Here is a 57671-nt window from a genome sequence, read left to right on the forward strand (position 1 = left end):
AGCTTTTGGGTTATTCCCGAGCTGAGTTATTGACAATGCATTATTTGGATTTGATTGAACCGAGCTACCGCGAAAACGTAGCCTTATTCTACAAATATCAGATAGAGTGTGGAGATAAATCCTCGTACTTGGAATTTCCGGTTCAGTCCAAGGAAGGAAAAATAGAATGGATTGGTCAGAAAGTACAGCTGATCTACCGCGATGAGATATTGAAAGGTGCTATCGCAATAGCCAGAATCCGTACCGATCGCCATAACCTGGAAAATGGGCTAAAGTTGTCCGAAGAAAAGTACAGGGGCATTTTGGAAAATCTTCAGTTTGGGCTCATGGAAGTGGATGTCAATGAGCGAATCCTCTTTGTCAATGATACCATGACTCTCATCACAGGCTATTCCAGAGAAGAGCTTTTGGGAAATGTTGCTTCTGATCTATTGGTCCGGGCGGAGACGAAGGAAAAAATAGAGGAGCAACACCGATTGAGGGAAAAGAATAAAGCCAGTGCCTATGAAGTGGAACTTATCCGAAAGGACGGCAGCTCGTTCTTTGGCTTGATCTCCGGTGCGCCGACATTTGATCTCACGGGTAGGCGCACCGGGTCTATCGGAGTCCATGTCGATATCACTGAGCGGAAGAAAAATGAGCTGGAACTTCGACAGATTAAAAAAGATCTTGATCGGTATACCCATGGATTGGAATCGCTGAACTCGATCACCTCTGATCTTTCCTATACCCTGGAGAGGCAGCTACAAGAAGGGTTGCGGATCGTTTCAGAATATTTTGAAATGCCTTTGGGTGGAGTGGTAAAGGCTGTGGATGACAACCTCCTTACTATTCAGAGCCTTCAGAATGACACTGTTCCTGCCTTTTACCAAAAGGCATTGCCTATCCATAAATCGGTCTCCGGAATTTCCTATCTGGAAGAAAGATTGATTGCTATTCCCGACTTGGCAAACTCTGCCTATCGTGATTATCCTACGATCAAAACCATCGGTCTGAAAAGCATGCTCAGCATGCCTATCTACGTCAATGACAGGAAGTTTGGTGCCATACTTTTGGGATCTACCTCACAAAATCGGGATAGTTTTTCAGATTACGACCTGCAATTCTTCAGACTATTTGCCCGCTATGCAGGATTTGTGCTTACCTCTGCTGAAAACAGACAGAAACTTTTTGAGCAACAGGAAACCCTACTTGCTCAAAACTTAAAACTCTCCGAAAGTCAGCAGTTTCTTTCTTCTATCAACAGTTTTGTGACCAAGCTGTTGGATCAGGATGATATCCATTCGATTTCTTGGGAGATCGTCGAAAATGTCATTCACAATTTTGGGTTTAAAGACTGTGTGATTTACATCCTTAATGAAGAAAAAGCCTGTCTGGAACAATTGGCAGCTTATGGCCCTAAGGATGCAGGACAACGGAAAATAAAGGATCCGATCGAAGTTCAATTTGGAAAAGGAATCGTCGGTACCGTAGCAATGACTGGCAAAGCAGAGATTATTTCCGATACCTCCAAAGATCCCCGGTATATATCAGACGATGAGGTTAGGCTTTCCGAGATCACCGTTCCGATATTATTTGAAAATAAAGTCATCGGCATCATCGATTCAGAGCATCAGGATCGTAATTTTTTTACGGACAAACATCTGGAAACCCTCACCATCATTTCCAATCTTGCTGCGGGTCGACTAAAAAATGCCAAGTCTAAACGAAAACAGGAAAAAGCGGAAAAGGAACTTCGCGAAAGCGAAAACAAACTCCGAACAGTCATCAATTCAGCTTTGGATGCAATCATTACCATAGATGATCTGGGTAGAATTAAGGAATGGAATCCGCAGGCTACTCAGATTTTTGGCTGGACACAAGAGGAAGTGGTGGGACATCATCTCACCGAAAACATTATTCCAAATCAGCATCGCAAGGCGCATTTTGAAGGCATGAATAACTACATGGCCACTGGTCATGGTCCCGTATTGAATCAGCGGATCGAAATCACCGCTCTGCATAAATCAGGTCGTGAGTTTCCGATCGAGCTATCCATTATTCCTCTGGTTACCAATGGCGAGCACTCCTTCACTGCTTTTGCGCGGGACATTACCATGCAGAAAAATTCAAAAGATGAAATGGAGAAAGCCCTGACCAAAGAGCGGGAACTGAGTGAACTCAAGTCACGCTTTGTCTCCATGACTTCCCACGAATTCAAGACTCCGCTCACTACGATCAAGCAAAATGTGGATTTGATCGAATATGCCCTGGAATTGAAAAATGCGGAGTTGAAGCCTGCTTTTTCTACCTATTTCAGTAGGATATCCTCAGAGATCAGCCGCGTCACCTCATTAATGAATGACATGCTTTTACTTGGAAAAATAGAAGCAGGAAAGGTCGAAATCACCAAAAAACCGACGGATTTGGTTGCGCTCTCGCTTCAGCTTATTCAACGCATCACCGCAGGTCGCATGGATGGGCGAAGCATTCAGCTCAACGTCATCGGTGTAAAGCAAGAGGTGCCTGCCGATTCGATGCTTATGGAGCATATTCTAGGTAATCTATTCACCAATGCTCTGAAGTATTCGGAGGGGAAACCCGATCCCAAAGTGACAATTTCATTTGAAATACTCTCACACGCCAGGATTCTGGTGAAGGACTTCGGGATTGGAATTCCGGCCAAAGATCAGAAAGGACTTTTTTCCTCCTTTTACAGAGCTACCAATGTGAAAAATATCCAAGGATCGGGGCTTGGATTGTCTATCGCAAAGGAATTTATAGAAATGCATGGAGGAACCATCTCGGTCGTGAGCGATACAAATCAAGGTTCGGAGTTTATCCTACTTTTACCTATGGGTTAATTAAAATTTTGTGCCTAATTTCCGATCAAGTCAGATAGAACTTAGGCCGTATGAAAATTCTAATTGTAGAAGATGATCAGATGATCTCCGAAAGTGTCGGGGATATATTGAGAATGCTGGATCATCAGGTAGTAGGGGTTGCAGATAATGCGAACGATGCCATCGAACTCTGTAATATTCACCAGCCAGAATTGGCACTTCTGGACATCCAGATTGCCGGAGACATTGATGGGGTAGAGCTGGCAGAAATCATCCGCGACCAATTTGACATTCCATTTATTTTTACCACAGCTTTCGCTGATAATGTCACCATCGGCAGGGCCAGAGATATGGGGCCATTTGGCTATTTGGTCAAGCCCTACGGAGTCAAAGAAGTCAATGCGGCGATTCAAGTCGCAAAAGCCAGCTTTGACCGGCTTAAAAAAGCTGAGCGTGCCAACGCCAACATGTCGAAAATCATCGACAACAGCCTTTTTCTGAAAGTGGACAACAAGCTCGTAAAAGTGAAGATCGAGGATATTCTTTTTGTGGAGGCCAAAGGCGATTATGCCTTGTTTAAGACAAAAGCCAAAGGCTACATCGTCCATACGACCATCAAGAAGGTTCAGGATCGGCTCGAAAACTTCAACTTCCAAAAAGTTCACCGCTCATTTGTGGTCAATATTTCCAAAATCATCGACATCGAAGAGTCCAATCTCCTGATCGATGACAAGGTTATCCCCATTTCCAGAGCAAATAAAGAAAGTCTGATCAGCAGGCTGAATCTGCTTTAATCTAAAGTCACCAGTCTGGGAGCGGCCCGTTGGGCTTTTTCCCAGGTGACGGCCTGTTTTCCTTTGAAGAATCTCCACCATCCCTGCACTACGCAGGCATGCATGAAGACAAAATAAAAAGGAATATGCAGGATTTTTAGTCGGATAGATTTATTCCTAAAGGCATAGCCCAGACCTGCCAAACCATAAAAGCCCATCTGTGTCCAGGCAGCCAATTCATAGATGAGATCCTGGCTGCTCAGTGTAAATCCCGTCACTAGTAAAAGGAATAGGGCAATGGGCATGGCTGTCCAGCGGAGTACCCGATGAGAAAGATACTGGAAAGTCATTCCTGGATGTAAATCTACTCGCCAGGCTTGTGGGAGACGACTGATGGCTTGAATTCCCCCCGCCGAAATTCTGATTTTCCGCTTTTTTTCTTCTTCCACATTAGCCGATCCGGTCTCCACAGCCAGTGCTTCTGGAGCATAGTCTATCCGGTAGCCAGCCGCTGCCAATCGTACCGTCATCACAAAATCCTCAATGACGGTATCTTCCTCAGGAGCTTCATATAGTTGGGTTCTGAGTGCCAAAAGTTCACCTGCAGAACCTACCAGGGTATTCCATTCGGCATCTTTCTTTTTCAGATAGGACTCGTATTTCCAATAGAAACCCTCGCCTGAAGCGCTTGCCCCGTCCCTGGATTCAGCCATGACGACCTTCTCTCCGGAAACTGCCGCTACCAGATTGGATTGGAAAGGATGCACCAAAGCTCGGATGGCACCCGGATTCAGCATCACATTCGCATCTGTGAAAATAGTAATCGGGGTATGGATCTCTGGCATGATCCGATTGATAGCGGCGATTTTTCCCTTTCGAGCCGGGGAGTGACTTACCTCGATTCCTTCGAGTGATTGGAGTAGCTTGACGGAATTGTCCGTACTTCCATCGGTGACAAAGCAAAGGTTAAGCTTGTCTTTTGGATAATCGAGGCTTAGGCTATTGGCTACTTTTTCCCGGAGGATATCTTCTTCATTGAAACAGGCGACGATCAAGGTAACTTCAGGCAAATCTTCATCCTCAAGCTGGGGATAGCTCATCTTTCGAGAGCCAAAGCGTGCGAGCAGGGTGATGACGACTCCATAGCCGGCAAAGGTGAACAAGATGATAGCAGCCGAGTTCCAAAATAAGAATTCCATAATTTCCAGAGGTTTATTGGGATGAAATTAGTGTGTCAGCAAGTTTTCAATTCCCGATTTCGACCAAGGGTAGTTAGAAATCGGTGAGTGACAGATAGGATCGGTGAAGCAAACTCAAGGAAGAAAATTTATCGGGTCTTTCCAGCCGAATTTCCCCAGAAGCAAAGCATCCTGGCAGGCCATTTTAAATGCTTTTTTGTGGATTTCGGGTAACCTGATCAGATTTTTGGGTAAACTGAACGCAAGAAAAAAACCAATAAAAAGCCGGTAATACCGCGAGTTTTGCTTCATAAATCGGATCCGGTTTCGGGTTTGGTAGTAGACTTTGAGTGGACTGTTTTTTCCCGTGCTGATGGATTCTTTGTGAAGAATGGTTACTTCACCGGCCACTAGGATTCGATAGCCTTTTTCCCTGATTCGTACTGACCAGTCCAATTCCTCGTAGTAGAGGAAATATTCTTCGGGCATGACGCCAGCTGAGTCGATCACTCGCTTAGGAATCAGTACCGCCGCTCCATGAAAATAGGGGGACTCGGTCCAGCCATCGACTGGCTGGACCTGAATGGGATGATTTCTTCCTGTCAGCGGATTGATCGAGGTATATCCGGCAAACTGAATATTAGAGGGATTTTCTGCATATCGTATGGTAGGCGATACTGCACCGACGGTGGAGTCTTCAAAACCCATCAGCAAATGCTCAATCAGCCCATTGCTGATTTCAGTGTCATTATTGAGAAAGAAGAGAAATTCACCCTGCGCAGCTTGAATTCCCAGATTATTGGCACCGGCAAAGCCGAGATTTTCTCTGGAATACAGATAGGTGATCTCAGGAATCAGGCCGGAATAAAATTCTCGGTCTGATCCATCTGATTCATTGTCAACCAAGACTATTTCCAGATTGGGATAGCCTGCCAGCAGGAGACTTCTCAGCAGATCTGCCGTGACTTCTCGCTGCTTGTAGTTGACAGTGATGACACTTACTCTAGGCGTTTTCACTGGACAGGCTTTTTACCGATGACTTGGATCGCATTTCCCCAGGTGTTTCGGTGAACCAAGCGGTCCAGAAGAACCAATCCTTTTGCGACTGGCAAACTGAGCAGCTGACCCAGGATTCCCTGTTTTTTGCCCAAATAAGCTAATTCCCAGCCCAATCGGGACAAATATCCATCCGAATAGGATGCGTGGACGATATCAAAACCTTCTGCTACAAATCGATTTTTCAGACCATCCAGATCATAGACCTGTCCCACATGCTCCTCGTCCAGCCAATCTTGGTGCTCTTCAAACCAACGGGCAGGGAAAATGGTGCGCTGAGTGACATTAGGGATCTTGACCAGAAAATGGCCGCCTTCGTCCAGTCGCTGATATACCGAAGCAAAGGGCATTTCCTCGGGCTTGATATGCTCAAAAACATCGATGGCAAATACAAAATCCAGATTGGAAAGAAAGGTCGTTTCTACTTTTTGGCAATAGGTACTGATGTTTGTGATTTCACTTTTCTCCAGCGCAGTTCTGAGTGTCAGGATTCGTTCGCGATCAATGTCGAGCGCGTAAATCCAAGCCTTAGGCATTGCTTTGGCCATACTGATGGCATATTCTCCATATCCGGTGCCGAGGTCAAGGATCCTACCATTCTCAGGCAGAGGAAGTTGAGCTACCAGTTTTTTGAAGATGGTGAATCGGGCGTAGTTGCCCAGGTTTGTGTATCCAAAGACCTTGTTGAATACTTTGGCAAGGGTCGGATTGCTTTTCATTCGAGCTGAGGTATGTACCTGAGCTACTCCAAATGTTAGATTCATACTAGTTTAAGTTTTAGATGTTTTGAAAGAATGCTCCAGATGAGCAGCGTTTGTTTGTTAAAGGGAAGAATATCCAAGTATCTGCGTATTCTGACCTGACCGATTGCAATGGTCAGTACCGTGCTCATGCTGGTAGCAAACGCTGCCCCGATCACCCCATAGATTGGGATCAGGATGGCATTGCCAATCACATTGATGACTAGGCTCATTGCCAGCATTTGGAGATTAATCTCCGGCTTGCCTGAAGCATCCAGTGCCATCCCGAGCACTCTTCCCCATGGTTTGGCCAAGCTGGCCAACGAGAGAAGAATGATCAGCGGCGCTGCGTCCAGGTATTGTCCGGTACTGAGGAGGAGGATAATCGAATCCGAAAACACCAGCACCAGAAGTACACCCGGAAGAATGAGTGCAAATAAAAGGAGGATGGCCCGGGCGAGTTCGAAATTCAGTTCAATGGCGTCATTGCTTCGACCAGTAGCAGCTAATCGGGGATAAATCATTTGGCTCAAAGCACTCAGAGGGAGATCGATGTATTGGATTACCTTGGTAGCCAAAAGGAACAGGGCCACCGATTTAGCATCCAGAAAATACCCAATCATCCAAAGATCTGCCTTTTGAAAAAGCAGCGAAAAAGCGTTTGTTCCAGCTACGTGCTTTCCAAATGCCAGTAATTTACCGATCCAAAAAAGAGACGGTCGGGCAAAAGCCAGAATTCCGCTGGAGATTCCACCATAGACCACGAGCAGGAGTCCTACCGCACTTTGGGCCCAAAGTAATTCCAACAGGCCGATTTGCTCGGTACTGGATAGATAGAGTAAGACAAGGCCGGTTCCAAGGAGGTAATACAAATTGAGGAAGAAGTAGGTTCGGCTTTTTCCTTTGGCAAAAAGTAATGCATAAAGACTCTGGAGGCTTCCGGATGACAGCAAGGAAAGCCAAGCGTATCGAAGGAGAACTTCCATCTCGGGGAGATTCCAAAATGCACTGATGGGTCCTGCAAATGCATAGAGTATCAGAGAGAGAAGTCCAATGAATCCCAGATGTAATACAAGGGCTGAGCTCAGGAGCGATTTTTCCCGTCTTGGATATTGGATCAGGTAGCGAGTGAGTCCATTCTGGATGAGCCCCTGCCGAATGCCATCCAATAGGGCCATCAGAGACAGGTAGAATCCCCATGATGCAAAATCCCCCGGGCTGAAAATCTTCACTACTATCAGAAAAGACAGCATATTCGTCAAAAGAAAAAGGCTTTGCCCACCCAGAGCACCCATGACTTTTTCGAGAGCAGACTTTTTCATCAGCTTGCCAGTTGATGATAGAGGTTGATGGTCAAGTCAGCGATCTTGGACCAGTTGTAGTTTTCTTTAACCCAAGCTTGTCCAATCAGCCCCATTTTTTTTGCCTCAATTGGATTTTCCTGGAGGTAAATCATGGCCTCGACAAATTCCTCTGGCCGTTGGAGGTCACAGAGCAGCCCGTTTTTGCCATGGATGATACTTTCCCGAATCGAGGGGAGATCTGTTGCCACCACCGGGATTCCTTTCAGATTGGCTTCCAGCAGGACGATTCCTTGAGATTCGTAGACCGAGGGAAGTACTAATCCGATATAATGTGGGAGTAAAAGTTGTACTGAGCTATTGGTATAGGAGCCTAGGAGCCTTACCTGATCTGTCAGGTCCAGAGCTTCGATTAATTCCTCCAGTTCGGTCCGCTGTGGCCCATCACCAATGATATCTAGATATACCTTTTTTTCAGCATTTTTCAGTGCCTGAATGATTGGGATTAAACCTTTGACCGGATGCAATCTTCCCACAAAGACAAAGCGATCGACACGCTGGGGACTTGTGCTGATGGCGGAGGGCGACTCATTGATTCCGACGCCGTTGGGAATTACCTCAATGGATGGTGTGACGTGAAACGTTATTTTTCCCACCGAATTTTTCAGATCCTGGCTGACCGCAATGGTTTTTCGGACATTCTGCAGTGATTTTTTTTCCCAGATCTGCGCAAAGTAAGCATGGACTTTCGCATTGATATTCCGAAAGTCAGAGGAGGCCTCAGTTCCGGTATTTCCATGAATAGTCTGGACGAGTTTGTGCTGGATCTCAGGAAGCTGGTAGAGAAAGTATCCACTTCTGCCCTGTGCATGGATGATATCAAAGAGGTCTTTATTTCTCTTGACCCAGCTTTTCACTTGGAGGTTGAAGGCAAGTTCTTCTGCCAAAAAAGATATGCCAGGAATATACCTGCCAGGAAAGAATGGGATTTCGACCAATGTGATACCCTCCTGTTCAGTAGTAGTTTCCCTGGAGAGAAAAGGACCCCCGGTAAGGATGGTCACTTGGTGTCCTTTTTGGCTAAGCGCTCTCGCTAGGTCCCAAGAGTGGGTTTGGATTCCTCCCTTGAATTTCCAGGGGAGAGATTTTACGATGATCAGAATAGATAAAGATGTGGTCATAGCATATGCTGATTTGATGCAAAACAAGGTAGATCCCAGTGGTTTTTGGGGAGGATAAGATGGATGACCCCAAACCCCCGCTCAGTGGCGGATCTTGGGCGATGATTGATTTTTCCTCTTTTTGGATTTGGTTTTTCCGATCACCTCAGGGCGGCTTTCTTCAGCCTCTTTTTTCCCGCGTGCTATTCCCCAAAGAAGAAATAAAAAGGCCACCGGGAGGAGAATGGCCCAAGGCATTCCTTCAGTGATCATAACTTTTGCAGGCTATGGGAAGTGTGGAGAAATTCCTTTTTGGACCGTTTCATCCAGCTTAAGGCTTGAAAAGCTGAACCCACCAAACCTGGCAAGGCCAGTAAGATTTTGCCTAAGTCGGCTTTCCAAAGTGTGCTGGGCAAGACCAGCAAATACGACCCGATCAGTGCGACCAGCGCCAGCGAGGAGAACCAGACCAGACCAGTAAACCCAAGCAATGAAGCGAGTGTAGCAAAGAAAAGAAGTGCCACTGGCGCTAGGACCCGAGGAGGAAGGGCGAGCTGGATGCTTTTGTGGAAATAGTCCGAATTTCCTCTGAATAAACCTCTGGTGGCTGATCTGATGGATTTTTTGAGAAAAGTGTATTGGCTCTCCAGCCAGCGTCCCCGCTGTTTGGCAAAAGCCTGGTTGCTGCTTACTTTTTCATCCCAAACCCGAAGTTCAGGGGCGTATTGGATAGACTCTCCCATGGCGGTGAGCAGGAGTTCCATCTCCTTGTCAAATCCACCTATGGCCCGTAGCAACTGAAGAATAAGCTGAAAAAGATCATAGTCCAAAACCATCGCTGAACCGGTGAGCTTGCTGGAGAAGCCCAGTTGATTGGCACCTTTGCAGAGCATTTCCTGATTGGCTTTTTCGGATAGTCCATCCAAGATTTCCATGCCGTTGAGTGAATTGGCGGCAAGCCGCTCTCCCTGAAGTACACGATAGCCCAAAGCTCTGTATTGAAGTGCGACAGGGATAAAGTTTTCATCAAGCTGATTGTCCGCATCGAGGATGACCACATGCCAGTAGTCCATTCTTCCGGCTTTGAACTCCATCGCTGCTTTTAGGGATTTTACTTTGGTGCTTTTTTCAAAATTAACCTCGAGCACCTCTGCACCTAGGTCTCTAAGTTTCTGGGTAGTTTCTGGCATCAGCTTATCGGCTACTACGAGGTAGTCATAGCTTCCGTCTTGGGGCATTCGCTTTAGGTTAGCTTCCGTCGAAGCTAGGATCACTGCATCCTCCCGATAGGCAGGAACCAAAATAAGTGTTCGGCCAGCGGATTTTGCACCCAATTTCGGAGAGCGGTAGCGCTTGGAAGCCAGTGCCAAGACAAGCTGATAGACAGCGGCCAGGGCCAGATAGGTCACGGGAAGTGACAGAAGTAGGAATAGGAATAGTCTCATTTTTTTGTGTTTTTTTCAAACCAGGTTGGAATAAGAAATAGAAAGGGTATGGCCAGGTTCATAATCATCCCAGTGGGCATCTGCCCAAAGACTTGATTACCATAACTGGAAAAGATCACGCCCACGATGGAGGCGTAGATTGCCATGGCAAAGGTTTTACGTCGGGGATCTTTGAGGCCCATGCAGACTGCGCCACCTTTGCCAAGCACAAAACCCAGAAAACTCAAGTGAATAGCCAAACCGACAATTCCGGTTTCGGCCCAGATTTTCACATACCAGCTATCTGTGGCGGTTCTTGCCATGAGCGAGTTGGGATTAAATCGCGCGCCCCAGAAACCTGCAGTGCCGATTCCGCCTCCGAAAGGCTTATCAGCGAGATAGCGGCCAAAGGTCACCTGATTTTCCAGTCTCACTTCAAGGGATCGGTTATTGGGGTCCAAGGCAGTTCGCATTCGTCTGACCTGCTCCACCCCCTGAAAAAGGAACGTGTACTTAAGAATGACGAAAACCAGAATCATGGCACTCAGTCCTGCAAACAGGACTTTGAAATTGCGGGTAGTCACCAAATAGGCCAAGCCCCCGAAAAGAGGGACTGCCAAAGCACCCCGTGTCCCGGAGATAGCAAATCCCAAAAAGAATACAACTGCAAGGATCAAATAGTAAAGCCTTCTTGCCCAAGAGAATGGCCCAAGGGCAAGGATACCTGTAAGAAGGGCCATCATGGCTTGTGAAGCGCCAAACTGTCCGGCATCGCTGTAGAAAGAGAATACCCGCAGGACCCCATGAAGTACATGCTCTTCGTGGTGCTCCTCATCCCAAAGCCAGCGGTACTCCGCTGCATCCACACCAAATATCTGTTGTCTGAAACCCCATGCTGTACCCAGAAGAGACAGGAAAATGAGCAGATTGAGAAAAGTGTGGAAATCCTTCTCCTCAGGGAAAAGCAAATAAACCAGTGGAACAGCCAGTGCTTGATAGAAGCCGATTCCTCGCATGGCATAAAACCAAGCTTCAAAACCATTTCCCGCTGGGTTAAAGATCTCCAGCACCAAATAGCCCATCCAGACTAAAGAAAAAATCACCACGTCGGTATTGGCATTTTTCCATTTGACCTGGATCGACTTATTGATCAAGACGATGAGAAGCGAAAGTGTAAGGAAAATATCGATCGAAAGACCCCAGGGAGCATTGACATAGCGGCTGATGCCTGACAGCAAAAATCCCATAATCAGACTCAGCCAAATGCCAGCCTTGGGGAATGACCACAAGGACATCAACAAGGCTACTCCAAACGGTAATCCCAAAAGTACCAGCGCGCCTAGGAGGCCTAATTTACTGATGATTAAGCTTCCCATCACCAAGAAGACAAAGAGCAACACGACGCCTAAGCCGCTGAAAAGCTGCACGGCACCGTATTTCTTTTGTAGGATTGGAGAAGTGTTCATCTTTTTTTGAAGTAGGATTCAAAAGTACCCTGGCCACTTTTTTTTATTTTTCAATTCCGATGAGTAACCGGTAAGTGTCGGTGACTGGCAGTAATTGCGAGACCAAAAAAAAGCCTCCAATCAGGAGGCTATTGCTTTGAGAAACTGGGAAGTCCGAACTTCCCAGCTGTTTTCGACGGCGAAATCGCGACGTTTGGAAGCTTTGAGGCGGTTGTCTCCGCGGAGTTCGCGCTGGATTCCCCTGATGAATGAAGCTGAATCAGATGCGACTCGGATAATTGCTTCGAAGTCACTCAGGTCGGCAAAGTCAGTCGTCACCACCGGCTTGCCAGCTGCAAGATATTCGTTGATTTTCAACGGATAGATGGTTTTGGTAAAAGGTGTTTTCAAAAAAGGAATCAGACAAACCGACCATTGGCTTAGGTAGGTCAAAAGTTCATTTTGCGGCTTAGGTCCCAAAAAGACCACATGATTTGGCAATGAACTTCCTGGACTGATTTTTTTGGGTCCTATTACTTCAATGATGTAATCAGGAAAGGCCAAGGCAACTTCCTTTACTAAATCCAGATCAATTCGCTCGTCAAAAGCACCGAGGTATCCAAGCTTTTTCACTGAGCGGATGGAGGCCATATTTCCAAGAAAATGATGCAGGTTGACACCGTTTTTTACACAGTCGACATTCGGATGGATCTTGGTAAACTTTTCAAGGAGTCCCGTGGAACTCACCACCACACGATCCACGGTATTCAGGAATTTGGTCTCGTAGCTTTTACCCCATTTGCCAGCCCATGGTGCAGCACTCAGCTCGTCATAGGCGTAGTAAGTGAGCGGGATGTCGCCCCAGTATTTTCTGGTGTAATACCCAAAGACAGGATTGAAAGCATTGATGACCTGTGTGGTTTTAGGGTCCACCGTGCGGAGGATTTTTCGGATCGTTCTGCCCAGAATTTTCGCATTTGCTTTCATGATTGCTTCGAAAAGCCAGGGTTGATCCGACCAGTTGGAGGGAATCACAGGTAAGGAATTGTAAATCTCTATGGGACCAAAGTCAGTCTGAACGAGCCTTTTTCCTCCGTTTTTACCCCTAAGCTCTGCTTTTGGAGCAAAGTCTGTTTTCCAATAATCCTTCAGGGTGTATGGATAATCCAGGAAGATCACGCGATGCGTAGCAGCCATTCTGGTGATGAGTTCCAGCGTGGATTTGATATAAGGAGAATCCCATGCAGGAAAGCTGTGGCAAATAATCGTATTCATGGGAAATTAATTCAGAAGTGATTTTACTTTGGCCCGCAGCCAGGATCTTTTTCTCGGAACTTCTCCGGTGACGTCTTCCATGATATCCGTACGGACTTTGTTGAGGAATAACAGGGGCTTCTGACCGACCAATTTTCGGTAGACTTTCAGTGCATGCGAATCAGCCTCGCTCCACTTGCGATCTGCGCGAGCCAGCAGGAGATGAATATCAGCCTCTCTTTTTGCGTTCTGAGGATAGGGATTGTTGAGCAGTGAGGGGATTTCTGTGAATTCGAATTTGCCGAAAGCCTCAGGGTAATGATTTTCCAAGAAATTATTCACGCGGTCAATGAGGGTACTCTTACCTTCTTCACCGTGAATCGATGCGATTGCCACTGTGACTTTTTGTTTTTCTGAAGGGGAAGAGACGACCAACTCCTGCACAAACAGATTCATCGCCTGACGTGTGAGTGCTTCGAAGTCTACCGGATTTTTCGCCCTCTTTTTAGGGTATTGTGGAAGTAGTCCACAAACTTTGAGGCCCGTTTGGCTCGATGCATTTTTTGGGTTTTTCAGACTGCTGTCCACCAGCTCTGCTGCCAAAACCACCCCTGCCGGAATTATCAGACCGACTATGAAGGACAAAATTACCAGCATGGCTCTTTTGGACTTCTCTGGCTGAGCAGGATAGTATGGGAAATCAATGACTTTGAGATCCGTGGACATCAGCATGTTGTACTTGTGAAGTCTCGCCTGATTGAAGGAGTGGAGGTTTTCCAGGTATTCGCGCTCGGCTACATCGATTTCACTTTCCAGTCTTCGCAGTGTAGATCCCAACGGTGCAAATCGATCATAGATCTGATCGTATTCTTTCATTCTGTTATCCATTACCTGAAGCTGGGCACTAGACTCTTCTCTGGTGATCAGGGCTTGGAGCCATTGGCTCAGCACATTTTGGGTAGGGATGCCATCCGTGGTTTTGTTCACATCCATCACACCAAAAGTGGAGGAAATCATTTCATCGCGAAGCAATGCAATTTTATGCTCGATTTCCCGCTTCAATGATTCATTTTGAAGATTTTCGGCTCCACCACCCATGAGGTTGAGTTCCATTAAAGCAAAGTTGTAATCGGCTAATTGGCTTTGATTTTGGGAAATCTGGTTTTGCAGTGTAGCCAATGCCCGCTTGTCTTCAATCTCCTTTTCCAATCGTTTGAGTGTAGACTCTGATCCTGCTTTGATTTGAAGCTGTTCCTGGTATTTTTTGTCCAGTTCTTCGCGATTTCCTGCTATGAAGCGGGTCTGCTCGTAGTAGTTGATGATCTGATTATTGACTCTGAATTTGAGGAGCTCATCCTCGGCATTCTGAAGTCTATCTAGTGTTTTTTGAGTGGCTTCCTCAAAAAACTTTATCACTGAGTCAGATTGTCCCTCTTTCGTTGTTTTTTGTTTTTTGATGAATATTTCAGTAAGAAGTTCCAGTGTTTTTTGACTCATAAAGGGATCTATGGAGGCATATTCCATCCGGATCATGTCAGAATTTCCTTCACGGAAAACCTTGATTTCCTGAAGTCTTTCCAATCCGATGAGCGGGTTTTTGGAGTGTGTCAGATCATAGATTGCGTTCGTTTTATCCATATCCCGGATTTGGACCAGAGACAGATAAATTTCCTCCTTAGAGTTACCACGAATTTCGGCAGCGGACACTGCTTCAATTAGACTTGCAAACTCTTCCTTGTTTTCCCCAAGTAATGGGGATTTGCCTTGTTTCTCTGCCCAGATCAGTTCGGTGAGCAGGCGTGCAGAAAGGTCTCGGGTGGTTTCCAAAGAGGTGGCCAGGTTGATCAGGTTTTCGATTTCGTTATTGGTATAAGCGTAGTCGATTCTGTTTCCTTTGCTGCTTTCGATGGTGTATCCGGAGATTAGACCTGTGTTCAGCAGGGTGTGGCTTTTGTACTCTTTTTTGTTTTTTTGGGTGAGTACGGCCACAGTACCTGCCAGAAGAATTGCGGTCAGCAACATGTAGGGTGCAAAGCGCACCATGAGGCGAATGATCTGTACGAATGTCATGACTATTTCAGGATTGGGCTGCCAACGATTTGTTCAAGAGATTTGAGTGCGTACCAGACGTCACTTTTTGTTTTTTCCAGTTCGATTTTGGAAGTGGTCAGGATGTCGAGAGCCATTCGGTATTGATCGATAGAGGCCGTTCCTGTTTTGAAGTGGTTTTCCGTCACCTGCACAGCGGCCTCATTTGCTTCCACTTTTTGAGTTTGGTACTTGATGGTGGTCAAGCCCCGATGGAGGTCGTTGTATCGAGTGATCACCTCCTGGGTGATGGTGAATTCCAGGTCTTCTTTCTGGTATTCCATTTCTTTGATAGCAAATTCTTGGATAGAAACCCGGTTTTTCTGAGTCGTAAATTCCGAAAGGGGAAGTCTCAGCGACACGCCTACAGTGAACGTTGCAGAGGTGTTAGTCCGGAAGATCGTATTTACATCCTGTGGCGTGGCTGTCTGGTCTGCCAAGACCACATTGCCATAGTTGTATCCACCCGTCAGTGCCAGGTGCTGCATCCAGCTTTTTCGGGCAATTTTGATCTCTTCCTCACGCTGGGCTTGTCCCATGCTCAACCTTTTGATCAATGGAGCTTGCTCCAAAGCTAGGGTGATCAAGGAGTCCAAAGGAAGTAGCTGCTCCACATTTACCTCTGAATTGACATCTTGAGCTGAGGTCCAAAGTGGGCTGAGGGTTAGCAGGAGGAAAAGGATCTTTTTCATAACTTTTATCGGGTTTGAAGCTTTCCGGTGGCGGGGAGAGTCATTTCAGCTGAAGGGGATTTTTTGGTTTTTTGCCTCTTCATAAATGGCTGCTCGATCCAGCGGTAAGCGATTACACCGCTAAATAAAATCATAGGGAGGGCAATGCTGAGCGTTATCGATAACTGACCGAAATAGCCCGACCATTGACCGAATTTGCCGACGAATAAATAAAAGCCCTCAAGCAATGGTAGGTGGATCAAATACAGGCTGTAGCACATACCCCCTATGATCACTACCCAATTCAAGGACAAGAATCTCCGCAACAACTTGCCATAAATTGAAGCAATGAACACCAGCAAAAGGGCAACTTCGAAAAGCAGCATTTTGCCCAGCTCCTCGGTCCAGGTAAATGCAAGCACTATCGCCAATACCGGGAACAGCGCATCCCAGGCATAGGAATTTTTGAACCAGCTCAATGGTCGGGTGTAGAGATCTGCCGCGAGCATCCCGATTAGAAAATGAGGTAATTGACCTAGCAGGGAAGCCTTGTAAGGCATCAAGTGCCAATCCAAGCCATGCTGGAGTACCATATAGCAGAAGATGGCCCAGATCAATGCAGCCCGTCTCTCGGTGACATGCTTTACACCAAAGTAAGCTGTGGCCAAAAATGGAGCAATGAGGTAAAACTGTATTTCAACTTCCAAAGACCAAGCGACGGGATTGATAATGGAGTATTCTCCATAGAAAATCTGGTGTGTATAGGTAATGGTAGCCAGGAAATGTCGGACCAACTCCCCACCCGGATAATCTCCTTTAATCAATAAAACCAAGGCAAATATTGTCATCCAAAGCAGGAAGGGTGGCTCGATGCGAAACAGCCTTCGCTTTAAATACTCGGAATAATGTTCCTTGGGTCTACCTTGGGCGAAAGGTAGGCTGAGCACAAATCCGCTGATCGCAAAGAACAAAAACACACCCACTGTGCCTCTGGAGATCAGAAATGAGAGGAATTGCTCTGCTGAATTGAGCTCGGGAAACGTCCCATATTTATGCAGGCGCTCGCTGGCATGCTGGAAGATGACCGGCATGATAGCCAGGAAGCGCATGCCATCCAAAAATGGAATAAACTTCCCGTTTTTGGGCTTTCGGATAAGATTTTGGAAAAGAGAGTTGAGCGGCATGAGATCAGACGTTTTCATGTTGGATGGCTGCGAGAGGAGTTTTCAGAAGGATCTTCATGTCCAGCCAGAAATTGTAAGTTTTGGCATATTCGATGTCTAGATTGCAGCGGGAGTCTGCGTCTACCCCTTTTTTGCCTCGCTCAGTCACCTGCCAAAGGCCAGTCAGACCTGCAGGGCCAAGAAATCTCCCCACGGCTTCATTGCGGGTGAGCTGCTCTGCTTCGTAGAGCGGCAGGGGTCTGTTGCCTACCAGTGACATGTCTCCAATCAAAATATTGACTAACTGAGGAAGCTCGTCAATGCTGAGATTTCTGATGATTCTACCCACCCGGGTGATTCTGGGATCATTTTCAAACTTGACAAAAGCCTGATTGGCTCGGTTGTTTTTTTCGTTTTCGTAGCTCTGCTCCACTATCACCCCAGAATTGTTTATCCGGTATTCCGCGGTAGTTGCGGTGAGGATTCGTTCTCGATTGAGCGGCTTGATGTGTGTAGTTTTATCTTCTGATTTTTGATACGCATTGAGATGCTTCAGCTTGTCGATCAATTGATCGGCATCTGTTCGCATGGATCTGAATTTGTAGAATTTGAAAATGTGGTAGTTCATTCCGACTCTGTAGGAATAGTAAAATACAGGGCCTTTGGATTCAAGTTTGATCAGCAAAGCGACGAGTAAAAGTAGCGGGCTGAGGAGGATCAGAAGGAGACCTGAGACGACAATGTCAAAGAGTCTTTTGCTTAGTGGAAGGCTATGTTTCTGGTACATGGTATGTTTGATTTTGATAGTCAAAAGTACCGCTGATCTTACTCCTAAAACCCTGATTTTAGCCCAATTGACGGCATTTTGCGACCAATGACACCCTCTGGCCGACCAGTGGTTTTTTCAGTTTATTTTTGAAAAAAAATCAAATCGGCTAAAAAAAAATAGCCCGGAAATTGCTTCCGGGCTGGTAAAATTATGGCTTGATTCAGTGCTGTGATTACTTGAATATTTTTGTTTGTTCTCTGTATCCAGACTGAGGACGATACCAGTCCATAAAGGTAAACCCGCCGCTTTGTGCCCATTTGTCAAATCTCAGGTGAGCTCCTCGTACGTCTGCTTTTTCTATTGGATAGGCAAAGGATTCAGGTAGGTTAATGGCCCATGGCAAAGCTGACTTAGACTTGTAAAAGCTAGTGGACTGACCGATTTTGCTGGCGTCATCTCCGGTACCAAATAGGGATGCGTCTGCAAGAGAAGTTGGAGAATAGCCTGGTAAATGAACCTCTCTGCTGCGATCTTGTCCTACTATGAGGAAAGGATTAAAGGGAGCAAATCCGAGATTTTGCTGGGTCAATGGTTTGGCCAGCGTGATTTCCAGATTGACTTCTACAGGGTTGTGTGTACCTCCGGATGGCTGCGTATTGATAAAATTGCTCGTATTGAACAACTGGTGGACATTTTCAGTGACCACGATCACGGCATTTTTTTGGTTGGCTTCTGTCCCATTTGCCTGGAATTTGATGATTGCTGGATTGGCCTTTGATCCAGTGACAGATTTTATGTTGCCGCTTTCTGTCTCGAACGAAATCCCAAATCCGTTTCGAAGTCCAGCTCCTGCCGCCCTGAATTTCAATTTAGGGTGAAGTTCCACCACTTCATTTTTGCTGTTCATCACTTGCTTGTATTGGTAATCCACCACCAAGTCATTGAAGTCGTAATCTCCCATTTCGGGCCAGTTGTCTTCAAAGGCAAAACTTCCAAAACCATTTGCCGATGGATAGTAGCTGTTGTATGCCTTATTGGGATCACTCGGATACTCATCCAGATTATCATTGATGCCGTCTCCATCTTTATCCAACGTGCCGGGTTTATCCACCGGGCTGACGTTTTCTGTACTGATCGCCCTTACTGGATTACTGGTGACGAACAAAATTGCATCATTGAAGTCCTGATCAGATTTAAAGGGGATATTATCTCTTCTCACATCCTCGAAACCCAAAAGGAAAAGTTGATTTTCAGCATCCCAGAGCAAGACATTGTGTTGGCGAAGGCTAGGATCTGATTCAGGATTGAGGTTTTTATCTGCAAATACTGCGTGATAATACCCGTCAACCTTGTCCCCATTCCAGCCATTTCCGAATAGCACGAGACCTATTGATGTACCGGCCTCAAACCTGCCGATTTTCACTTTGTTTCCGGATTTTAATCCTCCACCACTTCCGACCAAAGATGCGTTTGGAAAGAGGATGGTCACTTTTTTGATGTCAGCGATTGACTTTGGCGGTGCATTGGTTGGATAGACATAATAGCCGATGGAATTTCTCCAGCCGGCACCTTCATGCACAAATGTCAACCACACGTCAGCAAGCTCGATGATGTCCAAGGTGGTTTTTTTCCCATCAGCGAGATAGGAGGGGTGATAGGTAGGCACCGGCATAGACTCAGGCAGGGAGGCATTGATGTATTGCAACAGGCTGGATGAAATGTAATCCAGGCCTGGTTCAAGGTTACTTGGAACACCCGCGGAATTGTAGCTCGCTGCGTACTCAAGCGGAAGAGTATTGGCCATTCGTGCTCCGGGGGTGTTGACGATCAAGTTAGGATCTACTTCATAGGAGATGACCTGATCGGGCTTTACTGAGCCTAAGAAATCCAATCTGACTTCTCCATTTTTCACCGGAACAAGAATCCGGTTTGGAATACCGATGTAAGCGGCCTCGATGATCACCTGATCCAGATAGGAAGGCAATGCAATAGAGGAAGTGAAGCTACCCTGTGCATCAGTCATACCGGTCAGGATGACTTCTTGATCAGATGGTCTGATCAGCTGAATCCGGATTCCTGCAAAGGGCAAACCCTTGGTATCCTGAAATTTCAAGGAGATTCGAGCATCAGAGACTGTTGAAAAATCAAAGTCCTGATAAATGACATTGACTTCCGAATCCGTGATAGTCAAATTTTCTGGGACCTGTACACAAGATCCCGCAAGTAGAAGTACGAATGGTAGGAGCTTTTTCATCGGATTAGGCGACAGAGATCATACTTTGGGAAAAAGTATAATAGGAAAGGTGAGACTGAATTCGGAGTCGAAGCTCTACCGGATTGAAGGGTTTGCTGACGCAATCTTTTGCGCCCCAAGAAAAAGCCTTGATTCGCTGATCGCTTTTGTCCTGCTCTGTCAATACGATCCAGGGAGTATTTTTTGCTTGGGCATAGCGTCCCAGCATATCTGCCTCAGCAGGAAGCTGAAACTCAGTAAAACCTCCTAAAATAAGATCTGAATCATTTGATTTGAGCCAATTGATGGCTTCCTGTAAATTGGAGACCGCGTGAACATGATACTCTCTTCCCAATAAATTGAGTAGAAATAAGCGCATCATGTCGTGTTTTTCTATTAGTAGAATGGTATTCATGGTATGGTAGAATTGAATGATGGCTCAAAACTACCTTTCGCACCTGCCAATACGGGGGGATTTAGACCAATGGGTCGTTCTCTTCGTTCAATAGTTCAAAAAATCGGTTAACAGGATTGATTCAAGAGCTAAAAATAGAACGCTCTCCTACCTGATAAATTAAAAAAGCTGATTTCCTACCAAATCTATTCTATGGATCCGGCTTCCGGATCTGACCATACTACATATTGGTCTTCCAAGTAGTGTGGGTAGATCTTCCGATGTTGCTTTTTTACTTCTGTCAGAAGGGCCGATCTGAATTCTTCAACATTTTCCGCCGATGCAGCCGCCATAAATACGGGTTTGATTCCGTTTTTCTTTTCATACGCATCACTCAGCGCTTTGAAATCTACATATCTCGTCTCCTGCAGTTCGTGCTCACTGATCTGCAGGGATTCTTCTTCTGAAGGCATCTGCTGTACCAAATCGATTTTATTGAATACCAACAGGACCGGCTTGTCACCTGCCTTCAGTTCATTGAGGGTCTGGGTAACTACCGCGATATGGTCCTCGAAGGCATGGTGTGATATATCCACCACGTGGACCAGTAAATCAGCCTCCCGGATTTCATCTAGGGTGGATTTGAAGGATTCGATCAGGTGAGTGGGTAATTTTCGAATGAATCCTACTGTGTCTGACAAAAGAAATGGAATCGTATCCAAGACCACCTTGCGAACAGTAGAATCTACTGTAGCAAACAGTTTATTTTCTGCCAAGATATCAGTCTTGGTGATCAGATTCATCAGCGTACTTTTGCCGACATTGGTATATCCTACCAAAGCCACCCTGACGACACCTTTTCTGCCTTTTCGCTGGGTGATTCCCTGTTTTTCGATTTCGACGAGCTTTTCCTTCAGCAAAGTGATTTTTGCCCGAATGTCCCGCTTATCTGTTTCGATTTCTTTTTCCCCAGCTCCACCTCGAGTACCTGTACCACCACGCTGCCGCTCCAAGTGGGTCCACATATTGGTCAGTCTTGGTAGCAAATATTGAAATCTGGCTAGTTCTACCTGGGTTTTTGCCTGTGCAGTCTGAGCTCTTTTGAGAAAGATATCGAGGATCAGCAGGGAGCGATCGTAGATTTTGACCTTGATCTCATTTTCTAGATTTCGCATCTGAGAAGGGCTGAGGTCATCGTCAAAAATCACCATGTCCACATCAAAGTGCTCCACATAAGCTCGGATTTCTTCGAGTTTTCCAGAGCCTACAAAAGTCTTGATGTCCGGCTTTTCCATACGCTGGGTAAATCTATAGACCGTCTTGGCACCGAGTGTTTCAGTCAAAAAAGCAAGCTCATCCAAATGCTCCTCCACTTCTTGATCGCTTTGTTGTTGACGGATCAGGGTGACTAGGATTGCAGTCTCTTCTTTTGGAGCGGTATCGTATAGTTTTTGGATTTTCCGTGAAAATTTGTTCATATCGAGTTCTATTCCGCTAAGCAACGGTCTTTTTTGGGTAAATGGTTCCTCCTGAGAATCCAGAGCGGATTTGTTCCTGCCTTTTTTGACATGAAGTACAGCACTTTAGTCGCAAAATTGGGGATAATTCCTTAAAGTAGATTAGGATAGTCAATTTGGGAATAGTTATTTTACCACTACAAGCACAAATGAAATCTTACACAAATGGCAGAGCTGCGTAGCACTCCGATAGCTGGTCTACTTGAAATCTTCCCCAAAGTATTTCACGATAGCAGAGGGTATTTCTTTGAATCTTTTCGACAAGATTGGTTTACTAAAGAAGGAATCAATGAAAATTGGGTACAGGACAATCAATCTTTTTCTCAAAAAGGGACTGTGAGAGGCCTTCACTTTCAGGTTGCTCCATTTTCGCAGGCCAAACTTGTACGGGTCATCACAGGCAAAGTACTCGACGTAGCTGTTGATGTCAGAAAAGATTCACCCACCTTCGGGAAGCATTTTTCGGCTATTTTGGATGGCAGCCTAAATAATCTGCTTTACATTCCTGCCGGCTTTGCGCACGGTTTTTCAGTTTTGGAGGATGCAATTTTCTCCTATAAGTGCTCCGATTACTACCACAAAGCCTCGGAAGGAGGAATCCTTTGGAATGATCCCGCGTTGGGGATTGATTGGCAGGTGACAGATCCGATAATTTCTGAAAAAGACCAACTTTGGATGACTTTGGAAGAATTTAAGAATCACAGTAATGGTGGTATATAATGGCTTGGTTAGACATATTTAAAAGAAAGCAGGAAGAAGTGGTGCCACTGGATCTCCGATGGCTACAGACCGACATGCATTCTCATCTGATTCCGGGTATCGATGACGGATCCAAATCCATGGAGGAATCGATTGACTTGATAAGACGATTGGCGGATTTTGGTCTGAGCAAGATTATCACGACGCCACATATCATGTCGGAGTATTATCGAAATACGCCTGAGATCATCCTAATGGGTCTGGAGGACCTTCGAAAATCCGTAAAACAAGCGGGAATTTCCATTGAAATCGAAGCGGCCGCAGAATATTACATGGATGAGATTTTCCTCGAAAAAGTAAAATCAGGCGAGCAAATGCTCACCTTTGGGGATAACTACATTCTAGTGGAGACGGGTTTTATCAATAAACCACAGATGCTCCTGGATATCATTTTTCATCTGGAAATGGCTGGATACAAACCGATTCTGGCCCATCCGGAACGCTACCAATACCTGCTGATGGACAAAAAACTTCAGGAGGAGCTCTTCGAGCGAAAGTTGCTTTTCCAAGTCAATCTCTTGTCACTTACAGGATTTTATTCCAAGCAGGTCAAGGAGTTTGCGGAAATGCTTGTAGAAAAAGGTGTTGTGGCACTTTTAGGAACCGACTGCCACAATGCCCGTTACCTCGATATGCTTGAGAGCCTTCCCAAGCATCAAAAAATTTATGAGAAAATTCAACATCTCGATTTAATCAATACCCGGCTCTAATTTCTGATTATGAATATTTTGGTCACCGGCATTACCGGCCTATTTGGTAGCCATTTAGCACGGGAGTTTGGCCAATTGGGTAAAATTCATGGACTGAAGCGAGAAAGCTCTGATCTGAAACTGGTCGGTGACTTGGACGTGCACTGGCATGTTGGGGAATTATCCGATATGGAATTTTTGGTGGACGCTCTCCGTGAGATAGATCTGGTGATTCATGCTGCAGGTCTGGTGTCTTTCTCGTCTAAAGACAAGGAAAAACTCTATGAAGTAAATACCACCGGCACTGCAAATCTGGTCAACGCTATGCTGGTATCCGGAGTTAAAAAGCTGGTTCACGTGAGTTCCGTGGCAGCCATCGGACGCAGCCCTGAGCATTTGGAAATCGATGAGGAATACAAGTGGACGGAATCCCCTCTGAATACGGAATACGCCGTCTCAAAGTACTGGGCCGAGCTTGAAGCATGGCGGGGAGAGCAGGAAGGACTCGAGTTGATTGTAGTCAATCCTTCAGTTTTGCTGGGAAAAGCAAGCTATGGCAAAAGCAGTACAGCCATTTATTCCTTCGTTTTAGAGGAAAATACATTTTTCCCAAAAGGAAATGTGAATTACCTGGATGTCCGGGATGCAGCAAAAATCACCCGATTGCTGGTGGAAAAAGGAGCTTGGGGCGAACGGTTTATCTTGAATAAGGAAAGCATCCCGTATGAGACTTTTTTTCGGGAAATAGCTACTGTATTCAATAAGAAGGCACCCTCCATCCCACTGCCCAACTGGTTGGTAGGCCTTGGATCCATGGCCACCACAGTTTTGAGATGGGTTGGATTGACCAAAAGTCCCCTGAATAGACAAACTGCCATGCTTGCCCAACAGAAGACTAAGTTTGATAATTCGAAAATTCAGAATCTACTGGGCTATAGCTACCAGACTCTGACCGAAAGTCTGGAATGGGCCAAAGAGGACTGAAATAAACTAATTTTTGCAAGTCATCGTTTATCCGATGATTGCTGTCTAGACAATCCATTTCCCTTAGAATCTGAAAATTTCTTAAGCGAAAGAAAATTTAAACACCCTGTATTTTGAGATACCTCAATTTTTGGTATCTTAAATAAACCATAACATCACCGAATGACGGGAGATCACGACCACGACTGGGAAGAGGATAAAAAACTCGTTGAGCGATTTGAGAATTCCCTGAAGTCCAACTTGGACCTCTATTTTGAAGAAGAAGAATTGGAGGACATCATCCGCTTCTACTTTGATCAGCAGAAGTTTCTCAAGGCCCTGAGGGCGGCAGAATATTCCCTGGAAAAGTTTCCCTTTTCAGTGGAAATTCGTCTGCTCAAAGCACAATGTCTGATATTCAACGATGAGTTGGAAGAGGGCTTGGGTATTTTGGAAAATCTCAATAACCTGTCTCCGAATAATGAGGACATCGTCTTGGCCCTAGCCAATGCACAGATCCTTGCGGGAAATCACCAGGATGGAATTGAGCTATTGGAGAATTATTTGCCCATGGCAGAGGATAAAGCAGAGGTGTTTTATTCCCTCGGAAATCTCTATCGTGCCAAAGGTGACAATGCCAAGGCAAGCGATTATTTCAAAGAAGCCGTAAAAAACAGAATCAACCACGAGGACGCGCTTTTTCAGCTGGCGATGATTACTGAGGAAGAGGGCTCCTTTGACGAGATTTTACAGTTTTACCAAGAATTTATTGATCAGGATCCCTATTCCGCAGGAGCTTGGTACAATTTGGGCGTGGTGTACAATCGACTAGGCCGCTTCGAAGACGCCATTTCCGCCTATGAATACGCGTTAATCATAGACGATGCGTTTGCCTCAGCCTATTTCAATATGGGCAATTCCCTGATGAATACCCATCAATATGAAGCAGCCCTGGAGGCCTACCAGAATACCATCAACTGTGAAGGGGTCAATGCTGAAAACTGCTGCTACATGGGCGCCGCGTATGAAAAACTGGGTAAAATCGATGAAGCGTTTAAGTATTTTAAAAAGTCTGCAAAACTGGACGAGGAATACGATGATGCCTGGTTTGGACTAGGTATGTGCATGTTGAAAAAGGAGAAATTTTTTGAAGCGATTCACTATTTCAAAAAAGCGCTCAACCTGAATAAAGAAAATGCAAACTTCTGGGTAGGCCTGGCAGATGCCGAGTTTAATCTAGGAAATATGCAAGCCAGCTCGGAAGCGTATGAAGAAGCCATCAATCTCGAGCCGGGCATCATGGAGACGTATGTGAACCTATCTGTGATTTATTTTGAGCAAAACCGCTTTGAAGAAGCAGTGGATGTCGTACGAGAGGGAATCGAAGAAGCTCCAGAGGAGCCGGAACTCTACTACAGAATGGTAGTTTATCTGGTAAAAATGGGCAAATACAAAGATGCGTTTTCATATTTAGAAAATGCGTTAACTTTGGACTTCGATAAGCATACCATCTTGTATGAACTGATGCCTGAGTTAAAAGAACAAAAGGCCATCTACAAGATCATCGCTCAATATCGGGATGATCATTCCCTGCTCTAAACTTTAAAACCTGGCAAATGAAATCAAGCATGTCAAAAAAATCACACCCTGTGATGATTCTCCCGCATGCGAGATTCCATGTAGCCTTTAAAAATCAAAACATAAACACATGAATTATGTGCTAAAGAATATCCCTGTGCGGACTAGCAAGCCTCGTACCACGGGATTTACTATGGCTATGGACAAAGGTCTTAGCCTTCGGGAAACCGAGGATTTTGTAGACAGCTGCTCTGATTTTGTTGACATAGTCAAATTAGGATGGGCGACGTCTTATGTGACTAAGCATCTCAATGAAAAGTTGGCGGTGTATAAGGCTGCTGGAATCCCGGTCTATCTGGGAGGTACACTTTTTGAAGCCTTTATCGTCAGAGGTCAATTTGAAGACTATCAGCGCGTATTGGATAAATATAATCTGGAATTTGCGGAAGTTTCTGATGGGTCTATTTCCCTCAACCACGACAAAAAGTGTGAATATATCTCCACACTTGCCAAGCAAGTCACTGTACTCTCTGAAGTAGGTTCTAAAGATGCTGCCAAAATCATTCCCCCGTACAAATGGATCGAGCAGATGCAGACTGAACTGGCCGCAGGTGCATGGAAAGTAATCGGAGAAGCGAGAGAGGGCGGAAATGTTGGTCTATTCCGGGACTCTGGAGAAGTCCGTCAGGGGCTGGTTGAGGAAATTCTCACGCAGGTGCCTGAGGAAAGAATCATCTGGGAAGCACCTCAAAAATCTCAACAGGTTTGGTTTATCAAGCTATTGGGCGCAAATGTAAACCTAGGAAATATCAGTCCTTCAGAGGTGATCCCCTTGGAAACAATCCGACTTGGTCTTAGAGGAGATACTTTCGATCATTTCTTGGGAGAAATCAAACTCTAACAAAATCAAAATTCAAACGGGGCTGATCGATTTATCGGTCAGCCTTTATTTTTGGCTATGAACTCGATAAAAAAGTATGCCCTGACTTACTTCAAAGGTATGGCAATGGGTGCAGCAGACATTGTCCCAGGAGTTTCGGGGGGATCAATTGCCTTGATTGCCGGAATATATCAGGAGCTTTTGGATAGTATCAATTCCATCTCAGTCGCCAATTTTAAGCTACTTCTCCAAGGAGAACCAAAGCGCTTCTTCAAAGCGGTGAATGGGTCTTTTTTGCTAAGCTTATTCTTGGGGATTCTCACCAGCATTTTTGTGCTGTCCAAGCTGATTACCTATCTGATGGAGGAGCATCCGATTCCCTTGTGGTCTTTTTTCACCGGTCTGATTTTAGTCAGTGCATTTATGATTTTGAAAGAAATCAAAAGATGGCACTTGGGTGTAGTTTTGGCCATTCTGATCGGAACTGTTTTCGCGTGGTGGGTGACTAATTTACCTCCCACCACCACACCGGATGCTTTGTGGTTTACATTTCTGTCAGGTTCGATTGCGATTTGCGCAATGATCTTGCCCGGGATCAGCGGAAGCTTTATTCTGTTGATATTGGGACAGTATGAGGGGATTCTTCAAGCAGTGACGGAGCGTAATTTTCTTAAGCTTTTTGTCTTCGCTGCCGGATGTATCGTGGGGATTCTTTCTTTCAGCAGATTGGTTTCCTGGCTGCTGCGAAAATACTATTCCATTACCATAGGCCTACTTTCCGGATTCATGCTTGGTTCTGTCAATGAACTCTGGCCCTGGAAGATCGTGACCTCTTGGAGGACCTCTTCCAGTGGGGAACAAAAGCCCTTTCTCACGGATAACCTCCTGCCGGCAGACTATTTGGCACAGGTAGGTGAGCAGCCGCAGATTCTAGCAGCTGTTCTGGCTTTTGCTTTTGGGATTATCCTCGTGCTCTTTATTGAATGGCTGGCTTCCAAACTGATGGAATCATGAGGAAATTTGGTCTTATTGGCTTTCCCCTGACACATTCGTTTTCGAAAAAGTATTTCACAGAAAAGTTTGAAAAAGAAGGCATTGTGAATTGCCAGTTTGAGCTCTATGAGATTCCGGATATAGGTGATTTTGAATCTGTTTTGAAGGAAAATCCTGGACTAGAAGGCATGTCTGTGACCATTCCGTACAAACAGGATGTAATTCGCCTACTCCATGAGTTGGATCCAGCCTGTGAGCTCATTGGCGCTGTCAATTGCATCCTAATCCGTAACGGGTACCGAAAGGGCTTCAATACCGATTATATCGGGTTTAAGGAATCCTTGAAAAACTGGCTTGGAAGTGATATTCCCAAAGCGCTGGTACTGGGAACAGGAGGTGCATCAAAGGCTGTAAAAGTCGCATTGCGAGATCTTGGAGTGGATTTTCTTTCTGTATCCAGGAGCCCGAGAGAAAATCAAATCACCTACGATGATTTGAAGCAGAATCCTGCTTTTCTTCAAAACTTCCCGTTGATTATTAATACTACTCCTTTGGGCACTTTTCCCAAAACAGAAGAAATGCCTGATATTCCTGTAGAAATGCTGAATTCCAATCATCGCGTGTATGATCTGGTGTATAATCCTGCCGAAACGACACTGATGAAAGCCTGCATTCAAAAAGGAGGAAATGCCAAAAATGGTATGGACATGCTTGTACTGCAGGCCGAGGCGGCATGGACGATCTGGAATTCCTAAATTGGGGTTATGAATAAGGCTATTCTACTCATTCAATGTCCGGATCAAAAGGGAATTGTTGCCGCAGTATCCAAATTTTTATATTTCTATAATGGAAACATCCTCGAGGTCGATCAGCATGTGGATGAAGAGATGGGACTTTTCTTCATGCGGGCAGCGTGGGAACTGGATTCTTTTTCTTTGACAAAAGATGAAATTGCTCCGAAATTTCAAGCAGAGGTAGGACTAGGATTTGGAATGGAATTTAAGCTTTATTTCAACTTTCCAAGACCAAGAATGGCAATTTTTGTAAGCAAACTTTCGCATTGCCTGTTTGATATTTTGGGAAGACATCATGCAGGTCAGCTTGAAGTGGATGTTCCTTTGGTGATATCGAACCATAACGAACTCCAGCCTATAGTGGAGGCGTTTGGGATTCCGTTTTATCATGTACCGCTCACGGCTGGAAACAAGGCTACCGCTGAGGCCCGGCAGCTTGAATTATTGAAAGTACACGGAGTGGATTTTGTTGTTCTTGCACGGTACATGCAGATTATCTCGGCGGAGTTTATCAGAAATTTTCCGAATCGGATCATCAACATTCATCATTCTTTTTTGCCGGCTTTTGTAGGAGCTAAACCCTATCATGCTGCTTATGAGCGGGGAGTAAAAATCATCGGGGCGACGGCTCATTATGTGACCGAAGAACTCGACGCGGGTCCGATCATCGAGCAGGAAGTAGCCCGGGTAAGACATCACAATACCATAGCAGAGCTTGTGCAGATTGGCCAGGATGTGGAGAAAGTCACCCTGTCCAAAGCCATTAAATATCATATCGACCGAAAAGTGATGGCTTTTCGAAACAAGACGATCATCTTTTACTAGTCCACGATGATCCGCGGAATCTGGGAAGGTAATCTGGTCAGCATTTCATAGTTAACTAGATCTGAGGTTTCTGCAAAAGACCCTACAGTAATCTCATTTTCCCCTTGATTGCCTATTAAGATTACTTCTTCGCCAGCTTGGGGATGGATCAAGTGGCTCACATCGACGGCCACAGCATTCATATTGACCGTACCGATGACGGGGCAATATATCCCAGAGATCAGCACCTGACCGTGGTTACTAAGGTTGCGACCGTATCCATGAGAATAGCCAACTGGAATAATCGCTAGCATCATGTCATTATGAGCTTGATAGCTTTTGCCATACCCGACATAATCGCCCGCGTTCACTTTTTTCAGACTCATGATCTGGGTTTTCCAAGTTAGAAGCCGCTTCAATGGATTGCGGTTTTCAGGTAGAAGTTGGTTTTTGATCAATTCGAAAGTCTCTCGTGTCGGCCAAAAGCCATATCCGGCAATTCCCACTCGGACTAGGTCCATATGAGTTTCGGGAAAAAGCAAAGTTGCCGCTGAGCAGGCGGTATGCAGCCGTTCAAAGTGAAGATTGTTTTGGCTGAAAAATCCCTTGTATCGTTCAAAATGCGCAATCTGTGAGAGTATTCGGGTATGGTTTTGAGCGCTTTCGGCGCCGGCAAAATGGGTACAGAGCCCTTTTAATTCCAAATGTGAATGATTGTCCTGAAGGAGTTTCAGAAGTTTCTCGCGATCATCCCATTCAAATCCAGTTCTGCGAAAGCCAGTTTCTACCTCCACATGAATTTTAGCTTTCTGTTTCAAGGTTTTTGCTGCTTCGATGGCCTGTTCCAGTCGCTCAAAATCGAAAACGAAAAATTGGATATCCAAAAGTATCAAATCTCGAATTTCATCCAAATGAAGCATGCCCATGATCATGATTTCACGAGGTTGCGAACTATTTTTCAACACCTCCCTCGCTTCGTCAGAACTGAAGGTGCTGAAATGGTGAACCCCAGCCTGTTCTGCTATGGGTACCAGTTGAGCTATTCCGTGGCCGTAGGCATTACCTTTGACCACCGCGGAAATCACCGGTTTTACACCAATTCTGGAGCGGATAAATTCAACATTTTGTAGGTATGCGCTGGTACTGATTTCCAAACTGGAGGTATGATGCATTTAATTCGGGTATAATTTGAGTAGAAGTTAAACCGGTGAAGGTTCTTATCCCAATTCTTGTTTAGTTTTAAAAGGCGCTAGTTAAAAATCCTCTATGACTGATTCTAAAACAATAAATCGTTGCCCCTGGTGTTTGGGTTTTCCCGAATATATCCAGTACCATGATACCGAATGGGGAGTTCCGGTCTACGATGATCGGGTTCATTTTGAATTTTTAGTCCTTGAAAGTGCACAAGCAGGACTGAGTTGGGCTACGATTCTCAAGAAAAGGGAAGGATATCGTAAGGCCTTTGCGGATTTTGATTACCGGGTGGTGGCAGAATTTCCTGAAAGTTATGTTCAGGAATTGCTCCAAGATTCGGGAATTATCCGGAATGTGTTGAAAATCCGTGCAACCATCAACAATGCGCAGTGTTTTATCAAAGTTCAGGAGGAGTTTGGTACCTTCTCAGAATACATCTGGGGATTTGTTGGGGGAAAACCCATCCAAAATTCCCTCCGCAACATGGGTGCAGCACAAGCCACGACTCCCGAATCAGATCGACTTGCTAAGGATCTCAAGAAGCGAGGATTCAAATTCCTCGGGAGCACCACCGTCTATGCGCACATGCAGGCCACAGGATTGGTAAATGACCATTTGGTCGACTGCTTTAGGTACCGGGAGCTTAGCCCTTAGGCAAAAGCAAAGAATACCAACCAAATAAGGAATAAAATTGGAAGAAGGATCGGAATGGTGAAGCGGATCAAATATCCAAAGAATGATGGCATTTTTACCCCGTTTTGCTCAGCAATTGACTTTACCATGAAATTTGGGCCATTGCCAATATAGGTCATTGCTCCAAAGAAAACAGAGGAAATCGCAATTGCCATCAACTGGAACGTAGTGTCTGAATCATTCATGCTGTTGGCGGCAAATTCCCGAACCTCAGCGATGTTGTTGATACTTGCTCCTTCAGATGCCATGGCTGCTGCCAAGAAATTTAAGTAAGTCGGCGCATTGTCAAGGACTGCAGATAGTGTCCCTGTACCCCAGTAAAGCGTATTCACAGTGATCATCTCAGCACCCTCAGGAGATTTGGCGAAGTTTCCGACCAGCTCCAAAGCAGGCATCATGGTACCGAATATCCCCACGAAAATAAAAGCTACCTCACGAATGGGTTCAAAGTTGAATTCATTACCCTTGAGCGCTCGTTGATCCGCAAACTTGTAGGAGAAGAATGCCACCGAAAGCATGATTATTTCACGGAGGTAGGAAAACTTCTGACCGTCATACACTATTGCAGGTACACCTTCGATTACATTTGGATCTAGGAAAACTGCACAAATGATCACGAACAACCAACCGAAATTCTTGATTCCCACCATGGAAAACTTGTTGGTATAGGTGATGACCTCTGTGAATTCGTCCTCCTCCAGCTTGCCAAATCTACGGTCTACGAAATAAAATATCACTCCGAGCAAGGAGAGTGCAAGCGCCCATGCAGGCCAGTTGTGCTCAATAGTCCAAAAGAAAGGAACCCCTTTCAGAAAGCCTAAGAATAAGGGAGGATCCCCAATCGGGGTCAATGAACCCCCGACATTACTCACCATCAAGATGAAGAATACGACATGGTAGGCTTGAATATTTCCTTTGTTCAGACGGATGAAAGGTCTGATCAAAAGCATGGAAGCACCCGTGGTACCTATCAAATTAGAAACCACTGCACCGATCAATAGCAAAGAAACGTTAGCAAGCGGGGTAGCTTTTTTATCAATTTCTATCAGAATTCCCCCGGAGGCTACATAGAGAGAAGCCAAAAGGGCTATGAATTGGACATATTCGGCCAGGGCATGAACTGGGCCGTGTACATTTCCCAATACAAATAAGTAATACAGCACCACCAAAGCGGCAAAACCGACCGCAATTTTAGGGTAATTGTGATGCCAAAAGTGCTCATAAAACAAGGGACCCGTGGCAATCATCAAAAGAAGGGTAATAAATGGAATTACTAGCCAAGTCGGTGCAGTATGGCTATCATGTCCCTCACTTTCCGCATGGTCTGCTACTGAAGTTGCGGAATCATGGTCTTGATGATTTGTTTCAATTTGTGCTGTGGCCTCCGTTAAATTTTCTGCCGAAAGGGCGAAAGATTGTGTTGGCTCAAGTAATCCAAAAAATAAAATTCCGAAAAGTATGGATAGACTTATAAGATATTTCTTCATTTGGTCGATTTGGTATGCTGGGTCTTGCTCTCCGGAAATTTAAACAAATTTTAATCGGCTGCCTCAGGGTTAAGCGGTTTACTAAACTACAGATTTTGATGTAAACAGACCAACTTCTGGAAGTAGCCGGGCCGGAATTCACGAAAAATTAATTCCAAACCCGGTTCTTTTTCCCCGCTTTTACACGAGTTGTGTCAATGCTATTTTAAAGGAAGTTTGGGCCAGTTTAGTTTTTTCTGGATTATCTAAATGTGTTTTTTTCAGTGCTTCTTTGATTGTCGTAGAAACATCCGAGAATATCGCCTCATCTGTGACAGCTGCATCATCGCTCATTAGGTACGCAAATACCCTTGCCATGCCACAGTTTGCAATGAAATCAGGGATCAACGCTACTTTTTCATCAGCCCAGACACCAATCGGACCAAAGAAAATCTCTGAATCGGCAAAGGGTACGTTGGCACCACAGGAAATCACCTCCAATCCCGCAGCGACCATTCGGGATACCTGTTCTTGCGTAACGAGGCGAGAAGCGGCGGCCGGAATGAAGATTTCGCTGTTTAGATCCCAGATTTTGGCATTCACCTCATCAAAAGGGATCAAGTTTTCCGCCACGAGTTTGTTGCCGTTTCTCTTTACAAACAGTTCACGAATCTCGTCCAAACTGAATCCGGATTCATTGATCAAGCCTCCTTCCCGGTCGATGATCCCGACTATTTTCACTCCTTCTACAGCCAGAAAACAGGCGGCGGCAGCACCTACATTCCCCCAACCTTGGATGATGGCACGTTTCCCACGAATGTCACCACCCCAGATGGAATAGAAATGACAGGCCGCTTCTGCCACACCATATCCTGTGATCATGTCGGCTACTGTGTATTTTTTTGTTCCGTTAGGGGTGAAGTTGGGGTCTTCCAGTACTTTGGATACGCCCTGTCTCAGTTGCCCTATTTTCCGGATTTTTTGTGGTTCATTGGCATGAAAATGTCCGTTGACAATTCCCTCTTGGGGATGCCAGAGGCCATAAGATTCGGTAATCGGGATTACTTCATGGATTTCGTCCACATTTAGGTCTCCTCCGGTACCGTAATAATTTTTCAGCAGTGGCATCACCGCCTTGTACCAGCGTTCTAATACTCCGGCTTTTCTTGGGTCAGCCGGATCAAAGTTGATTCCCGATTTGGCTCCACCGATTGCAGGTCCAGAGACGGTAAATTTCACCTCCATCGTTTTGGCAAGGGATTCTACTTCCCGCTTATCCAGTCCTTTGCGCATTCGTGTTCCTCCCCCGGCGGCTCCTCCTCTGAGGGAATTGATCACAACCCAGCCTTCAGCTTCAGTTTCCGAATCACTCCACTCAAAAACTATTTCAGGTTTTTTATTCTCAAATTTTTCCAGCAGGTCCTGCATTTTTTTCTTGGGTTTATATTTGGCCCCAAAAATAGAAAAAATTGAATGTGCTACTCAATGGACCTGTGACAAAGGGTTTATCCGTAAATGGTCCCACCGCAGTTGTCTCTGGAGGAGCCTGTCACAGATGCCAGGCAATTGTTTTCGCCTCTTAATCTCAACAGACCCAAAAAAGCGAAGATCAATGCTTCCTTAAATTCAATCAACTCCGAATCAGTCTCCACCCTTTTCCAGCTTTTTCTGAGGTAATGATCCAATCGCTGGATAAAATAGGCATTGTAAGCCCCACCTCCCGTAAGAAGAATGGATGGAGTTTTCTTGGTTGAAAAAGTTCTGATTACCCCCCCGATCTGAAAGGCAAAGTGCTCCACCAAGGTACTCAATGCATCGGCTGGACTCAAGCCAGACTCTCGGATGAGTGGCGTAAAGACTTGTTCCATGTCCTCTCTGCCCAAAGACTTCGCCTGGTTTTTTGAATAAAAGGGAATTTCATTCAGTCGCTCAAAAAGCGTCAGGTTGACCTCCCCACTTTGAGCGATTTTTCCCTCATTGTCATAAGATTTGCCGAGTTTTTGTGCTTCTGCATTAAGCAAAAGGTTAAATGGACTGCAGTCAAAGGCAATTCTCTGTCCATCTTTTTCCATGGAGATATTGGAGATGCCTCCCAGATTGATGCAAAAATCCACCTCGGGAAAAAGCAACTGATCTCCGATGGGAACCAAAGGTGCACCCTGCCCTCCCAACTGTACATCCAGCATTCGGAAATCATTGATCACTTTGTAGCCAGAGGTCTGATGCAGTGCCCAGCCGTTGCCGATTTGAAGGCTTAGCCTGTTTTCGGGCTGGTGAAAAACTGTGTGTCCATGCGAGGCTACAGCATCAGGTTCCAATTGGTGCTTTTCACAAAATGTCTTGACCTGTCTCCCCATCCATTGCCCAAAATCCACGTCTAATTTACAGATTTCCAGCCCACTAAGTAGATGGGCTTCAGAGAGTTTCTTTCCCAGATTAGCGGGAAAAGAAACTGTCTCAGTCCGATCAATTCGGAATACCCAGCGGCCTTTCCATTCAAAGTGAACAAAAGCTATATCCAAGCCATCGCCTGAAGTGCCAGACATCAATCCGATCAAATGGTAGTTAGTTGGGTGCATGGGTTAAAGATTGTTAAGTAGGCAGACAGATCAAAGATAATTTTAAGCCGGGAAAAGTCTCCCTTTCAATAATGTCTAATTTGCATGCCAATGAAAAATCTGGTCATCGATATCGGCAACTCCAGGATCAAATCTGCCCTTTTCGAAGGAAAGGATCTGATCGGGGATCATAGTTTTGAGGATTTCGATGCCGCCCTTAGGTTTTGGGAAGCAATGGATTTTCAAGCCTGTTTGGTCAGTTCGGTTCGATTTACCCAAGAGGAATTGGCTGAAAAAATCTCGTTTCCCTTTGTCTTTCTAAGTCATGACAGCCATTTGCCAATTCTCAACGGGTATTCCACCCCGAAGACCTTGGGATTGGATCGGATCGCAGCAGCGATTGGAGCGTGGGATTTGGCGGGAAAAAAATCTGTCTTGGCCATAGATTTGGGAAGCTGCATTACCTATGAATGGGTGGATGAGTTGTCCATCTATCGGGGAGGAGCGATCAGCCCAGGGCTTCAGATGCGCGCCAAAGCGATGAATTCGTTCACAGCCAGGCTACCTTTGGTGGCTTTGGATCAAAAGCCGGAGGATGCACTTGGTAACTCCACGGTCAGCTGCATGCAGTCGGGGATTTGGTATGGAGTGGAGTATGAGCTTTTGGGTCATATTGAGGCCTATCGTCTTAAAATTCCTGAAATTAAGGTATATATCTGCGGCGGTGATTCCCTTTCTTTTGAATCATTGGCAAAAGACCACATATTTGTAGTCCCAAATTTAGTCCTTCATGGATTGAATTGTATTCTAAACCACAATGTCGAGTAAAAACCTCTTTAAGTCCTTGGGCCTGCTATGCGCCCTTTTGTTGTTTTCCAAGGTCAATGCACAGAATAGTGCCTCCACCTACAGCGCGCTGGGGATTGGTGAATTTAATTTTTCCGGACTTACCCAGAATCAGGGTATGGGAGGAATGGGGATCAGCTATGGTACAGGATGGCAGGCAAATAATGTCAATCCGGCGATCACGACCCGAAATACCATTTTTAACTTTCAGGCTGCACTAAACTACAAATCCATCAACGTCAATAACGGAACCGAATCCTCAAATGTGGACGGTGGTGGACTTTCCTACATTGCGCTTTCTTTTCCAATCAAGCAGGGGAAATTCACTACAGGTATGGGGCTAGGTCAGATCACAAGTGTGAATTACCGACTCCGGGTAGAGAGTACAGTGAACAATGCTGAGCTAAAAGCCAACAATTTCCTTAGCGGCGACGGAGGGATTTCTGAAGCCTACCTCAATTTTGGCTATCTCTTGGCCAAGAATCTAAGTATCGGTTTTCACGGTTCTTATCTTTTTGGGTCTACGATCCGATCCAATCAATTATTGATCACAGGGGAAGAGGGTGTAGAAGTGGGAAGTGCCTCGGAATACTATGAGCGATTGACCGTATCGGATGTGGGATTCAAAGTCGGGGCACATTATATGATCAAGGCCTCAGAAAAAAGCAACATTCATATTGGCGCCATTTATCAGAAATTTGGGGACATTAATGGAACTGGGTTTGCAAAACTGGCGGGGATTGGCCAAGCTAGCGACCCGGACTCAGACGGAGACCTTATTGCCAATGATGTGCAGGGTAGCGTGTATATCCCAAATCGATTTGGATTTGGATTGACATTTGAAAAAATGAATAAATATGCCGTTGGGATAGAGGGACAGTTTCAGGATTTTACTTCCTATCGTAACTTCTTCGGGGACCCACTGGATCTTCAGGCCGCCAAAAAACTGGCTGTAGGATTTCAAATTGTGCCCGATTACCTGTCTTTTGACAATATCTTTCAGCGATCTACGTACCGGATTGGAGTGGAATGGATGCAGACTCCTTATTTCCTAAATCAAACCAATATCAATGATATTGGACTGTCTCTGGGAACATCCATCTACCTAAATCAGTTATCAATGGTAAATATGGCCTTGAAAGTTGGGCAAAGAGGAACACTCGATGCTGGGCTAATTCGGGAAAACTACGTAAATTTCACGCTTGGTTTTTCATTGAACGACAACAGCTGGTTCTACAAACGTGTGTTTGAATAACAAATTTTAAGAAATCAAATCAAATCAAGGCCTAATCCTTGTACTACTGTAACTGGAATCAAACCAAAGAAACCGAATAAAACCTTACTGAATATGAAAACAAAATCAACACTACTCGCTATGGCAGCTTTGCTGCTATCAGGGTTGGTTCAGGCACAAGATTGGAACTGGCCTGCTGATCCTGCTCAGGAGGCAAAAGCCCGCGAGCTTAATGCTGCCTATACTGATTACATGAAGTCTGAGCAATTTATTGAAGCGACCAAGCCCTTGAATTGGCTATTGGTGAACGTTCCTGAATTGAATGAGTCTATTTATATCAATGGTGTCACTGTATATAAAGGCGCTGCTGATAAGACTACTGATCCAGCTCAAAAACTCGTCTACCAAGATAGTGTCATGGCGATCTATAATAAGAGAGGTGAAATCTATAAGAATGAACCTAAATGGATCGAGAATAAGGCTTATTATGGCTACCAGTTTTTCAAATCAGATAAAACTAGAATTCCTGCAGCCATCGCTGATTTCGAAAAGGCAATAGAAACTAACGGAAACATCAATCACCAATTGGTTGGAGCATATTTTGATTTGATTTATAGAAACAATGCTTACAACAAAGCTTATACAGGTGAGCAGGTTCTAGCTAAGTATGAAATGGCCAATGACTTGTTGAATAAATCTGAGGCAGAAGGTAAAGATGTGACAAGTTCTAGAAGTTTGCTTGAGCAAGTATTGGTAAATATGGAGTTGATCGATTGTGATTTTATCGAAAACACCATGGGTCCTAAGCTGGCTGCAGATCCAACCAACGAAGAACTGGCTAATCAGATCTTTAAGTATTCTGTACAGTACAAGTGTTTTTCTTCCAATTCCTTCATGGCAGCTTTGGAATTCATCGATTCCAAAAACCCGACCTTTGCAACATCCCAGGTAAGAGCTATGAAATATATGGCAGCCGGAGAGTTTGACAAAGCTGAGCCTGTACTGGCCAAAGCCTTGACTATGGCTGAGAACGACAAGCAAAAGGCCGAAGTACAAATGGAAATGGCAAAAATTCATACGCAAGCCGGAAGAAAATCTGAAGCAAGAGCTGCTGCAAGAGAAGCCGCTTCATTGGATTCAGAGCTTACCGCCGCTGCCTATTCCTTGATCGGTGACCTGTACATGTCCTCTTTTAACCAGTGTAAGGGTGGAGAAAGCCGGGCAAAGGATCAATCAATCTACATCGCAGCTTACAATGCGTATCAGAAAGCCGGTGATTCCAAAGGTATGGGAAGTGCAAGATCCAGATTCCCATCTAAAGAGGAGTTGTTTACCGAAGGACTTCAACCAGGTACATCTATCAGCACAGGATGCTGGGTAGGGGAGACGGTGACCTTGGCTACAAGAGATTAATTTTCAAAATTTCATACGAAAGGCAGTCTAGTTGGACTGCCTTTTTTCGTTAAGTTGAATTCATTCTATTCATTTATCTTTGTCCCGTGAGTAAGCTTCGATACCTTTTTATCCTGTGTTCCTTAGCGGTATTTTCCTGTCGGGAAAATGTAGATCCGGAGGAACTCAAGGTTTACGATGGACCGATCAATTCTGCCGTGAATATCTTGCTGGTCCAAAGTGATTCTGCCATTATTCGATCAGAAATCACCGCTGCCCTTCAATTGGAATTTTCCAATGGAAATATCGAATTTCCGGAGGGAATCGAAATCAAATTTTTCACCAAAGAGGGAGAGCTGGAGACTACGATGAAGGCAGACCGGGGATATTTTAGTCAGAGTGAAAACCTCTACCGGGGCGAAGGAAATGTGCAGATCCAGAACCTAATCAAAGATCAAAAGCTGCAAACGGAGGAAATTTTTTGGGACCAGCCTGCCAAAAAAATTTACACAGACAAGTTTGTCACCATCCAAGAAAAACAAACCCTGTTTAACGGGACAGGTATGGAAGCTGATGATAGTTTTTCAGATTATACGCTGAAACAGGTACGGGATAGTAGGACGCTTTTACCCGGGGAGGGAATATGATACCTAGCTATTCGAAAGTGAAAAAAATAACAAGGATTGATATCCGCTTGGGATTTAATCTATCCTTTACTTATCAATCGGTAAATCAATGAAATTAGCAGATGTCTTGATTCTCTCTTTGGCTTTGGCATTCAGTATTATTGGGATTCACCAAAGTATGACCGTTGGAATCGGAGGATCCTACTTTATTTTTATGTTTGCAGCGGGCTTGTTATTTTGGTTCCAGCTTCGTCGCAACAAGCGATTAGAAGCAGAAAAAGAGCAGTCAGCCAGACCAAAACAAAAGAAGAAACAACGCTAAAAATGGACACCACGTATTTATTTTATGTCGTTGTAACTTTGCTTTTTTCGGGATTCTTCTCAGGAATCGAAATTGCCTACATCTCTGCCAATAAACTCCAAATTGAGCTTCAAAGTAAACAAGGTCTACTGAGCGGCCGGATCCTTAGCCAATTTGTGCAGAAGCCAGGACAATTTATCGGCACCACCCTGATCGGCAATACCATCATGCTGGTTCTTTATGGTATCTTCATGGCTTTCCTGCTGGAGCAGCCTTTGAGAAATTTACTGCCGGCCTCAGTAAACAATGAAGCTTTTGTTTTACTATCTCAGACTGTAATCTCCACCATTATCGTGTTGATTACCGGGGAATTTCTCCCCAAAAGCTTTTTTATGCTGAACCCCAACAGCATGCTTTCGCTCTTTGCATTGCCGTTTTTTGCGATTTATGCGGTGATGTATCCGATAGTTTGGCTGATCGTTGGCCTTTCTAGGCTATTCATCACCAAGGTGCTCAGACTGGAGTACAACGAAGAAAAGCCGGTTTTCAATGTAACCGATCTTAATGCTTTTATTAAAGAGCATTTTCGTCAGGCAAATTCCAATCACAAAAAGATGGAAATTGATTCCAAAATTTTTGACAACGCAATCGAATTCAAAACTGTCCGAGTGAGAGAATGCATGGTTCCACGCACAGACATAGTCGCCGTGGAAGTGGAAGACAGCATCGGTGATCTCAAGGCGGTGTTTGAGGAGAGTGGGCATTCGAAAGTCATTGTCTACCGGGAGACTATCGATGAGGTAATTGGCTATTGCCATCAGTTGGAGCTTTTCAAAAAACCAAAAACCATAGAGGAAATCCTCACTCCAATCATTATTGCTCCGGAGTCTGCGCTTGCCAATGAACTGTTGATTCAATTTATTCAAGAGCGAAAAAGCTTGGCTTTGGTCGTGGATGAGTTTGGAGGGACCAGTGGGATCGTATCAATGGAAGATATTATTGAAGAAATTTTTGGAGAGATCGATGACGAATATGACAACGATGATCTCGTAGAGCAACAGATCGCTGAAGATGAATATTTGCTCAGTGCCCGTCATGAAATTGATTATCTCAACGATAAATATGGTTGGGATTTGCCCTATGGAGACTTTGAGACCTTATCTGGTCTGATTTTGTCTTTGACAGAAAATCTCCCCAACAAAGGGGAACATGTCACTTTGGGAAGGTATACCTTCACTATCATGACCAAACTGGCCCATCGAATCGAAACTGTACGGCTGAAAATCAGTGAATCAGACCAAGGATAGCATTGACTTTGTTCGGGGGTAAATTTTGAATTTCGCCCGTAATGCTATTATTTTGCGACACTTCTAAAAAGCGTAGTATTAAAAATGGCGTTAATTAAACAAATAAGACAGCGGACAGGTCTCGCAATCGGTGTAATCGCCGGCGGGTTGATTTTATTCCTTCTTGGAGGAGATCTATTGAGTCCAAATTCCAGTCTGCTCAATTCCAATCAAAATATCGTTGGGGAAATCGCGGGTGAGGAAATCACGCTTGAAGAGTATTCTCTCAAAGTAGAGGAATTCAAGGCAATGTTTCAGCAGCGTACCGGCCGTGTTGCCTCAGAGCCAGAGATGGTTTCAGTGAGAGAGCAGGCTTGGCAGGCGATGATTGTAGAGCGGGTATTCGATGAAGAATATCAAAAGCTTGGCCTTACTGTATCCAGCGACGAATTGGTCGACATGGTACAGGGCAAAAACATCGTGCCCGAGCTCAGAGCTCAGTTGGTCAATCCACAGACAGGTCAGTTTGATAAAAATCAATTGATTTCTTTCCTTCAAACTCTGGAAACTGCAGACCCGGCACAGCAAGCAGGATGGGCACAACAAGAGCAGCTATTCGCGCAGTCTAGACAGCGTGTGAAGTATGACAATCTCTTGGCGACTTCGGAATATTTTACCACAGCTGAGGCGAAGTTTGAGCACAAAGCTGCGAATACCATTGCAGATGCGTCTATTCTTTTTGTCCCTTACTATGTAATTCCTGACGGAGAGGTGAAAATCGAAGAGAAAGATTTGACCGCCTATTTGGATAAGAATCAAGAAAAATTTAAAGTAGGTAATACCGCAAATTTGGAATATGTCTCGTTCAGCATTTTGCCTAGCGGTCAGGATTCTGCAGAGGTCATTTCGACCATCAATGCTTTGACGGAGGAATTGAGAACTTCTACGGATGATTCTTCATTTGTAAGCCGAAATTCAGAGCTCACTACTCCTTACTTGACTTTCAGGCCAGGCGACGAGCTTCCGACTTCCCTTACCTCCAATGTAGCAGAACCGGTAAAAGGGGAAACTTACGGACCGTATGTTACTGCCAATTCCAGCTACGTGACTTTTAAAGTCTCAGATCAATACGAGGGTACTCCTAGAATGAGAGCTTCACATATCTTATTCAGTACAGAAGGAATGGACGAGGCTGGCAAAGCCGCTGTTAAAGCGCAGGCTGAGGAAGTCTTGGCAGATATTAAGGCCAATGGAAACTTCGAAGTTGCTGCCAGACAGTATGGGCAAGATGGCACGGCTCAGAATGGTGGAGATTTGGGATGGTTTGCCAAAGATGACTTTGTAGAGCCTTTCGCTACTCCAGTTTATGCAGCTAAATCTACCGGTCTTTTGCCAAATGTCGTAGAGACTGAATATGGATACCACATCATTCAGGTCACCGAAATGCCAAATTCCAAATACACCAAATTGGCTATTCTGGAATTGGAATTGGTAGCTTCAGATGCGACGAGAAATGAAGCCTTTAGGAACGCGGACTCATTCGCTGCTGAAAGTGGAAACCGAAATGAGTTTACCGAAAATGCAACCGAAAAAGGATACCGCATCCTCCAGGCAAACAACGTAGACGCAACTTCCAGAAATCTAAATAACCTTCAAAATGCTCGTCAGGTAGTAATCTGGGCTTTTGGTGAAGGTTCTCAGGGAGAAGTATCTGAAGTTTTTGAATTGGACAATGCCTACATCGTTGCGACGCTTGTGAGCAAAAAAGAAGAAGGAAAAGCCAAGCTTGAAGATGTAAGAGAGCAAGTCGAGCAGCAAGTCCGTAACGAAAAGAAGGCAGCTATGATTGCCGAAAAACTGGCTGGAAAGAATACCTTGGAAGAAATGAAGGCTGTATTTGCAGATGCATCAGTCAACGATATTCCAGACCTTAGATTGAGCACCTCGGTTATTCCTGGTGTTGGATTTGCTCCTAAGGCAATCGGATCTATTTTTGGACTCCAGAGTGCGGGACAGGTTACTAAGCCTATTCAAGAAGATATCGGAGTTCTGGTCGGAAGATTGAACTCAATCACACCAGCAACTGAAATCGGCGATTATACCTCCTATCAGGCTCAATTGAGTCAGGCAGGTTCTCAGCGAATGACTTATTCGATCATGATGGCGCTTCAGGATCTGGCAGATGTGAAGGACTACCGATATAAATACTTCTAAAAATATCCAATCAAAAGGAACCCATGTCGGACGGCATGGGTTTTTTTTGTGACTTTATTACTGAAAATAAAGCAGTAAGTTTGAGTATGAAGAGCAATTTTGACAGAGCATCATTTAAGGAAAAGCTTGAATCCTCGGGAGAGTTTCCGATGTTGTACATGTTCAAATTCATTGTGCCAAATGGGAAAGAAACTGAGGTAGGTGCCTTGTTTCCCAAAAATGAAATTTCCCTGAAGCCTAGTTCGGGTGGGAAATATGTCAGCACAACAATACAGGCAATGATGGACAGTGCAGATCAGATTCTTGATCTATATGAACAGGCCTCAGCTATTGAGGGAGTCATTTCACTTTAAAAGAATAAGATATGTGGGTTGAAAAAGACAATAAATTAACAAAGTCTTTCAAGTTTAAAGATTTTCAGGAAGCGTTTGCATTCATGACACGTGTGGCTTTTTTGGCAGAGAAGCTAGACCATCATCCCAACTGGTCCAACGTTTACAATACGGTAGAGATTGAACTCACGACGCATGATAAGGGGAATACCGTGACCGAAAAAGACCGTAAATTGGCCGAAGCTATCGATCAGATTTAAGAATGAGTGAATCTCCAATCAGCCTTTACCTTGTTCCAACACCAATTGGGAATCTGAAAGACATCACCCTCCGGGCCATCGAAGTGCTCAAGTCAGTGGATGTGATCTTGGCAGAAGATACCCGCACCAGTGGAATTTTGCTAAAGCATCTGGAATTGTCCAAGCCACTGCAGAGCTACCATATTTTCAACGAACATAAGGCTGCCGAAAAACTGGTGGAGCGGATGAAGCGAGGAGAAATCTTTGCCTTGGTCAGTGATGCCGGTACTCCGGCGATTTCCGATCCTGGTTTTCTCTTGGTCAGAGAGGTGATCGCCGCCGGTTTGGAAGTTCAGTGTCTGCCCGGACCTACAGCCTTTGTCCCTGCATTAGTCAATAGCGGACTTCCCAACGATCGATTTGTCTTTGAAGGGTTTTTACCGCATAAAAAGGGTAGAAAAACCAGAATTGACGCTTTGGCGGAGGAGACCCGCACCATTATTCTTTATGAATCTACACATCGGCTGATGAAAACCTTGGAGCAACTCTCAGAGGCTTTTGGGCCCATGAGACAAGCCTGCGTCTCTAGAGAGCTGACAAAGCTCCATGAGGAAAATATCCGTGGCTCCCTTTCTGAGCTGATTGAATATTATCAAACGAATTCACAAAAAGGGGAGATCGTAATTGTAGTAGCAGGGAAGTCTGAAAAACGCGAAGCAAAGGACTAGCCGATCCGATAAATAAATTGAAGGTATTTCAAGTTTAAATTAAATAATTAATCAATTATTCTATTTTTGAAAACCAATCACCCCCTCCCTACTCAAAATAAGACAATATGATTACCCAAGAAAGGCTCACCCAATTGCTGGAGCAGACTCAGGAAGTTGCCAAAGAGGTTGGCGCATTTATCCGGAAAGAAAGACAGCATTTTGATGTGAAAAAAGTCGAACACAAAGGGTTTAATGATCTGGTCTCCTATGTGGACAAAGAGGCCGAAAGACAAATCGTAGATCGATTGAGTGCTATCTTGCCTGAGGCAGGTTTCATCACCGAAGAGGGAACCAATACCACCAAGGGAGAAACATACAACTGGGTCATTGATCCGCTGGACGGCACGACCAATTTCATTCATAATATTCCGGTATTTTCTGTGAGCATTGCACTGATGGAGGGCAATGAACTTATTCTAGGAGTGGTCTATGAGGTCAACCGTCACGAGTGTTTTTATGCCATGAAAGGTGGAGGGGCTTATTGCAATGATACCCGAATAAAGGTGAGTGAGGCCGAACAGCTTTCAGCATCCCTGATTGCTACAGGATTCCCGTACTATAATTTCGAATTGATTGACAAATATCTGGCAACGATGAAATCGCTCATGCAGAAGACTCATGGCCTCAGAAGGTTTGGTTCGGCTGCTGTGGATCTGTGCTATGTCGCTTCAGGAAGGACTGAAGGATTTTTTGAATACAATCTCAATTCCTACGATGTCGCCGCTGGAGCTTTGATTGTCAAGGAGGCTGGAGGGCAAGTGACTGATTTCAAAGGAGGAGAGGATTATGTGTTTGGGCGAAATATCGTAGCAAGTAACGGAGCGATTCATCCGGATTTCTTGGGAGTCTTGGCAGAGTTTTGGAGTTGATCTCGGAATCGGTTAGGTTCTTCAAAGAAGAATAGTACTGGGATTTTTCTGCCTCCAATTTTAGCAATAGTAGCCACTCTTCGTGTTGTTTAAGTAATTTTTTGGGTAAAAATGTCTTTTGAAGTTTGGCCAGCTTTCCAGTCTGTGATTCATCGGTGATCACGCGGCATCCATTTTCGGTTGGAATAATTTTCCATGCATGATATCCTTGAATTTTGGCTTCGTTGAATTCCCAGCTGAGGGTTGCATAAGGTTCAAATTCAACGATTTTATTATTCAAGGCTTGACCCATCGAATTCCAGAAAACCTTGGTGTCTTTTTGTAAACTCAACTGTTCAGGGTTTTCGAACTTGATATTCTGAATTCCATCATACCATTTATTCCATTCTCCAGCTTGAATCAGAAGCTGCCAAACTACCTCAGGACTTGCGTGGATTGTGATTTCATTGTGGACATAGAAGTCACTTACTTTTGGATCAAAATTAGCCGGCCATCTGATCAGGTTTTCCTTTTCATTGTATTGTCTGGAGGAGGATTGAGCTTGTATAGTATAGGCGAAAGAAAGCAAAAGCAGGTATAATAGGAGAGTTTTCATAAGAGTTGATTTGGATGTTGAGAAGGACTAGAGTTGGATTTTTCAGCAAATAAAGGCTTCCCCTGGAGGGCTTGAATCAATGTAAGCACTGCAAGAGTCACATAGAGGATTCCTGCCAGCAAGGTGAGTTTGTTGTTTTTTAAAATATAAAAAGCCACAATAGGCAATACCTGTAAGGCGTGCATTCCCAGAAAATGGGCAACTCGTAGGTCTCCTACAGTTTTGCTCCAACCTAGGATAAAGAGGTTTGAATTGTCATTGATCAGGCCTACAGAATGACTCATTCTGCTCCCCATAAGAAATCCTTCAAAGGAGAAAATCACAAAAACTACGATTCCCATTCGAATGGCCCAGAGGTAATAAGTTGGCAGCTCCGGGAAATCATGAAGAAAAAACAGAAATCCTACGTAAGCAGTGAACAGCGTGACCAAAGTGGCAGCTAAAGCCATCATTCTAAACATCAGGGAGAAAAAAGGACTGCTGACGTTATAGTGCGATTGCTTTCCCTGGGCAGCCATGACCGTGATGTAAAGGATCTCAAATCCCAAAAGAATGATCAGTGTCCAATTGTATCCTTGAATGCTAAAGGACGGAAGGTAATGGCAATACCAAGCCATAGCCCAGGCAAATGTGAAGGTCGAAAAAGCAAACTTGAAAGGTTTATACCAGGCATTAACTTGATAGACCTGTGTGGAGGTGATTTTGGTCAGTAGGAGGAAAATCACAGCGAAAAAGAAACACAGCAAGCCGAAATTGAACAGGGTTTCATTTCTGGATTTGAGTTGGAGTGCGAATTCTAGCATGGCTCTAGTTTTTGATGCTTGCGAGGTTCTTTTTAATCTTCATCATCAGAAAATCTGGAGTTACGCGGGGAAGGTTTGCGATAAACCAATTGTTAAATCCCACGATTTTTTTTCCTTTCCCTTTGAGCAAAAGCTTAACCCCTTCCGAAGCTACCACTGCAGCAGAAACTGGTTTGTTTGCGCTCATGGCATTGGTTTTTCGCATTTCTGGAGTATGAAAAGGGGTTTCCACTGTGCCTGGACAAAGTGTGGTGACTATGACTCCAGTGCCTTCAAGTTCTGCAGCGATGGTTTCAGAAAATGCCAAAACAAAAGTTTTGGTCGCGGAGTAGACCGAGTAATAGGGGAAAGGAATAAAGGACAGTAAGGAAGCTACATTCATTATTTTGCCTGATTTCCGTAAGGCCATTTCCTGTGCAAATAATTTGGTCAGAACCACCAGACTACTCACATTTAGATTGATCATGTCCAACTCCAACTCCATTTTAGTCTCGAGGAAACTGCCATAGCCACCAAATCCCGCATTATTAATGAGATGAGAAACTTGCAGATTTTTACTCTTTACCTCATGGAATAGCCTGATGGCATTTTGAGGATCGGATAAGTCATACCGCATGATTTGAATGTCAATCGAATGCTGCTCGCTCAGGCTCTTCCTGATTTTTTCGAGGGTATCTTCGCTGCGAGCTACCAAGATCAAGTTGAACTTTTCTGCGGCAAGCTGCTGTGTCATCTCCAAGCCAATCCCGGATGTGGCTCCCGTGATAAGAATGTATTCCTTCATGTTAATCCTGATTTAGGTGAAGAGGTTGAATATGAATTATGTTATTTTAATGAACAATGTTCAATTAATGGCTAAATTTTTTTATTCCCTATCTATGATCTTGACAAATTCCTCATAAGCCTTCATTAGGATTGTGTTTGGATCTTCAAAATTTACACCTTTGACACGTTGACTGTTGTGAAGTGATGCCATACCGTGCACTGTACTCCATATGGCGAAAGAAAGCGGTTCAAGCTGATGCCCTGAGAAATGACCAGTTTCCATGCATTGGTTTACTGTCGATCTCAATACGTCAAATGTTCCCTTTCCTTCATTCCACTCTTCTTGATGCATGGACTCCAAAAAGTCCATTGGACCCTTCAAAGTGAACATCAGGTCATACATGTCCGGGTTTTCCAAGGCAAAACTTAGGTAAGTCTTTCCCAATGCCTTCAATCGCTCCATCGGATCAGCTACATTGAAGAGTACTTTCATTTCGCCACCGAGTTGTTTGAAGCCTTGAGAATGCAAATCATGAAGGATGTCATTTTTATCTTTGTAATAAACATAGACTGTTCCCACACTATATTCGATTTCATTGGCGATATTCCGAATGGTGGTTTGATCGATTCCTTTTTCTACAAAAAGCTTTTTTGCTGCCTGAAGGATTCGTGATTTAAGCTCCTCTTTTTCTTTAGCCTTTCGTTCAGATACTCCCATGTAACTTTTAATTAGGTCAAATAAAATGAACACTGTTCATTTTATCAAGTTCTTGTATGTTTTTTTTAAAATTTGGGCAAACAAAACCCATTTCCCCGATCAAGTTTAAGTTTTACCCCAAAAGAAAAAACCAAAGCAGTAGACTGATTGCGGAGATTGGCATACCTAGACCTGAGAGTAAGGTTGCCAGTTTGGGTTGCAGCCCAAATTGGATAGCCACAATTGACCCTGTGATCATAGGGGCCATACCACTTTCAAGTACGGTCACTTTTAGGTCCAGTGAATCTGCAGGAAGAAAATTCCCATAAATAAGCCAAACTACCGCCGGTGCCAAAATCAGCCGATAGCCCAATCCATACCAAAAAAATCGGGATGCGAGTGAGCTTCGATCCAATGAAAACTTCAGACCAATTGCCAAAAGTGCCATAGGAGGCATTGTTTTTCCGATCAATTGCAGGATTGGAATGAGAAATTCGGGAGTTTGGACTTCGACTAGACTCATCACTAGAGTTCCTACCAGAAACCCAAATGGAGGGAATTTTAGGATTTTCAAAGGGACTTTGGCCAGACTTTCACTGTGATTTCCATAGATCGAACCAACCAAAATCGACAATGAAGACACGATCAAAAATGATCCGCCCTGGTCGATAAGCAAGGCTGTAGGAAGACCCGCTTTGCCGTATAATCCTTCGATTACAGGAAAACCCAAAAACGAAGTGTTGGCTAGTCCGGCAACGATGATCAGGCAGCCAGTGGTGTTTTTCCCCCAATTGTATCTTCTGCCTAGCAACCCAAAAATCAACCAGGAAAGCAAAAAGGTAAACCAAGCAGCGGAAATGGGGATTAACAGCTCCCAGGAAAGCTTAATCTCAGGTATGTATAGGAGTGCCAAAGCTGGCAAAACGATATTGATCAAATAGGCCTGCACCCATTTTGAGGCGGATATTGTGGGGAATCCTGGGATTTTTCTAAATAAAATTCCCAAGAACAGACATGCTATGGCGATGATCACTCCTGTCATTCCCGAATATGTTGAAACTTATTTTTATTTAACATAGAAATAATTTGGAATCCTTGTATAGCCTTGAATATCAGCATACTTTTAAAAGTTTAAAAATAACAGCTATGACGAAACTTATACCCATCTTCATCGAAGGGGAAAAATGGATTCAGCTTTCTCAGCTTTCCCTGGATCAAGTTAAGTCACTCAAATCCATCCTTCCAGTGGACTGCATAAAAAAAGTGGTCTTTCAAGGAATCGAATTAAGCGAGTGTCTCGATTTTGAAACGTATGATTATTGGTTTAAATCGGAGCAGATTTCTAACCAACGTCAGGCTTTGTTGGATTTTTAATCCAGCCCTAAACTTTCCCTTTTTTCCGCAAAATATTTTTTAAGGTCAGGATAAAAGTCGCTTTCTGCCTCAGGGATCCCGTCTAATACCAGTTCGATATTTCCTTCCAGTGTATCTTGATTGACCTGCATCCCTTCGATCAGGTAGATCATGTCTTCAAACGAAAGCGGCTCCCAGCTGCTATTGGGATAGAGGAGGTAATCATTGCCATAGAAATCAATAACCTCAAAACTGATCTTTCCATCCAGCAAGTGGGCATAGATGCTGATCTGTTCGCCCCAGGTACTTTCTGGGTATTGAAGGCGAACCAACAAAACCGAATTGGTCTCCTGGCCAAAGTATGTTTCTGGTTGGAATTTGAAATCAAACATAATTTAAAATTACGAGGATGGATTTGAGAACCAATCCATCTCCGGGCAGTTTCGATAAATCAATCCATTTTTTTATCTATAGAAATATGAAGGTAAAGTGATTCAGTAAAACTTATAAATACTTGAAAATCAGCTTCGATTTTTAAGGAATGATTGTTTCTGCCCAACTTTGACACCATATCACTCTACATCTTTTTTTCCACATTGGATTATAGGGACTTTCGGGCTATTTTTGGGCTTGTTTTCAAATCGGCCGAATCGCTTTCGGCTATTCAACTTTGCTTTCAAACCCCTGATTATGAAAAGAGATTCGCTTGTATTCGACCTCATCGCTAGAGAAGAAGACAGACAAAAAAGAGGTATCGAACTGATCGCTTCCGAAAATTTTACCAGTAAACAAGTAATGGAAGCCGCAGGAAGCGTCTTGACAAACAAATATGCCGAAGGGCTACCGGGAAAGCGGTATTACGGTGGCTGCGAAGTAGTAGATGAAATCGAGCAAATAGCGATCGATCGAGCCAAAAAATTATTCGGGGCCACTTGGGCCAATGTTCAGCCTCACTCTGGAGCTCAGGCAAATGCCGCTGTAATGTTAGCTTGTCTGAAGCCAGGGGACTCCATTTTAGGCTTTGATCTCTCTCATGGAGGTCACCTGACACATGGCTCACCGGTGAACTTTTCCGGAAAGCTATACCAAGCAAATTTCTATGGCGTTGAGGAAGAGACAGGAGTAATCGATTACGATAAAGTAGAAGAAAAGGCACTTGCTGTCCAGCCAAAAATGCTCATTTGTGGAGCTTCGGCCTATTCCAGAGACTGGGATTACGAGAGACTCCGCGAAATCGCCGACGAGGTTGGGGCAATTTTGCTTGCAGATATCTCACATCCATCGGGACTGATCGCCCGTGGACTTTTGAATGATCCTTTGGAGCATTGCCACATTGTGACCACTACTACCCACAAGACCTTAAGAGGTCCTAGAGGTGGCCTGATCATGATGAGAGAAGATTTTGACAATCCATGGGGATTGACTACTCCAAAGGGAGAGATCAGAAAAATGTCATCCTTGCTTGATATGGGTGTTTTTCCGGGCACGCAGGGTGGACCTTTGGAGCATATCATTGCTGCCAAAGCAATTGCTTTTGAGGAGGCGCTTTCCGATGAATACATGCATTATGTCGTTCAGGTGAAAAAGAATGCATCCGTAATGGCCGATGAGTTCGTAAGTCGTGGTTACCAGATTATTTCTGGTGGAACAGACAACCACATGATGCTGATCGATCTGAGAAATAAAGAACTTACCGGAAAACTTGCTGAAGAAACGCTCGGTAAGGTAGATATCACGATCAACAAAAACATGGTTCCATTCGACACCAAGTCGCCATTTGTGACTTCTGGAATGAGAATAGGATCCGCTGCAGTGACTACCCGTGGATTGAAAGAAGACGATATGAAAAAAATTGTCCAGCTGATAGACCGAGCATTGCAAAACCATTCAGATGAAACCACTCTCGCCAAAATCAAGGAAGAAGTGAACGCATGGATGGTTCAATTTCCATTATACTAATTACTGAATTACCACAGTGGCCCTAGATCAAATTCAAGAGGAAGAGGAAGGAATGTCGTTTTTGGACCATTTGGAAGCCCTGCGCTTTCATTTGCTCCGATCCGTTGCGGCAATTCTGGTTTTCACAGTCATTGCCTTCTTAGCAAAGAGTATCGTATTTGGAATGATCATTTTGGGACCTTCCAAAGTCGATTTCTTTACGTATCGCGTACTATGCGATGTTGCAGCTTGGTTAAATTTACCGGCACTCTGCATCCAAGAGCTGCCTTTTACCATACAAAGCCGGCAGATGACGGGGCAATTTTCCATGCACATGACCTCCAGTTTCGTGGTTGGGTTTATTGCTGCCTTTCCCTATGTTTTTTGGGAGTTTTGGAGATTTATCAGTCCTGGACTGTATGACAAAGAGAAGAATGCGGCCCGTGGTGCGGTCTTTTTTGTCAGCTTTCTATTCTTGCTCGGAGCGGCATTTGGCTATTATGTTTTGGCCCCCTTGTCGATTAATTTCTTGGCAAATTACCAGCTGGATCCTACCATTCTCAACGAATTTGACATTACGTCCTATGTGACCACACTGGTGATGCTGGTATTAGCATCGGCGATAATGTTTCAGCTTCCGGTGGTGGTGTATTTTCTTTCCATGTCTGGATTGGTCACCTCCAAAATGCTGAAGTCCTATCGTAAGCATTCGATTGTGGTAATTTTGATCATTTCTGCAATTATTACTCCACCGGATGTGATCTCCCAGCTACTCATTTCTATGCCGATCATGGTACTGTATGAGGTGGGTATTTCGATTGCAAAAAGACTGGAGAAAAAGCGTGCAATCGCAGAAGCTGAATACCAAAAAAATCATCCAACAGAAGATTAATTTGTCATGTCAAAGAAAGTAGCAATAGGAGGAGACCACGCAGGTTTTGAATACAAAGCAAAACTGGTCGAAAAACTGACCTCACTAGGATTTGAAGTGAAGGATTTTGGGCCATTTTCTGATGCATCTGTAGATTATCCTGATTATGTGCATCCCTTATGTTCATCGATTGAGAATGGAGAGGTTGAATTCGGAGTCGTGATCTGTGGTAGTGGAAATGGCGTAGCTATCACGGCTAACAAACATCAGGGCATTCGTGCTGCACTTTGCTGGAATGAGGACTTGGCAGCGTTGGCACGACAGCACAATAATGCAAATGTCATCGCTTTACCTGCGCGTTTTATTACGTATGAGCATGCCGAAAAGCTGACTGAGATTTTTCTTTCAACGCCTTTCGAAGGTGGAAGACACCAAAACCGAGTCAACAAAATAGCTTGTAGCTAAGTGAAGCTAAAAGCAAAAAAGGCCTCAGCGAATTCGTTGAGGCCTTTTTTTTGAATAAGAAATAGATACTATAGAGTTTTTTCTCCTCGGGATACTTTATCAGCAAGAATGATCGCATTGTATAGGTTTGCGATTTTTCCTGATTTGGAGATCTCCCCCAAAGTCATTTCTGTTCCTTCTGGACCTCCAATGATTACTTTGACTTGAGGGGCAATGCCTGAATTCATAATGATTTGCTTCACTTGAACTGCTGAAAGGGAAGGGAAATAGGACCGAATCAATGCTGCCATTCCGGCTACAGCAGGGGCTGCCATCGATGTCCCGTCCTGAAACTCATAGGCATTATTAGGCATCGTCGAATAAATCGCTGCTCCTGGAGCAAAGACATCAACATTTTGCTTTCCATAATTGGAAAAAGAGGCAACCATCTCTGGCCCAAAACTCGAAGTAATTGCCCCCACCGTGATCACATTATTGACGATTTCTGGAGAATTTTGAAGCTTATGGTCATTTGGGAAATTTGGATTTTCATCACTGTCTAAGTCTGCACCGTCATTGCCGGCAGCATGGACAAACAATACATCCTTGGATGCAGCATAAGCCAATGCTTCGTACACCCACTCTGCATTGGGAGAAAATCCCTTTCCGAAACTTGCATTGATTACTTTGGCTCCATTATCTACAGCATATCGAATAGCGAGTGCCACGTCTTTATCGTATTCATCTCCATCGGGTACTGTGCGGACGCTCATGATTTTTACGTTTTGAGCCACTCCATCGATCCCCTTTTTATTGCCACGGGTAGCAGCGATGATCCCCGCCACGTGCGTTCCATGGCTTTCATCTTCATCTCGGATGTCGGGATTTCCATTTCCGTACTTTTTGTCATTGAAATCATACGGATTGTCTCCTACGGGTTTTCTTCCGTCAAAATCCACGTTGAGATGGAAATCTACTTGACCTTTATAGTAGTTGATACCTTCTTTTAGGTCAGCAATTGCTGTCGGTATATCCTGACCCATACCCATGACCTGAATCAATACACTGACAAGCTGCTCTTCTTGAGGGGATTTTGGTTTGTAGTTTTCTAAATCTTCAATGGAATAAAATTCCTTACCCAGCTCTTTTTGAAGATTCTGATGCGCCATGCTTACAAACTGTTCGATCTGTTGCAATTGGGGTAGGCTCTGCTTTGCTTCAGGAAGTTTCGAATCAAGTTCCGCCTTTGCTGCAGCTTGGTAGGCTTCATCACCTATTTTGAGTCGGATGATCCGAGCGATTTCCATTTGCTCGTGATACGATTCGCCCAAAAAATTATAGCCATGTACATCGTCGATGTAGCCATTCCCATCATTGTCTAAGCCGTCACCGGGTTTTTCATCAGCATTGACCCAAAGTACATCTTTGATATCCTCATGGTCCAGATCGATGCCCGAGTCAATGACTCCTACGATCACGGGCTGACTCTTTCGCTTCTTCAAAAGCTCGGCATAAGCACGATTCACACTCATACCTGGCACGGTATCTTTGACCATATCCAAGTGACTCCAGCGCATGGATTCAGATTCGGAAAGCTCAGAAGTTCTCGGAGTGGTGTTCGTATAAGTAATCGGAGGGGCGGTAATTACAGCCGTAGAGCTGCAACCCGTAGCTAGTAACCCTATGCTTAGGCCAGCCAGCGAATTAAACAGGGATTTATTCATGCCCTAAAGATACTATGGCTGAGAATAAAGCGAAAAGTTTTAGGTGTTAAAAAGGGTGAATTAGCATGCTTGGTTTCTAAACCTCATACGGATCACTTGAGATGTCATTATTTATAATTGTGCCTGAAGGAATTAGAGTTGTTCTTTCTTCTCTTCCTGAAGCTGAAATTGATGCTGGAGTAATAAGTTCCGCTTGGCAAATCAATCGGTTTGGAATATCTATTTCTGCCGCTTTAATCGAATTAATTATTGGGTCTGGATCAGTAGTAAGGCTTCTTCCATATTGAGCTTCCACTTTATAATAAACCATATTGCCAGCATTCACGGCTGTTTTCACTCTTGCTTCTGCGATTCGTTCATGCTCACTGTTCGCTCGTCTTGTTAACGGAGTGAGATTCTTCCAATCGGCTCCAGTACCACCAAGTCTTTCATTTAATAAATGGCCTTTAATATAATAGGCCCCTCTCCCTCTTTTTCTCTGGTTAATTTGATCATATCGGGTATGGTTAACACTTGGTCTTGATCCATGTGGAGCATTTTTGCTACTTAAATAAGTGGCTTCCATTGAAGTTCCATATGGACCAGTCAAGCCTCCGAACACCAAACCTCCATTAGACTCTGTGGCACAATCTTGAAGTACAGCCCCAAAAAGAGGGCCTAGTTTTCTACTTAATTCATCTACAAGTCTCCTAATTTCTCTGGTTTTTTCAGCCTCAGCACTTTCTTGTCTAGCTGGATCAGATTCATTAATCGTCTCTGCTTTTTTTGTTTCGATTTGATTGGCAATTGCTATAGCTTCGGCCTTTTTGTTATTTGAATTTGCGTCTGTGAAATTAAGATTGTTCAACCAAGAAACTAAGGGACTTGCTGGCATAGGATTAATCATAATTACCATTTCGCCAGCATTACTTTGGAAATAAATCCTGTGCTGATTTCCATCCTCTCCTTGGAAGCGATTTTCAATACCTAGCAAGTTTCTTGTCCAATTTACCACCGCATCCACCGCATTTCTTCCCATCGTAAGCAAAGCCCCACCGACCGAAAGGGCCCGATCAATCAGCCAGTCGATTGCTGCATTTACCCGGTCACGCAAGCCGCTGATCATCTCAGCAATTCGGGTACCCAGTCCTCTCAATCCTACCTGATTGGCCAAAAATCCTATCGCTACCGGGACTGCGCGAGCCAATGCCGCCTCGAGGAAATTAGCGGCATCCGCTACATTTCCTCTGGCAATATTCGCCACTCCGGCCACAAAAGAATTGACGATCTCGAGCATCTCACGGAGCTTTTCGATAAAGGACTGAACAGCTCGGTAAAAGGCAATGAAGCTATTGACCACTGCCATGATACCGGTCGGATCAAGCAAAGAAAGAAGTCTTGTGGTCACTTGCTCCACGATCCGGGTCATGATCCAGTTTTGAACCTGCTCCAGCACCATCGTCCAGAGGTTGCTCAGCTGCTCCTGCACATATTCCCAAATAGCAATCGGTCCACGCTCCCACACATCTTTGATGAAGGTCCAGATACCCGAAAGGGTATCGATAGCTGCCCGAATCTGCGCCACTCGCTCTGGACCTATTTTCAGCGCAAGCCGTTCCCAGACATTGTCAATAGTCAATCCCAATACATCGAGAACAAAACCCAAGATCGACTGGAAACTGAGGTCCGCAGGAGGATTGATTCCCGCAGTGGCCAATTCTCCGAAAAGCCAATCCCGAAGCCCACCTAAAAGGTGGGTGACGATATTATCAAAAAACTGGACAAAGCCCTGTTTGACGGCTCTGAGGAGATTTTTGAGGAAGCCAATTGGATCACTCTTGATATCCTCAAAAGCCGATCTGGCATTTGCAATGATCTGATTGACCGTATCAATCGGGAAGTTCATCACCACCAAAAGGACCTCTACTATGATCCGAACAATGGTTACGATAAAGGCAAAAAGCCGCTGTATCGGGTCTGCCAAAGTCTGCACGATCCGCACAAAAGCATCAATCGGATGGAATACATCTTCTATAGTGAAGCTATTCCACAGATCCAAAAACAGTCCTGTAATGTAAGCCCAGGTAAAGTTCAAGGTCGCAACGGCCGCATCTATTCTGCTTACCGTTTGCTCGATAGCACCCGTCTCTTTCATTTGCTGGAATTGCTCTTCACCTCCTGGCATCAATCCCATAAATCCCCGGATAATATTTTCGGTGGTTCGAGGGACAACTTCTTCCGTAAATGGATCTTTTTCAAGAATGACTGTCACCAAATGAAATCCCGGCTGTTCCCTTGCATAGGCCGAAAGTTGCGCCATCAGGGCATTTTTGATTATCTCCAAAACCTTGATTGCCACATTGGCCGCAAAGGTGAATACCCGCTCAGTGAATGGTCTGAAAATACCAATAGTCCTATTAAATGCTGCAACAGGATTACGGAGGTCTTCGAGTGAAAATGCGTTCCAGGCTTCTTCAAATAGGGATTTAACTTCGTCAAAACTAAAGTTAAGCGCAGCCAATTCTGCATCTATCCAGTCAGCTGTCTCCTGTATAGTGCCCTCTGCCTGCATCCGCTCGAGTTCTTGCTCTTTTCCGATTAGGATCAGAAAGGCTTCAATTTTCTCTGCAGTGGTGGATACGACTTCTTCTCCAGTCAGCGGATCATGGCCGAGCAGTTTAGTCAATAGTGGATATCCTGGGAATGCATCAGCAAGTGCTTTCAAACCAGCCATCAAAGCAGCTTTAATCAATTCAAAAATTTTGTCCTTGACCCTGCCGGCAAAAGTGACAATGTCTCGGTAAAGCTGACCAAAGGTCCGGTCCAGTACGGCCATGTTTTCATCCCAACCTGAGAATAGACTAGCCTCATCCCATGCCTGCTCTAGCGTTTGCTCCAGTCGGCGTGTGGTAAGATTCAAGGCAGTCATTTCGCTCTCCACCCAAGTCACCGCATCCTCGATTATACCGAGCTCTGTGAGTTTATTGAAAAGTAGGGTACCAAAAACCGGGATCAACCCAAGTAGTCCGCCGAT

Annotated in this window: 53 protein-coding genes (2 of these 53 cut by a window edge); 26 read left to right on the plus strand and 27 right to left on the minus strand. The window is 44.6% G+C overall.

Translation table 11 applies throughout. From position 1 onward, the window contains the following. Both DK188_RS01405 and DK188_RS01410 read left to right on the plus strand, forming a co-directional pair. Positions 1–2843 carry the 3' portion of a PAS domain S-box protein gene (locus DK188_RS01405; RefSeq protein ID WP_198672951.1) on the plus strand. Its footprint begins 130 nt before the window's first position, so 2843 of the gene's 2973 nt are visible here — the last part of the coding sequence; the start codon falls outside the window, past its left edge; the stop codon is at positions 2841–2843. Between the two features lie 50 nt (positions 2844–2893). Further along, complete coding sequence (locus DK188_RS01410; RefSeq protein ID WP_111668993.1) at positions 2894–3616, plus strand: LytR/AlgR family response regulator transcription factor; 723 nt, start codon at positions 2894–2896, stop codon at positions 3614–3616. On the opposite strand, the gene DK188_RS01415 is transcribed toward DK188_RS01410, so the two are convergent. The 15 genes from DK188_RS01415 to hflX all read right to left on the minus strand — a co-directional run bounded on the left by DK188_RS01415 (position 3613) and on the right by hflX (position 21949). Further along, on the minus strand, positions 3613–4794 hold the full coding sequence (locus DK188_RS01415) for a glycosyltransferase family 2 protein (RefSeq protein ID WP_111668994.1): 1182 nt from the start codon (positions 4792–4794) through the stop codon (positions 3613–3615). The genes DK188_RS01410 and DK188_RS01415 overlap by 4 nt on opposite strands. 114 nt (positions 4795–4908) lie before the next feature. Further along, positions 4909–5790: a glycosyltransferase family 2 protein gene (locus DK188_RS01420; RefSeq protein ID WP_111668995.1), complete on the minus strand. Its 882-nt coding sequence runs from the start codon at positions 5788–5790 to the stop codon at positions 4909–4911. Beyond that, a complete protein-coding gene (locus DK188_RS01425; protein ID WP_111668996.1) occupies positions 5787–6593 on the minus strand; it encodes a class I SAM-dependent methyltransferase in 807 nt (268 codons plus the stop codon). The genes DK188_RS01420 and DK188_RS01425 overlap by 4 nt, the downstream gene beginning before the upstream one ends. Next, positions 6590–7891, minus strand: coding sequence for an oligosaccharide flippase family protein (locus DK188_RS01430; protein WP_111668997.1), 1302 nt, complete (start codon positions 7889–7891; stop codon positions 6590–6592). The genes DK188_RS01425 and DK188_RS01430 overlap by 4 nt, the downstream gene beginning before the upstream one ends. Continuing rightward, positions 7891–9051, minus strand: coding sequence for a glycosyltransferase family 4 protein (locus tag DK188_RS01435; RefSeq protein WP_111668998.1), 1161 nt, complete (start codon positions 9049–9051; stop codon positions 7891–7893). The genes DK188_RS01430 and DK188_RS01435 overlap by 1 nt, the downstream gene beginning before the upstream one ends. A gap of 248 nt (positions 9052–9299) precedes the next feature. Continuing rightward, positions 9300–10475: a glycosyltransferase gene (locus DK188_RS01440; RefSeq protein WP_111668999.1), complete on the minus strand. Its 1176-nt coding sequence runs from the start codon at positions 10473–10475 to the stop codon at positions 9300–9302. Continuing rightward, a complete protein-coding gene (locus tag DK188_RS01445) occupies positions 10472–11920 on the minus strand; it encodes an O-antigen ligase family protein (protein ID WP_111669000.1) in 1449 nt (482 codons plus the stop codon). The genes DK188_RS01440 and DK188_RS01445 overlap by 4 nt, the downstream gene beginning before the upstream one ends. 120 nt (positions 11921–12040) lie before the next feature. Then, positions 12041–13174: a glycosyltransferase gene (locus DK188_RS01450; protein ID WP_111669001.1), complete on the minus strand. Its 1134-nt coding sequence runs from the start codon at positions 13172–13174 to the stop codon at positions 12041–12043. Positions 13175–13180: 6 nt separating this feature from the next. Next, the gene (locus DK188_RS01455) at positions 13181–15223 is read right to left on the minus strand and encodes a GumC family protein (RefSeq protein ID WP_111669002.1); all 2043 of its coding nucleotides are present in this window, start codon (positions 15221–15223) and stop codon (positions 13181–13183) included. Between the two features lie 2 nt (positions 15224–15225). Then, the gene (locus tag DK188_RS01460) at positions 15226–15933 is read right to left on the minus strand and encodes a TolC family protein (protein WP_111669003.1); all 708 of its coding nucleotides are present in this window, start codon (positions 15931–15933) and stop codon (positions 15226–15228) included. A gap of 5 nt (positions 15934–15938) precedes the next feature. After that, positions 15939–17114, minus strand: a complete 1176-nt coding sequence (locus DK188_RS01465; protein WP_111669004.1) for an acyltransferase family protein — start codon at positions 17112–17114, stop codon at positions 15939–15941. Beyond that, the gene (locus DK188_RS01470; protein WP_111669005.1) at positions 17101–17862 is read right to left on the minus strand and encodes a sugar transferase; all 762 of its coding nucleotides are present in this window, start codon (positions 17860–17862) and stop codon (positions 17101–17103) included. The genes DK188_RS01465 and DK188_RS01470 overlap by 14 nt, the downstream gene beginning before the upstream one ends. Positions 17863–18076: 214 nt before the next feature. Continuing rightward, positions 18077–20098 (minus strand): LruC domain-containing protein, encoded by a 2022-nt coding sequence (locus DK188_RS01475; protein WP_111669006.1) that lies wholly within the window; start codon positions 20096–20098, stop codon positions 18077–18079. A 4-nt stretch (positions 20099–20102) separates the two neighbouring features. Beyond that, positions 20103–20492, minus strand: a complete 390-nt coding sequence (locus tag DK188_RS01480; protein WP_111669007.1) for a response regulator transcription factor — start codon at positions 20490–20492, stop codon at positions 20103–20105. A gap of 185 nt (positions 20493–20677) precedes the next feature. After that, positions 20678–21949: a GTPase HflX gene (hflX, locus tag DK188_RS01485; protein ID WP_111669369.1), complete on the minus strand. Its 1272-nt coding sequence runs from the start codon at positions 21947–21949 to the stop codon at positions 20678–20680. 204 nt (positions 21950–22153) lie between these two features. On the opposite strand from hflX, the gene rfbC reads away from it, so the two are divergent. From rfbC to purU, 8 genes are all read left to right on the plus strand, one after another. Continuing rightward, on the plus strand, positions 22154–22708 hold the full coding sequence (gene rfbC, locus DK188_RS01490) for a dTDP-4-dehydrorhamnose 3,5-epimerase (RefSeq protein WP_111669008.1): 555 nt from the start codon (positions 22154–22156) through the stop codon (positions 22706–22708). Then, positions 22708–23457, plus strand: coding sequence for a tyrosine-protein phosphatase (locus DK188_RS01495; RefSeq protein WP_111669009.1), 750 nt, complete (start codon positions 22708–22710; stop codon positions 23455–23457). The genes rfbC and DK188_RS01495 overlap by 1 nt, the downstream gene beginning before the upstream one ends. A 9-nt stretch (positions 23458–23466) precedes the next feature. Further along, complete coding sequence (locus DK188_RS01500) at positions 23467–24420, plus strand: NAD-dependent epimerase/dehydratase family protein (RefSeq protein ID WP_111669010.1); 954 nt, start codon at positions 23467–23469, stop codon at positions 24418–24420. A gap of 162 nt (positions 24421–24582) precedes the next feature. Then, positions 24583–25998: a tetratricopeptide repeat protein gene (locus DK188_RS01505; protein ID WP_111669011.1), complete on the plus strand. Its 1416-nt coding sequence runs from the start codon at positions 24583–24585 to the stop codon at positions 25996–25998. A gap of 109 nt (positions 25999–26107) precedes the next feature. Then, the gene (locus DK188_RS01510) at positions 26108–26878 is read left to right on the plus strand and encodes a phosphosulfolactate synthase (RefSeq protein WP_111669012.1); all 771 of its coding nucleotides are present in this window, start codon (positions 26108–26110) and stop codon (positions 26876–26878) included. Between the two features lie 57 nt (positions 26879–26935). Then, a complete protein-coding gene (locus DK188_RS01515; protein WP_111669013.1) occupies positions 26936–27871 on the plus strand; it encodes a DUF368 domain-containing protein in 936 nt (311 codons plus the stop codon). After that, positions 27868–28605: a shikimate dehydrogenase family protein gene (locus DK188_RS01520; RefSeq protein ID WP_111669370.1), complete on the plus strand. Its 738-nt coding sequence runs from the start codon at positions 27868–27870 to the stop codon at positions 28603–28605. Before DK188_RS01515 ends, DK188_RS01520 begins: the two co-directional genes overlap by 4 nt. Positions 28606–28614: 9 nt before the next feature. Then, positions 28615–29469 (plus strand): formyltetrahydrofolate deformylase, encoded by an 855-nt coding sequence (gene purU / locus DK188_RS01525; RefSeq protein WP_111669014.1) that lies wholly within the window; start codon positions 28615–28617, stop codon positions 29467–29469. On the opposite strand, the gene alr is transcribed toward purU, so the two are convergent. Further along, entirely contained in the window at positions 29466–30620 is a 1155-nt protein-coding gene (gene alr / locus DK188_RS01530) for an alanine racemase (RefSeq protein WP_111669015.1), read from the minus strand. The genes purU and alr overlap by 4 nt on opposite strands. 94 nt (positions 30621–30714) lie before the next feature. Here alr and DK188_RS01535 point away from each other — a divergent pair, with 94 nt between their 5' ends. Next, entirely contained in the window at positions 30715–31296 is a 582-nt protein-coding gene (locus DK188_RS01535) for a DNA-3-methyladenine glycosylase I (RefSeq protein WP_111669016.1), read from the plus strand. Here the strand turns inward: DK188_RS01535 and DK188_RS01540 are convergent. The 3 genes from DK188_RS01540 to DK188_RS01550 all read right to left on the minus strand — a co-directional run bounded on the left by DK188_RS01540 (position 31293) and on the right by DK188_RS01550 (position 35380). After that, on the minus strand, positions 31293–32822 hold the full coding sequence (locus DK188_RS01540; protein ID WP_111669017.1) for a sodium:proton antiporter: 1530 nt from the start codon (positions 32820–32822) through the stop codon (positions 31293–31295). The genes DK188_RS01535 and DK188_RS01540 overlap by 4 nt on opposite strands. A gap of 180 nt (positions 32823–33002) precedes the next feature. Beyond that, positions 33003–34229, minus strand: coding sequence for a Glu/Leu/Phe/Val dehydrogenase dimerization domain-containing protein (locus DK188_RS01545; RefSeq protein ID WP_111669018.1), 1227 nt, complete (start codon positions 34227–34229; stop codon positions 33003–33005). 77 nt (positions 34230–34306) lie between these two features. Then, entirely contained in the window at positions 34307–35380 is a 1074-nt protein-coding gene (locus DK188_RS01550) for an anhydro-N-acetylmuramic acid kinase (protein WP_111669019.1), read from the minus strand. A 90-nt stretch (positions 35381–35470) separates the two neighbouring features. On the opposite strand from DK188_RS01550, the gene DK188_RS01555 reads away from it, so the two are divergent. The 11 genes from DK188_RS01555 (at position 35471) to DK188_RS01605 (ending at position 45468) form a co-directional block, all read left to right on the plus strand. Continuing rightward, positions 35471–36187: a type III pantothenate kinase gene (locus DK188_RS01555; protein ID WP_111669020.1), complete on the plus strand. Its 717-nt coding sequence runs from the start codon at positions 35471–35473 to the stop codon at positions 36185–36187. After that, complete coding sequence (locus DK188_RS01560) at positions 36177–37460, plus strand: hypothetical protein (RefSeq protein ID WP_111669021.1); 1284 nt, start codon at positions 36177–36179, stop codon at positions 37458–37460. The genes DK188_RS01555 and DK188_RS01560 overlap by 11 nt, the downstream gene beginning before the upstream one ends. A 93-nt stretch (positions 37461–37553) precedes the next feature. Next, the gene (locus DK188_RS01565; protein ID WP_111669022.1) at positions 37554–38852 is read left to right on the plus strand and encodes a hypothetical protein; all 1299 of its coding nucleotides are present in this window, start codon (positions 37554–37556) and stop codon (positions 38850–38852) included. 86 nt (positions 38853–38938) lie between these two features. Then, positions 38939–39478: an LPS export ABC transporter periplasmic protein LptC gene (lptC, locus tag DK188_RS01570; RefSeq protein WP_111669023.1), complete on the plus strand. Its 540-nt coding sequence runs from the start codon at positions 38939–38941 to the stop codon at positions 39476–39478. Between the two features lie 88 nt (positions 39479–39566). Beyond that, positions 39567–39779, plus strand: a complete 213-nt coding sequence (locus DK188_RS01575; protein ID WP_111669024.1) for a hypothetical protein — start codon at positions 39567–39569, stop codon at positions 39777–39779. 2 nt (positions 39780–39781) lie between these two features. After that, positions 39782–41065 (plus strand): hemolysin family protein, encoded by a 1284-nt coding sequence (locus DK188_RS01580; protein ID WP_111669025.1) that lies wholly within the window; start codon positions 39782–39784, stop codon positions 41063–41065. Between the two features lie 84 nt (positions 41066–41149). Beyond that, positions 41150–43258: a peptidylprolyl isomerase gene (locus tag DK188_RS01585; RefSeq protein WP_111669026.1), complete on the plus strand. Its 2109-nt coding sequence runs from the start codon at positions 41150–41152 to the stop codon at positions 43256–43258. Between the two features lie 86 nt (positions 43259–43344). Further along, entirely contained in the window at positions 43345–43611 is a 267-nt protein-coding gene (locus tag DK188_RS01590; RefSeq protein ID WP_111669371.1) for a DUF493 domain-containing protein, read from the plus strand. Positions 43612–43622: 11 nt separating this feature from the next. Next, on the plus strand, positions 43623–43850 hold the full coding sequence (locus DK188_RS01595) for a 4a-hydroxytetrahydrobiopterin dehydratase (RefSeq protein WP_111669027.1): 228 nt from the start codon (positions 43623–43625) through the stop codon (positions 43848–43850). Between the two features lie 2 nt (positions 43851–43852). Continuing rightward, positions 43853–44557 (plus strand): 16S rRNA (cytidine(1402)-2'-O)-methyltransferase, encoded by a 705-nt coding sequence (gene rsmI / locus DK188_RS01600; RefSeq protein WP_111669028.1) that lies wholly within the window; start codon positions 43853–43855, stop codon positions 44555–44557. Positions 44558–44664: 107 nt separating this feature from the next. After that, positions 44665–45468 (plus strand): inositol monophosphatase family protein, encoded by an 804-nt coding sequence (locus DK188_RS01605; protein ID WP_111669029.1) that lies wholly within the window; start codon positions 44665–44667, stop codon positions 45466–45468. Here the strand turns inward: DK188_RS01605 and DK188_RS01610 are convergent. The 5 genes from DK188_RS01610 to DK188_RS01630 all read right to left on the minus strand — a co-directional run bounded on the left by DK188_RS01610 (position 45368) and on the right by DK188_RS01630 (position 49370). Next, a complete protein-coding gene (locus DK188_RS01610; RefSeq protein ID WP_111669030.1) occupies positions 45368–46063 on the minus strand; it encodes an SRPBCC family protein in 696 nt (231 codons plus the stop codon). The two genes, DK188_RS01605 and DK188_RS01610, sit on opposite strands and share 101 nt — an antisense overlap. Continuing rightward, positions 46060–46866 carry a hypothetical protein gene (locus DK188_RS01615; protein WP_111669031.1) on the minus strand — a complete coding sequence of 269 codons (807 nt, stop codon included), beginning with the start codon at positions 46864–46866 and terminating at the stop codon, positions 46060–46062. The genes DK188_RS01610 and DK188_RS01615 overlap by 4 nt, the downstream gene beginning before the upstream one ends. 4 nt (positions 46867–46870) lie before the next feature. After that, complete coding sequence (locus tag DK188_RS01620; protein ID WP_111669032.1) at positions 46871–47650, minus strand: SDR family NAD(P)-dependent oxidoreductase; 780 nt, start codon at positions 47648–47650, stop codon at positions 46871–46873. Between the two features lie 81 nt (positions 47651–47731). Next, complete coding sequence (locus DK188_RS01625; protein ID WP_111669033.1) at positions 47732–48349, minus strand: TetR/AcrR family transcriptional regulator; 618 nt, start codon at positions 48347–48349, stop codon at positions 47732–47734. A 112-nt stretch (positions 48350–48461) separates the two neighbouring features. Beyond that, positions 48462–49370, minus strand: a complete 909-nt coding sequence (locus DK188_RS01630; RefSeq protein WP_111669034.1) for an AEC family transporter — start codon at positions 49368–49370, stop codon at positions 48462–48464. Positions 49371–49474: 104 nt separating this feature from the next. Here DK188_RS01630 and DK188_RS01635 point away from each other — a divergent pair, with 104 nt between their 5' ends. Continuing rightward, positions 49475–49702: a hypothetical protein gene (locus tag DK188_RS01635; RefSeq protein ID WP_111669035.1), complete on the plus strand. Its 228-nt coding sequence runs from the start codon at positions 49475–49477 to the stop codon at positions 49700–49702. Here the strand turns inward: DK188_RS01635 and DK188_RS01640 are convergent. Further along, positions 49699–50073, minus strand: a complete 375-nt coding sequence (locus DK188_RS01640) for a UDP-glucuronosyltransferase (RefSeq protein ID WP_111669036.1) — start codon at positions 50071–50073, stop codon at positions 49699–49701. The genes DK188_RS01635 and DK188_RS01640 overlap by 4 nt on opposite strands. Positions 50074–50371: 298 nt before the next feature. Between DK188_RS01640 and DK188_RS01645 the strand changes: the two genes are divergently transcribed. The 3 genes from DK188_RS01645 to rpiB are packed head-to-tail and all read left to right on the plus strand — an operon-like array spanning position 50372 to position 52955. Continuing rightward, positions 50372–51640, plus strand: a complete 1269-nt coding sequence (locus DK188_RS01645; RefSeq protein ID WP_111669372.1) for a serine hydroxymethyltransferase — start codon at positions 50372–50374, stop codon at positions 51638–51640. A gap of 16 nt (positions 51641–51656) precedes the next feature. Further along, positions 51657–52511 carry a twin-arginine translocase subunit TatC gene (gene tatC / locus DK188_RS01650; protein ID WP_111669037.1) on the plus strand — a complete coding sequence of 285 codons (855 nt, stop codon included), beginning with the start codon at positions 51657–51659 and terminating at the stop codon, positions 52509–52511. Between the two features lie 6 nt (positions 52512–52517). Continuing rightward, positions 52518–52955, plus strand: a complete 438-nt coding sequence (rpiB, locus tag DK188_RS01655) for a ribose 5-phosphate isomerase B (protein ID WP_111669038.1) — start codon at positions 52518–52520, stop codon at positions 52953–52955. Positions 52956–53023: 68 nt separating this feature from the next. Here the strand turns inward: rpiB and DK188_RS01660 are convergent, their stop codons facing one another. Both DK188_RS01660 and DK188_RS01665 read right to left on the minus strand, forming a co-directional pair. Next, positions 53024–54658 carry a S8 family peptidase gene (locus DK188_RS01660; protein ID WP_111669039.1) on the minus strand — a complete coding sequence of 545 codons (1635 nt, stop codon included), beginning with the start codon at positions 54656–54658 and terminating at the stop codon, positions 53024–53026. 76 nt (positions 54659–54734) lie between these two features. Continuing rightward, on the minus strand, positions 54735–57671 hold the 3' portion of the coding sequence (locus DK188_RS01665; protein ID WP_111669040.1) for an eCIS core domain-containing protein. It continues 897 nt past the right edge of the window; only the last 2937 of its 3834 coding nucleotides appear in the window; the start codon falls outside the window, past its right edge; it ends in the stop codon at positions 54735–54737.

Source organism: Algoriphagus litoralis, from assembly GCF_003259255.1.
In the GTDB taxonomy this organism is placed as follows: domain Bacteria; phylum Bacteroidota; class Bacteroidia; order Cytophagales; family Cyclobacteriaceae; genus Algoriphagus; species Algoriphagus litoralis.

What these genes read in the sequence shown, in the direction of transcription:
- DK188_RS01410 (WP_111668993.1), top strand. Translation starts at nt 2,894, where the DNA reads ATGAAAATTCTAATTGTAGAAGATGATCAGATGATCTCCGAAAGTGTC.
- DK188_RS01415 (WP_111668994.1), bottom strand. Translation starts at nt 4,794, where the DNA reads ATGGAATTCTTATTTTGGAACTCGGCTGCTATCATCTTGTTCACCTTT.
- DK188_RS01425 (WP_111668996.1), bottom strand. Translation starts at nt 6,593, where the DNA reads ATGAATCTAACATTTGGAGTAGCTCAGGTACATACCTCAGCTCGAATG.
- DK188_RS01430 (WP_111668997.1), bottom strand. Translation starts at nt 7,891, where the DNA reads ATGAAAAAGTCTGCTCTCGAAAAAGTCATGGGTGCTCTGGGTGGGCAA.
- DK188_RS01435 (WP_111668998.1), bottom strand. Translation starts at nt 9,051, where the DNA reads ATGACCACATCTTTATCTATTCTGATCATCGTAAAATCTCTCCCCTGG.
- DK188_RS01440 (WP_111668999.1), bottom strand. Translation starts at nt 10,475, where the DNA reads ATGAGACTATTCCTATTCCTACTTCTGTCACTTCCCGTGACCTATCTG.
- DK188_RS01445 (WP_111669000.1), bottom strand. Translation starts at nt 11,920, where the DNA reads ATGAACACTTCTCCAATCCTACAAAAGAAATACGGTGCCGTGCAGCTT.
- DK188_RS01450 (WP_111669001.1), bottom strand. Translation starts at nt 13,174, where the DNA reads ATGAATACGATTATTTGCCACAGCTTTCCTGCATGGGATTCTCCTTAT.
- DK188_RS01455 (WP_111669002.1), bottom strand. Translation starts at nt 15,223, where the DNA reads ATGACATTCGTACAGATCATTCGCCTCATGGTGCGCTTTGCACCCTAC.
- DK188_RS01460 (WP_111669003.1), bottom strand. Translation starts at nt 15,933, where the DNA reads ATGAAAAAGATCCTTTTCCTCCTGCTAACCCTCAGCCCACTTTGGACC.
- DK188_RS01465 (WP_111669004.1), bottom strand. Translation starts at nt 17,114, where the DNA reads ATGAAAACGTCTGATCTCATGCCGCTCAACTCTCTTTTCCAAAATCTT.
- DK188_RS01470 (WP_111669005.1), bottom strand. Translation starts at nt 17,862, where the DNA reads ATGTACCAGAAACATAGCCTTCCACTAAGCAAAAGACTCTTTGACATT.
- DK188_RS01475 (WP_111669006.1), bottom strand. Translation starts at nt 20,098, where the DNA reads ATGAAAAAGCTCCTACCATTCGTACTTCTACTTGCGGGATCTTGTGTA.
- DK188_RS01480 (WP_111669007.1), bottom strand. Translation starts at nt 20,492, where the DNA reads ATGAATACCATTCTACTAATAGAAAAACACGACATGATGCGCTTATTT.
- hflX (WP_111669369.1), bottom strand. Translation starts at nt 21,949, where the DNA reads ATGAACAAATTTTCACGGAAAATCCAAAAACTATACGATACCGCTCCA.
- rfbC (WP_111669008.1), top strand. Translation starts at nt 22,154, where the DNA reads ATGGCAGAGCTGCGTAGCACTCCGATAGCTGGTCTACTTGAAATCTTC.
- DK188_RS01495 (WP_111669009.1), top strand. Translation starts at nt 22,708, where the DNA reads ATGGCTTGGTTAGACATATTTAAAAGAAAGCAGGAAGAAGTGGTGCCA.
- DK188_RS01500 (WP_111669010.1), top strand. Translation starts at nt 23,467, where the DNA reads ATGAATATTTTGGTCACCGGCATTACCGGCCTATTTGGTAGCCATTTA.
- DK188_RS01505 (WP_111669011.1), top strand. Translation starts at nt 24,583, where the DNA reads ATGACGGGAGATCACGACCACGACTGGGAAGAGGATAAAAAACTCGTT.
- DK188_RS01510 (WP_111669012.1), top strand. Translation starts at nt 26,108, where the DNA reads ATGAATTATGTGCTAAAGAATATCCCTGTGCGGACTAGCAAGCCTCGT.
- DK188_RS01515 (WP_111669013.1), top strand. Translation starts at nt 26,936, where the DNA reads ATGAACTCGATAAAAAAGTATGCCCTGACTTACTTCAAAGGTATGGCA.
- DK188_RS01520 (WP_111669370.1), top strand. Translation starts at nt 27,868, where the DNA reads ATGAGGAAATTTGGTCTTATTGGCTTTCCCCTGACACATTCGTTTTCG.
- purU (WP_111669014.1), top strand. Translation starts at nt 28,615, where the DNA reads ATGAATAAGGCTATTCTACTCATTCAATGTCCGGATCAAAAGGGAATT.
- alr (WP_111669015.1), bottom strand. Translation starts at nt 30,620, where the DNA reads ATGCATCATACCTCCAGTTTGGAAATCAGTACCAGCGCATACCTACAA.
- DK188_RS01535 (WP_111669016.1), top strand. Translation starts at nt 30,715, where the DNA reads ATGACTGATTCTAAAACAATAAATCGTTGCCCCTGGTGTTTGGGTTTT.
- DK188_RS01540 (WP_111669017.1), bottom strand. Translation starts at nt 32,822, where the DNA reads ATGAAGAAATATCTTATAAGTCTATCCATACTTTTCGGAATTTTATTT.
- DK188_RS01545 (WP_111669018.1), bottom strand. Translation starts at nt 34,229, where the DNA reads ATGCAGGACCTGCTGGAAAAATTTGAGAATAAAAAACCTGAAATAGTT.
- DK188_RS01550 (WP_111669019.1), bottom strand. Translation starts at nt 35,380, where the DNA reads ATGCACCCAACTAACTACCATTTGATCGGATTGATGTCTGGCACTTCA.
- DK188_RS01555 (WP_111669020.1), top strand. Translation starts at nt 35,471, where the DNA reads ATGAAAAATCTGGTCATCGATATCGGCAACTCCAGGATCAAATCTGCC.
- DK188_RS01560 (WP_111669021.1), top strand. Translation starts at nt 36,177, where the DNA reads ATGTCGAGTAAAAACCTCTTTAAGTCCTTGGGCCTGCTATGCGCCCTT.
- DK188_RS01565 (WP_111669022.1), top strand. Translation starts at nt 37,554, where the DNA reads ATGAAAACAAAATCAACACTACTCGCTATGGCAGCTTTGCTGCTATCA.
- DK188_RS01575 (WP_111669024.1), top strand. Translation starts at nt 39,567, where the DNA reads ATGAAATTAGCAGATGTCTTGATTCTCTCTTTGGCTTTGGCATTCAGT.
- DK188_RS01580 (WP_111669025.1), top strand. Translation starts at nt 39,782, where the DNA reads ATGGACACCACGTATTTATTTTATGTCGTTGTAACTTTGCTTTTTTCG.
- DK188_RS01585 (WP_111669026.1), top strand. Translation starts at nt 41,150, where the DNA reads ATGGCGTTAATTAAACAAATAAGACAGCGGACAGGTCTCGCAATCGGT.
- DK188_RS01590 (WP_111669371.1), top strand. Translation starts at nt 43,345, where the DNA reads ATGAAGAGCAATTTTGACAGAGCATCATTTAAGGAAAAGCTTGAATCC.
- DK188_RS01595 (WP_111669027.1), top strand. Translation starts at nt 43,623, where the DNA reads ATGTGGGTTGAAAAAGACAATAAATTAACAAAGTCTTTCAAGTTTAAA.
- rsmI (WP_111669028.1), top strand. Translation starts at nt 43,853, where the DNA reads ATGAGTGAATCTCCAATCAGCCTTTACCTTGTTCCAACACCAATTGGG.
- DK188_RS01605 (WP_111669029.1), top strand. Translation starts at nt 44,665, where the DNA reads ATGATTACCCAAGAAAGGCTCACCCAATTGCTGGAGCAGACTCAGGAA.
- DK188_RS01610 (WP_111669030.1), bottom strand. Translation starts at nt 46,063, where the DNA reads ATGAAAACTCTCCTATTATACCTGCTTTTGCTTTCTTTCGCCTATACT.
- DK188_RS01615 (WP_111669031.1), bottom strand. Translation starts at nt 46,866, where the DNA reads ATGCTAGAATTCGCACTCCAACTCAAATCCAGAAATGAAACCCTGTTC.
- DK188_RS01620 (WP_111669032.1), bottom strand. Translation starts at nt 47,650, where the DNA reads ATGAAGGAATACATTCTTATCACGGGAGCCACATCCGGGATTGGCTTG.
- DK188_RS01625 (WP_111669033.1), bottom strand. Translation starts at nt 48,349, where the DNA reads ATGGGAGTATCTGAACGAAAGGCTAAAGAAAAAGAGGAGCTTAAATCA.
- DK188_RS01630 (WP_111669034.1), bottom strand. Translation starts at nt 49,370, where the DNA reads ATGACAGGAGTGATCATCGCCATAGCATGTCTGTTCTTGGGAATTTTA.
- DK188_RS01635 (WP_111669035.1), top strand. Translation starts at nt 49,475, where the DNA reads ATGACGAAACTTATACCCATCTTCATCGAAGGGGAAAAATGGATTCAG.
- DK188_RS01640 (WP_111669036.1), bottom strand. Translation starts at nt 50,073, where the DNA reads ATGTTTGATTTCAAATTCCAACCAGAAACATACTTTGGCCAGGAGACC.
- DK188_RS01645 (WP_111669372.1), top strand. Translation starts at nt 50,372, where the DNA reads ATGAAAAGAGATTCGCTTGTATTCGACCTCATCGCTAGAGAAGAAGAC.
- rpiB (WP_111669038.1), top strand. Translation starts at nt 52,518, where the DNA reads ATGTCAAAGAAAGTAGCAATAGGAGGAGACCACGCAGGTTTTGAATAC.
- DK188_RS01660 (WP_111669039.1), bottom strand. Translation starts at nt 54,658, where the DNA reads ATGAATAAATCCCTGTTTAATTCGCTGGCTGGCCTAAGCATAGGGTTA.